Origin of the sequence: Zoogloea sp. (genome assembly GCF_028689785.1) — a bacterium.
GTDB lineage: Bacteria > Pseudomonadota > Gammaproteobacteria > Burkholderiales > Rhodocyclaceae > Zoogloea.
Window position 1 is genome coordinate 1 of sequence record NZ_JAQVCN010000023.1, and the last position, 53,841, is coordinate 53,841.

Sequence of the window (53,841 nt, forward strand, 5' to 3'; positions counted from 1 at the left end):
TGTTCGTCGGCAAACAGGTCAGTCTTGATGGCACTACGCTGTTTCATCGGGATAAGCTGCAGCAGGGGTCAGGACGATGTAATTTTACCAAGGGTGGGCAAGCTGAGGTTTTTCGAGGCGCCCGATCAACGGTGTTCCCGGCCTGCTCTCCATCACCCGCGACATCACCGCCTCCAAGGCCGCCCAGGACGAGCTGGCCCGCCACCGGGACAGCCTGGAGCAACTGGTCGAAGCACGCACCGTCGAGCTGTCCCGGGCCAAGGAGGCCGCCGAAGCCGCCAGCGTGGCCAAGAGCGCCTTCCTGGCCAACATGAGCCACGAGATCCGGACCCCCCTCAATGCCATTACCGGCATGGCCTATCTCATCCGCCGCGGCGGGCTGAGCGAGCGCCAGCGGGAGCAGCTCGACAAGCTCGAAGGCGCCGGTGAGCACCTGCTCAACATCATCAATGCCGTGCTGGAGCTGTCCAAGATCGAGGCCGGCAAGTTCGTGATGGCGGAGTCTCCGGTCCAGGTGGGCGGCATTCTCGACAACGTCCTGTCGATGCTGAATGCCCGCGCCCAGGCCAAGGGGTTGCGGCTGGAGGCCGAGGTGGATGAGCTGCCGGACGACCTGGTCGGCGATCCGACCGCGGTGTAGCAGGCGCTGCTCAACTATGCCGCCAACGCGGTCAAGTTCACCGCGGCCGGCAGCGTGACCCTGCGCGTGGCCCTGGTGGAGCTGAAAGCGGACAGCGCCCTGCTGCGCTTCGACGTGCGGGACACCGGAGTGGGGGTCCCGGCCGAAGTGTTGCCGCGGCTATTCAACGCCTTCGAACAGGCCGACAACACCCTCACCCGCAAGTACGGTGGGACCGGCCTGGGGCTGGCCATCACCCGCAAGCTGGCCGAGCGCATGGGGGGGACGGCCGGGGCCGACAGCGTGGTGGGGCAGGGCAGCACCTTCTGGTTCACCGCGCGGCTGCGGCGACAGGCCGCCACCCTCGTCGGGTTCCCCGCATCGCAGCCCGGACAGGCCGAGCAAACCCTTGCCCGGGACTATCCCGGGCGTAGGCTTCTGCTGGTCGAGGACGAGATCATCAACCGGGAGATCGCCTCGATGATGCTGCACGATGCCGGGCAACGCGTGGTGTGCGCCGAGGATGGCGTCCAGGCGCTGGGGCTGCTGGCCCGGGAACCCTTCGACCTGATCCTGATGGATGTGCAGATGCCCAACATGGATGGCCTCGAGGCCACCCGGCGGATCCGTGGGCTGCCGGGCGGAAAGCGCGTACCCATCATCGCCATGACCGCCAATGCCTTCGTCGAGGACCGGGCCCGCTGCCTGGAGGCGGGCATGAACGATTTCGTCGCCAAGCCCGTCGATCCGGACGTGCTCTTCGCCACGCTCCTGCACTGGTTCAAGAAGGCCGCCGACGCCGCCTGAGGGCCCGCCAGGCCCGTGTCTTTGGGCCCCATCCGGCCACCTTGACCGCAGTCAAGGACGTTACGCCCCCCGATCCGGGAACATCCCCCCCAAGCTGCGCCGTGCAGCGAAGCCATCCAGGGAGGTTCCATGAGCGGGACATTCACAAAATCCATGGCGCGAAACATCTTCTATGGGGGCACCGTCTTCTTTGCGCTCCTGTTCCTCGCGCTGACCTTCGATTCAATGCAGACCATCCCCAAGCGGGACAACCGCGCCAACCTCACGCCGTCCGTCATTGCCGGCAAGAAGGTGTGGGAGGTCAACAACTGCATCGGCTGCCACACCCTGATGGGTGAGGGCGCCTACTTCGCCCCGGAACTGGGCAACGTCTACAAGCGCCGTGGGCCCGAGTTCATCAAGGCCTGGATCCAGTCCCAGCCCACCGGCGCGCCGGGGCGTCGCCAGATGCCCAACTTCCATCTGACCGAACAGCAGCTCAACGACCTCGTCGAGTTCCTGAAGTACTCGTCAGAGATCAACACTGCCAACTGGCCGCCCAACATCGAAGGCTGATCGCCGATCAGAAAGGGAGCTGAAACCATGCAATATTCCTCTCAGGCGGTCGCGAAGCCCTACTTCATCGCGGCCATCGGGCTCTTCACCGGACAGGTGCTGTTCGGGCTCATCATGGGCCTGCAGTACGTGATCGGCGATTTCCTCTTCCCCGCCATCCCGTTCAACGTGGCGCGGATGGTTCACACCAACCTCCTCATCGTGTGGCTGCTCTTTGGCTTCATGGGCGCGGCCTATTACATGATTCCCGAGGAGACCGAAACGGAGCTGTATTCGCCAAAACTTGCACTGCTCATGTTCTGGGTCTTCCTTGTTGCCGGTGCCGCCACCATCCTCGGCTACCTGCTGGTGCCCTACGCCACCCTGGCCAAGTTCACCGGTAACGACATCCTGGAAACCATGGGCCGGGAATTCCTTGAGCAACCCTTGCTGACCAAGATCGGCATCGTCGTGGTCGCCTTGGTGTTCCTGTTCAACCTCACCATGACCATGCTCAAGGGCCGCAAGACATCGATCTCGCTGGTGCTGATGATCGGTCTGTGGGGCCTGGCGCTGTTCTTCCTGTTCTCCTTCTACAACCCGCATAACCTGGTGCTCGACAAGTACTTCTGGTGGTGGGTTGTGCATCTCTGGGTCGAAGGCGTGTGGGAACTGATCCTCGGTGCCCTGCTGGCCTTCGTGCTCATCAAGGTGACAGGTGTCGACCGGGAAGTGATCGAGAAGTGGCTGTACGTCATCATCACCATGACCCTGGTCACCGGCATCATCGGTACCGGCCACCACTACTTCTGGATCGGTGCGCCTGAGTACTGGCAGTGGTGGGGTTCCGTGTTCTCTGCCCTGGAGCCGATTCCCTTCTTTGCCATGACCGTGTTTGCCTTCAACATGGTGAACCGCCGCCGCCGTGAGCATCCGAACAAGGCTGCCACCCTGTGGGCGCTTGGCACCGGCGTGATGTCCTTCCTCGGCGCTGGCGTGTGGGGCTTCCTGCACACCCTGGCTCCGGTGAACTACTACACCCACGGCACCCAGATCACGGCCGCCCACGGTCACATGGCTTTCTACGGCGCCTACGCCATGGTCGTGTTGTGCATCATCAGCTACGCCATGCCCATCCTGCGCGGCCGTGCTGCCAACAGCGAGAAGTCCCAGGTGCTCGAAATGTGGTCCTTCTGGCTGATGACCGTTGCCATGGTGTTCATCACCCTGTTCCTGACCGCCGCGGGCATTCTGCAGGTGTGGCTGCAACGCTACAGCAGCACCCCGATCCCCTTCATGGCAGCCCAGGATCAGGTGGCGATCTTCTACTGGCTCCGTGAAGGCGCCGGCGTGATGTTCCTGATCGGCCTGCTGATCTACATCGCCAGCTTCTTCGTCAGTGGCGAGACCAAGGCCAAGGCCGCCTGAAGCACCCTTCCGTCGTAACCCCCTCAAGCCCGGCGCAATGCCGGGCTTGTTGTTTGTGGGGGCTGGAAATACCGGTGATCCACTGTGGGTGTGGTTTCTCCTGTAGAGGCGACTTCAGTCGCCTATCGAGCGTCGAGTACTGGCATGCCCCTGTCGGAGCACCGACTTGGTGCCCGGCAGGGCGAGGGTGGGCCAGGTTTGGGCGCGTCTGGCGCCCGTGCAGGGCTTTTGACGAGGTTTCTTCCCGGCACAGGATTTGCTGCAGGTGCACATCCGCCCGTTTTAGGCGTATGTCATTTTTCAGAGAGCCTCAATGCCAGGAAGTCGCCATTCCGGTTCCGTTCGTGTCGCGCCTGTCCTGTGTCTGGGTGCCCTGTTCCTGTCCGTCACAGCCCTGGTCCCGTCCGCCGGTATCAGTACCACTGTTGCCTATGGTATCGGCCTGATTCTGGTCGTGCTGATGGTGATCGACGGGCAGGTGGGGGTACGGGCAGGCGAGCACACCGAGGCGATCACCTGAGCGCCGCTTGCGGCACACCAAACCCGGCCAACCGAAATCAAGGGAGCTTTTCATGGAATCCGATTCCGTTATCTACGGCCTGCTTGGGCGGGTCCACCTGCTGATGCGGCGGGTCAGCAACCGCATCACCGACGTGGAATACATGCGTGTGAACAAGGACTACGCCCGCGAGGTGGTACGCCTGGCCATGGCCACCGGCAACCCCGAGCTGGCCGAACTGTGTGGTCGCCTGCGTTTGGCGATGGAGCTTGACGCACCGGCTGCCAAGGCGGAGCCCGCCTCCGAGCGCAGTGGGCCGGGCCTGCTGCAGCGTTTGCGCACCGCCCGCCCGGAAGCCACCCATCCGACCCAGCGCTACGTCGGCTCCCTGCGCTGAGGGTGTCTTGAGGTGTTGTGGGGTCGAGTTCATTCGACCCCGGGCCCGCTACAGCTGGCCTCAGGGCGCTAGCACGTAGCCCAGTTCGTCCTCTGCCAGCGCTTCGATCCAGCCCATTTGCTGTTCCAGCACCGCCACCGTGGCTTCAGACGCGTCGCCTCGGCGTGCGTCCAGACGCCGGCGCAGCTCGTCGTTTGGAGCGGAGCAGGCCAGGATGGCGAAGGCGGCGCCGTGACGGAGGGCGATATCCCGGAAGGTGTCCCGCTCGCTCCGCTTCAGGAAGGCCGCGTCGATGATTACGGACCAGCCCGCATCGAGAATGCGCGCGGCCGCTTCTGCCAGATGGGCGAAGGTGAGTCGGGTGGCCTCCGCTGTATAAATTCCGCCGCTCGGCGTGTCGGGCCGGCTGTGGGCCAGGGCCGGCAGGCCGTGGAGGCGTTTGCGTTCCACGTCGGAGCGCAGGCGCAGGGTGGCAGCAGCCGGGTCGGCCATCAGCAGGGCGGCGCTGCGCACCGTCTTGCCCGAGCCGGACAAGCCGTGGGTGATGATCAGACGTGGTGCGGGGGCTGCGGTAAGGCGCTCGGCCAGGTCCAGGTAGCCGGCGACGCTCAGGGGCTTGCCTGATAGGGCGGCCACCTTGGCCCGCACCATGGCCTTGTACACCGCATAGAAGCGCAGCAGCGGCACGGCGCCCACGTCTCCCGATTCTTCCAGCCAGGCGCAGAGCAGCCAGGCCGCCAGGTCCGGCCGCTGGCGGTCGAGGAGATCCATCCAGGTGAAGGCCAGCTCGGAGGCTACGTCGATCCAGCGCAAGGCAGGGTTGAACTCGATGCAGTCGAAGGGCACCACCTGCCCGTCGAGGAGCACCAGGTTGCCCAGGTGCAGGTCGCCATGGCATTCGCGGATGAAACCCTGAGCCTTGCGGGCCGCAAAGAGCGCGCGACGGCGTTCGAATTCGGCCTTTGTCCAGGCTTGCAGTCTGGTCAGACGCTGCGCTTCGGCGGGTTGCAGCGTGAGCAGGGTGGTGAAATTGTCCAGCGCGGGTGCCAGCACTTCGGCGGGTTCGCCCCAGGGGCTGCGTGAACCGGCCACGGCGGCGCCCCGGTGAAAGGCGTGGAGGGTCCGGGCCAGGCTGCCGAGGGCGTCGGGGCCGAGCCCGCCCCGGTCGCAGACGTGATCCAGGCGCTGGCTCTCGGCAAAGCGCCGCATCTTCACGGCGCATTCGCCGCTGTCGTCCACCTCCTCCAGGCCCAGGTAAAGCCCGGGGGCGAAACGCCGGTTGAGGCGCAGCTCTTCATGGCAGCAAAAGCGGCGCTGCTCGGCGGTGCCGTAGTCGAGGAAAGGCAGGCTCAGGGGCTTCTTCAGCTTCCAGACGAAGCCGTCGGCGAGGAGCAGCCAGGAAATGTGGGTCTCGATGAGTTCGGCGCCGAGGCGGGCCTGGAAGCGTGACAGCCAGTCGGGCAGTGGGGCAGATGCGCTCATGCCACCCACCAGTAGCGCACGATGTGGAAGAAGATGGGGGCGGAGAAGCTGATCGAATCCACCCGGTCGAGCATGCCGCCGTGGCCTTCGATCATGGCGCCCCAGTCCTTCACGCCGCGGTCGCGCTTGATGGCTGACAGCACGAAGCCGCCGAAGAAGCCCATCACGTTGATGACCAGGGCGATCAGCCCGGCCTCCAGGGGGGTGAAGGGGGTGATCCACCACAGGGCGGCACCGACGGCGGTGGAGGTGAGCACCCCGCCCACCAGGCCTTCCACCGTCTTCGACGGGGATATCGCCGGTGACACCTTGCGCTTGCCGATGAGCTTGCCCCACACGTACTGGAAGACGTCACTGGACTGCACCGTGAGCACCAGGAAGACGATCAGCAGCATGTTGCGCCCGGCGTAGCCGGCGATGTCCAGGGTGAGCAGGGCCGGAACGTGGGACAGACAATACACGCAGATCATCAGCCCCCACTGGACCTTGGCCGCCCGCTCCAGGAAGCGCGTGGTGTCGGCCCCCAGGGACGAGGAGATGGGCAGCAGCAGGAAGGCGTAGACCGGGATCAGGATGGAGAACAGGCCGTACCAGTTTGTGGCGATGAGCCAGTACTGGGCGGGCAGGAAGACGAAGAAGCTCCACAGCAGGGCGCGGTGGTCACCCAGCCGGGTGTGGGTGAGGGAGATGAACTCCCGCAGGCACTGGAAGGAGATGAAGGCGAACAGGGCGATCACGCCCCAGGGGCCGATCCAGATGGCCGCGCCGATCAGCGCGATCATGGCCCACCAGGCCTTGATGCGGGCGTTGAGGTTGTCGATGACGCCGTGGGGCTGGCCCCGGGCAACCCGGTACTTGAGCCCGGCGCCGATCAGGCTGAACACGGCCAGCAGGCCGAAGATGCCGCCGAAGACGGCGATGAGGTCGTGGGATGCGTTCATGGGTTCAACCCGGGTTCAGTCGGCGGGGGGCGCGAGGTCGAGGAGGGCGCTGCGGGCACGGCTCAGGAAGGCCTCGCGGCTCTCCCCCTCCACCGGGGCCAGGGGCGGGCCGAAGCTCAGGGTGCACAGCAGCGGCACCGGGATCAGGCTGCCCTTGGGCATCACCCGGCCCAGGTTCTCGATCCATACCGGGATCAATTCTGCTTCGGGGTGGGCCTTGGCCAGGTGGTGCAGGCCGCTCTTGAAGGGCAGCAGGCCGTCGCCCATGTTGCGGGTGCCCTCGGGAAAAAGGATCAGGGATTCGCCTGCCGCCAGGGCTTCACCCATCTGCGCCACCGGGTTGGGGCCGCTGCGTCCGGGGCGGCGGTCGATGCACACCCCGCGGAACACCCGGTTGATCAAAAAGCGGCGCAGGGGCGTGGTCAGCCAGTAATCAGCGCCCGCCACCGGCCGGGTGCGGCGGCGCAGGGGCGGTGGCAGGGAGGCCCAGATCAGCACGAAATCGCCGTGGCTGCGATGGTTGGCGAAGTACACCCGCGGGCGGGCGTCAGGTTCGCTGCCCAGCCACAGGGCGCGGACGCCGGTGAGGGCACGGGCAAAGCCGCACAGGGCGGCGGCGAGGAGGCGGTCAACAAACATCGGCTTTTCCGGGTTCAGCCCGCGGCCACGGCCGCGAGCAGGGTCAGGCCCTGGAGGGCCAGGGCAAGGGCCTGGCGGCGCAGCAGGCCCAGGGCACCGTGTACCCGCTCGGCCAGGGGGCGGGGCGCTTGGGCCAGCTGGCCGAATGCGCTGCCCAGGGCCTGGTCGAAGGCCTGCAGGTCGGCATCGACATCGACCGCAGCGGGGGGGCTCCAGCAACGGGCCCAGTGGGCAAACAGTGCCGCATCCAGGCCGCTGCGCAGGGCATGGTAGGCCTGCACCGCGCCGGCCACCAGGCTCAGGGCGAGGCAGACGATGCGGGCCGGGCCGCCGGGGGCCAGCAGCAGGGTGGCGAGGGTCGGCAGCAGCAGGGCCAGACTGAGCAGATGGAGACTGCGTCCCTGCGCCAGGGTGGCGGCGGTGAGGGTGGCGCTGGCCGCCGCCGCGCGGGTGTCGTCAGGCGCCACCAGTGAGCTCCGCTGGCGGGGTGACCCGGGCCAGGGCCTGGCGGTGCCGGGGGCCAAGGACAACCCGGGGGCGGGCCTGCTTCAGGATGTCCAGCGCTGCCTCCGGTGAGGGCGCCCGGCCGCTTGCCAGCAGCCAGGCGGCCACCGCGCTGGCGCTGCGCGAGTAGCCCAGGGCACAGCACACCAGCACCGGGCCGTGCTGGCGCAGGCGCTCGATGGCGGCGGCGGCGGCTTCCAGCTGGCGGCTGTCGGGGGGGACCAGATCCAGCCAGGGCTGCTGGGTGTAGATCCAGTTTCCCCGGGGGGCTGGCAGCTCGGCGGTGAGGTCGAGCAGGGCGCGGAAGCCGCCAGCCTCCATGGCCCGGCCGTCGGGCAGGCGGCCCAGCCAAACGCCGTCGGCGATCAGTCCGGGGGTGGGGGCCTGGCGAGTCCACAGACGCGAATTGAGCCAGGCGCCGAGGGTGTAGGGGGCCAGCAGCAGGGCGGCGCCGAGGCTGTGGCGGCCTGCGTGCTTCTGAAAACCGGCCGGGCCGAGGAAGGCGTAGTTGAGGGCGACCAGGGTCAGGGCTATGGCCAGCCACAGTATGACCAGGCCGGCGCCGCCGAGCAGGATGCCCAGGCAGGCGGCAGCCAGGGCGCCGCCCAGGTAGGTGCCGGCGAGCCGGCGCCGTTCGGGGCTGTGCGTCCAGCGGGTGGCGGAGAAGGGCGTCGGGCCCTCATCCGGCCACAGCCACAGGCACAGCAGGCCGACCAGGGCGCCGCTGGGGATGTCGATGAAATGGTGTTGGTAGGTGGTGAGCACCGACACGGCGATCAGCACGGCCCAGGCATCCACCAGCCAGCGCAGGGGGCCGCGGGTGGCACCGGCAAAACGCACCCAGATGATGATCAGCAGGCTGATGTGCAGGGAGGGCGCCTGGTTGTAAGGCAGGTCGAAGCCGGCCAGGGCGTCGAAGAGGGCACCGAAGAGGCCGTCCGACTCGGGTCGCGGAAAGCTGAAGCGCAGGGGAAAGGCCAGGAAGCAGGTCACCGACACGAGCTGGGCGGTGAGCAGGCGCAGGGCGTGGCGGTCCACCTGCAGGGCGCTGCGGCACAGCAGGAAGGACAGGCCGTAGAACAGGTCGATGGACCAGTAGGGCAGGATGGTCCAGGGCAGGAAGGGGATGTGCAGCTCCCATCCGTAGACCAGACTGTCGCTGACTTGCCAGCGGGCCGCCATGGAATTGGCGAAGCCGTAACTGAGGAAGAAAAAGGGGCCCAGGAAGAGCAGCCAGGCGACGCTCCGCTGCCAGGGGATGGTCCGGGCTGCTGCCGCCGTTGTGTTCATGGGGTACGCCGCCGGGCCAGGGACACGGTGAAGATGCCCCATTCGTCGATGCGTTGTTCGAGTTTGTCGAAGCCGGCGGCGTCCACCAGCTGGTCCATCTCGGCCTGGCTGCGCCGACGCATCACCCAGGCCTGGCCGCCCCGGTGGCTGGTGAGGGCGCGGGCGATGAGTTCGAGCTGGGGGTGCCAGGGCTGGCCGGTGTACAGCAGCAGTCCGCCGGGCTCGATGGCGTCGGCCATGCCGGCCAGGGAGCGGCTCACCATGGTGTTGTCGGGGAAGAGTTCGTAGAGGCCTGAGACGATGCCGATGGTGGGGCGGGGTGACACGCCGGCCACCGAGGCCCGGTCGAAGGCGTCACCCTTCTCGAAGCGGGCGATGGTCTCCAGGCCCTTCTCGCGGATCAGGGTGGCTCCGTCACGCACGTTGATGTCGCTGAAGTCGCGCAGCAGGATGGATTCGGGGCGGCGCGGGGCTTCGGTGAGGGCTTCGAGCACGTAGCGGCCATGGCCGGCGGCGATGTCCAGCACCCTCAGGGGGCGGCCCTCGGTGTGCAGCCGGCCGAGGGCCAGGCGCAGGAGTTCTTCCAGGTGGCGCTTGCGCTGGCGGATGCCGCGCCAGCCGATGGCGTCCAGATAGTTGCGGTCGATGGCCCGGCCCAGAGCACCGCTGCCGGTGGCGGTGTTGCGATAGATGTAATCGAGGGTACTGCCCGAATCGAAGCCGGTACGGTGCCCCAGGGCGATGCCCGCCGACAGGCGGCCGGCGAGTTTCATGCTGGCCCGATAGGTGGCCCAGTAGAGCCCCCGTGGGCTGAGGGGTGACAGGGGGCGGGCCAGGGCGTCGGATTCGTCCCGGGTGGCGCCGTGGCGGTCGGCATCGAGCAGGCGCACCGGGGTGGTGGGGTGGTCGAACTGGCGCAGGATGAAGTCGCGGGCCTTGTCGGTGGCGAGCTTGCGGCCTTTCTCGCCGAGGGTGTCGTGGTAGAAGCCGTCGAGCACGTGCTTCTCCTTGACTGCCGAGCCCAGCCTGTTGAAGAAGCGATGCTGGGGGCCGTGATGGACCACCCAGTCGGCGCCGGAGATGAGCAGCTGGGTGGGCAGGGTGATGGCCTGGGCGTCGGCCACGACCCGCTCGGCGGCTTCGTAGAGGCCGAGCAGGATGTTCACCGAGATGGCCCGGGCGATCAGCGGGTCCTTGGCGTAGCTTTGCTGGCGGGCCGGGTCGTGGGTCAGGAACGTGGCCTTGACGTAGCTGTTCACGAAGAAGTTGCCGCGCAGCTTTTCAAGCAAAGCCAGGCCTGGGCGTGCGAAGGGGACGTAGAGCTTGACCTGGAAGGCCGGCGAAGCGAGCACCAGGCAGCGCACCCGCGGCGCGTAGTCGTGAGCCCAGGTGGACACCAGCACCGCGCCGACGCTTTGGGCCAGCACGGCCATGTCGGCGTGGGCGATGCCGTGATGATCGCGGATGTGATCGATGAAGGTCTGCACGTCGCGCACCGAGGTGCCGAAGCTCGGTGAATGCCCGCGGGCGCCAGGGGAGTGGCCGTGGCCGCGGGCGTCCCAGGCGAAGAAGTCGAAGCCGGGCAGGTCCAGCTCGTTGGCCAGGTGGGCGATGCGGCCGGAGTGCTCGTGGCCCCGGTGGAACATCACCACGGCGCCCCGTCGCGGCCCACTGGCGGGCCAGTGGCGGTAGAACAGCTGTACCCCGTCGTGGGTTTCGAAATGGTGTTCGGAGACCGGGCGGGGTGGGTTCATCGCTGACCTCAGTGTGGGGTGTGGGCCTGGCGGACACCGCTGTGGATGCGGTTGAAGGTGTTGAGCAGGATGGCAAGGGCTGCGGCCGGCATGATCCAGAAGGCAAGGTCGGGCAGGCTGCCGGCCAGGCCCAGCCACAGGCCCAGGGCGCCGAACAGGAAGGCCCGGTCGCTCTTGCCCATGGGGCCGTCGTACTGGCGGGGGGCGCCGACCATGGGGCCGAGGGCGCCGGCCATCTCGGACACGGCAGACAGGAAGATCACCGCCCCCACGCTGCCCCAGCCAAAGGGCGCCACCGCCACGAAGGGCAGGTAGAGGGCCGCATCGGAGACTACGTCGGAGAGTTCGTTGAAGTAGGCGCCGAGGGCTGACTGCTGCCCGAACTCCCGGGCCAGCATGCCATCCACCGCGTTGAAGGCCATGCGCAGGAACATCCACAGGGGCAGCAGCAGAAAGGCCCTGCTGTTGCCGGCATTGAGGAACAGGCCCAGGCCGAGGGCAAGGGAGATCAGCATGGCGGCCAGGGTGACCTGGTTGGCGGTGACACCGGCCGCAGCCAGCCGGCTGACGATGGGCCGGAGCAGCGCCTGGAAGCGGGGCTTGAGCTGGTAGATGCTGATCATCTGAGTCACGCGGGGTGCCGACCTGCCGATTCTGCCATGCAACCGGGCGGATGCTTCAGATCTTCGTCGCCCGGCTCAGGTGCAGCCCGATCTCGCCCAGGCTGGGGTTGTTGGGGAGCAGGGTGCCATTGACCTCGATGATCGGAGTGCCGATGGCGCCGTTGCCCAGCCCGGCCTCGCGCAGGCGGAGGTTGAGGCGGGCCTCGGCGGCGGGGTCTTCGTCGATCACGAGTTCGACATAGCGCACGCCCATGCTGTCGAACTGCTGGCGTTTCTCGGCACAGAAGCCGCAGGTGCTCAGGGAGTACATGACGATCCGGTCGCGGCTGGCGTCATAGTGCTGGGTGAAGGCGGCCCTGCCTGTGTCCTTGCCGGGCATGTTGGGCAGCTCGGGTATGGACGGCAACTGGGTGCCGAAAAGGCTGATGGCGAAGAAGATGGCGGCGCCAATCAGCGCCAGCCCACCGAGCAGCCCGACGACCGACACCGGGCGGGCCGGCTCGCCCCAGGCATTGCTGCGTTTCTCGCCAGGCACCACGAGTAGCAGCAGGGCCGCCACGCCGCCCAGGTAGGGAATCCAGGTCACCAGCGTCCACCACCCGCTGAGGCCCAGGTCGTGGAGGCGGAACACGGTGCAGCGGGTGCCATAGATGAACATGAGGAGCAGTCCGAGGCCGCCGATAAGCATGCCCGGAATGCCGAGGGTGAAGATGAGGATGGCGAGGGCCAAGGAGCCGCCGAAAGTCAGCAGACCGGTGAGCAGGAAGTTGCGGCGCCCGAAGCGCCCCCGGAAACCCAGGCCGACAATGCCGCTGTCGGCCAGCTCCGATGGTGGCTCGGCGGGTGTCAGCATGTGCGTGACGGCTGGGCTCTCTGCCTTGGCCGGAGGTGGGGCGGCCCGGGAGGCGGCGAAGCGGGGCATGTCGATGGAGCAGGCACGGCACAGGGTGCGGCGCGGCTGCTCTTCGCCGCAGGCCGGGCAGACCATGAGGTCGATGGGGGCTGCGGCCAGGGCTGCGGGGACGGGCCCGGGAGCCGTTTCGCGGACTGCCTGCGGAGCGGGTTGTGGGGCCAGCGGCGGAGTCGGCCCACGAACCGGGGTGGGCTCGGGCTCGGGGGCGACCGGAGGGGTGAGTGGAGGCTCGATCATGATGCGCAGCCCAATGGCCTCCAGGCGCGCCTGGTAGCGCAGCGCCTCGGTTTCGTTGAGCCCCCTGCGCAGGCTGACCCGTGTGCCGGAGAACACGCTGTCCATGGTTTCAGGCTGACACTTGAGCAGCACCTGGAGCTGGCGTCGGCAGCTTATGGCGTCGTGCCCGGGGAGGATCTCGCCGAAGAAGAGGATCGAATGGACTGAGGGCACTGCAGACTCCGATTGGGTGATCGGGGCGGATTCTAAGCGCCATGTCATGCCCGGGCAATGACAAAGGCGTGTCTCCGGGTGTGGCCGAGCGGCTTTCCGGGAGGGCGGAGGAGTGCTATCTTCGCGCCCCCGCCGGAGACTGCCCATGACTACCGCTGCCAGCCCCTTCGATCGCCGCCCTGCCGACTTGCACGAGGCTGAGACCCAGATCGCCTTGATCCGCGCCCTGCTGGCCCTTGCCGGTGTGGCCCATCGCAACCCGCCGCCGCCGCCCACCACCTGCTGCGGCCGGGGTTGCAATGGCTGTGTCTGGGAGGGCTATTACGCGGCCCTCGGCTGGTGGAAAGATGACGCCCGGGAAGCCCTGGCGGATGGCGCCCTGAGCGCCGCCGCCTGACCTTGGCAAGCAACCCGAAAACCCCGTAAAATCCGGCCCTTGCCGAGGAGCGTTGCGACCTGCTAATCCAGCGGGCCAGGCTCGGCAATCCACAACGGCGCTCGCAAACCTTCCAGCCGGGTTTGCCGCGCCGTTTGCTTTTGCATCTGTCGCCTCCGGCTGTGTTTTTCGCACCCCGAGGTAGATCCATGCAAGCCGACCGCACTGTCGAACTCCAGAACCAGCTGACCCACCGCATCCTGATCCTGGATGGCGCCATGGGCACCATGATCCAGCAGCACAAGCTGGGCGAGGCCGACTACCGCGGCGCCCGGTTCGCGGATCACCCGAAGGACCTCAAGGGCAACAACGACCTGCTGGTGCTGACCCGCCCCGACGTGGTTGGCGGCATCCACCGGGCCTACCTGGAAGCCGGTGCGGACATCATCGAGACCTGCACCTTCAACGCCACCCGCGTCTCCCAGGCCGACTACAACCTGTCCGATCTGGCCTACGAGCTCAACGTGGAAGGCGCCCGCCTGGTACGCCAGTTGTGTGACGAGTTCACCGCCGCCAACCCGGCCAAGCCCCGCTACTGCGCTGGCGTGTTGGGCCCCACCTCACGCACCTTGTCCATCTCGCCGGACGTGAATGACCCGGGCTTCCGCAACGTCAGCTTCGATGCTCTGGTGGACGATTACTACGATTCCGCAAAGGGCCTGATGGAGGGCGGCGCCGACATCATCCTGATCGAGACCATCTTCGACACCCTCAACGCCAAGGCCGCGGTGTTTGCGGTGGAGAAGCTGTTTGCCGACCTGGGCCGGCGCCTGCCGGTGATGATCTCCGGCACCATCACCGACGCCTCCGGTCGCACCCTGTCGGGCCAGACCGCGGAGGCCTTCTGGAACTCCCTGGCCCACTCGCAGCCCATCAGCTTCGGTCTCAACTGCGCCTTGGGCGCCAAGGAGCTGCGCCAGTACGTGGACGAGCTGTCGAATGTCTGCGACACCTTCGTGTCGGCCCACCCCAATGCCGGCCTGCCCAATCCCTTGTCGCCCACCGGCTACGACGAGACGCCGGAGCAACTGGCATCGGAGATCGTCGAGTGGGCCCGCAGCGGCCTGGTGAACATCGTCGGTGGCTGCTGCGGTACCTCGCCGGCCCACATCAAGGCCATCGCCGAGGCGGTGAGTCTGGTGACGCCGCGCAGCGTGCCCCATGTGGACAAGAAGCTGCGCCTGTCGGGTCTGGAGCCCTTCAATGTCGGCCCGGAGTCGCTGTTCGTGAACGTGGGTGAGCGCACCAACGTCACCGGCTCCCGGGCCTTCGCCCGGATGATCCTGGAAGGCCGCTTCGACGACGCCCTGGCGGTGGCCCGCCAGCAGGTGGAGAACGGCGCCCAGATCATCGACATCAACATGGACGAGGCCATGCTCGACTCCATGGCGGCGATGGAGAAGTTCCTCAAGCTGATCGCCTCCGAGCCGGACATCTCCCGGGTGCCCATCATGCTCGACTCGTCCAAGTGGAGCGTCATCGAGGCCGGCCTCAAGTGCATCCAGGGCAAGGGCGTGGTCAACTCCATCTCCATGAAGGAGGGCGAGGCCGAGTTCCTGCGCCAGGCCCGCCTGTGCCGCCAGTACGGCGCGGCGGTGATCGTGATGGCCTTCGACGAGAAAGGTCAGGCCGACACCTTTGCCCGCAAGACCGAGATCTGCAAGCGCGCCTACGATCTGCTGGTGGGCATCGGCTTTCCGCCGGAAGACATCATCTTCGACCCCAATATCTTCGCCATCGCCACCGGCATAGAGGAACACGACAACTACGCCGTGGACTTCATCGAGGCTGTAGCCTGGATCCGGCAGAAACTGCCCTACGCCAAAATCAGCGGCGGTGTCTCCAATGTGAGCTTCAGCTTCCGCGGCAACGACGCGGTGCGCGAGGCCATCCACACCGTCTTCCTGTACCACGCCATCAAGGCCGGCATGAGCATGGGCATCGTCAATGCCGGCATGCTTGGCGTGTATGACGACCTGGAGGCCGAGCTGCGGCACAAGGTCGAGGACGTGGTGCTCAACCGTCACCCGGGTGCCGGTGAGGCCCTGGTGGAGTTCGCCCAGACCGTGAAGGAGGGCAAGGCCAAGGACGCCGGCCCCGACCTGTCCTGGCGCGAGCAGCCCGTCGAGGCGCGTCTGTCCCATGCCCTGGTCAAGGGCATCACGGATTACGTGGTGGCCGATACCGAGGAAGTCCGCGCCAAGCTCGCCGCCGAGGGCAAGCCGCCCCTGGCCGTGATCGAAGGCCCCTTGATGGCCGGCATGAACGTGGTGGGTGACCTTTTCGGCGCCGGCAAGATGTTCCTGCCCCAGGTGGTCAAGTCGGCCCGGGTCATGAAGCAGGCCGTGGCCCACCTGATCCCCTTCATCGAAGAGGAAAAAGCCCGTACCGGAGCCACCAGCAAGGGCAAGATCGTTGTTGCCACGGTGAAGGGGGACGTGCACGACATCGGCAAGAACATCGTCGGCGTGGTGCTCGGTTGCAACGGCTACGACATTGTCGACCTGGGCGTGATGGTGCCCTGCGACAAGATCCTCAACGCCGCCCGCGAACACGGCGCCCAGGCCATTGGCCTGTCGGGCCTGATCACCCCGTCGCTGGAGGAGATGAGCCACGTGGCATCCGAGATGCAGCGCCAGGGCTTTGCCGTGCCCCTGCTGATCGGCGGCGCCACCACCAGCCGTGCCCACACGGCCATCAAGATTGCGCCTCACTATGACAAGCCGGTGATCTACGTGCCCGACGCCTCCCGTGCCGTGGGCGTGGTCACCAGTCTGCTCTCCGAAGGCCAGAGCGAGGCCTACGCCGCCGAGGTGGCCGCCGACTACGAAAAGCTGCGCGCCCAGCACGCCCAGAAGAAGGGCGTGACCCTGGTGAAGCTGGCCGAGGCCCGCGCCAACGCCTTCAAGTGGAACGCCGACCCGGCCTACGTGCCGCCGGTGCCGGCCCAACTGGGCATCCAGTCTTTCGACATCGACCTGGCCGAGCTGGTGGATTACATCGACTGGGGCCCCTTCTTTCAGACCTGGGATCTGGCCGGCAGCTACCCGAAGATCCTCCACGACGAGATCGTCGGCGAGACCGCCCGGGAGCTGAAGTCCGACGCGGAAGTGATGCTGGCCCGCATGGTGGCCGAACAGGACACCAACCCGTGGATCAAGGCGAAGGCGGTGTTCGGTCTGTTTCCGGCGAATGCTGTAGGTGACGACATCGAGATCTATGCCGACGAGTCGCGCAGCCAGGTGCTGATGAGCTGGCGCGGTCTGCGCCAGCAGCATGAGCGCCCCGCGGGTAAGCCCAACTATTGCCTGTCTGACTTCGTGGCCGGCAAGGACAGCGGTGTGGCCGACTACGTGGGCGCTTTCGCCGTCACCGCCGGCCTGGGTATAGAAGGCCGCCTGGCCGCCTACGAACGCACCCACGACGACTACCACGCCATCATGCTCAAGGCCCTGGCCGACCGTTTTGCCGAGGCCGCCGCCGAATGGCTGCACGCCCGGGTGCGCAAGGAGTTCTGGGCCTACACCCCGGCCGAGACCTTGAGCTGCGACGAGCTGATCAAGGAAGCCTACCGGGGCATTCGCCCGGCGCCGGGCTACCCGGCCTGCCCGGATCACACCGTCAAGGGCGATCTCTTCGAGCTACTCGACGCCCCCGCCCGGGCCGACATGCAGCTCACCGAGAGCTTCGCCATGACCCCCGCCGCGGCGGTGAGCGGCTTCTACCTGGCCCACCCCGACAGCCACTACTTTGCGGTCAGCAAGATCGGCAGCGATCAACTGGAGGACTGGGCCGCGCGCACCGGCATGAGTGTGGCTGAAGCGTCGCGGTGGCTGGCGCCTTTGCTGTAAGCCGCGTCACAGCAGTAAAACCAGGCCATCATCCGGACGCGCGCCCTCTCGTGTCCGGATGATCCGTGTGCGGATTCAGCGCGGCGAGCGGCGTTTGTGCAAGCCGACGGCGGCAAGCAGACCCGCCCCGATCAGCGACAGGCTGCCCGGTGCAGGGACGCCGTTGGGCTGGATGCTGTCCAGGCGGTCGTCGTCGGGCGTGGCGAAATCCACCAGCGTGTAAAGGCGTGGGGTCAAGGCCGTGGTCGGGGTGGCACCATCCAGGCCGCCCTGGAACTCCAGCCCCCACTCCGTGGCCTGGGATTCAAAGAACAGCACGTTGATGGCGTACAGGCCGGGAGCGGTGAACTCCACCGTGGTAGTGGGGCCGCTGAAGCTGTGAATGCCGTCGTTGTTGAGGATGCGGGTGCCCTGGATGTCTACCGCGCTGCCATCGTCGGACGGGAGCCGGAAGGTCCACACCTCGCCGGCGTTCTGCACACCAAAGAAGCCCGCGAAGCGCATGACGGTGTTGAGCACGTCGTCGGGAAGGACACTGTTGTTGTCCAGAGTGCTCTTTGCGACGGTATCAAGCACCGAGTCATACGTGGCCGAGGTGGATGTCGTGCCTGCCGGGCCGCTTGGGAAGTCGATGGTCGTGGCCCGGAAATTGGCCGTCGCAAATCCGCCGCTGATGATGGTCTGGGCCTGGCTCAGGGTGTCGGTGTTGGGGTCGACGTTGGTCCATAGCTGCCCGGTCAGGCCATTGCCGCTGACGGCTGGTAAAGCATGGGTCGGGGTGCCGAAACTGTAAATGGCAGCGCTGGCTTCGACGCCGGTAAGCAGGGTGGCGCTGGCAAAGGCCAGCAAGGTGAGTTTGCGGATCATGGGGCGCCCTCTGTGGTGACAGACTGGATTGGGGTCGTCCTGGCTAGTCTTGGGCTCACTTTCACAATCCGCTGGCGGGGTCGGGTCTCAGCACGATTCCAGCCTGACTGCCCACGGCTCCGGGACATGTCGATTGCAGCGGGCGGTGCGGTAGCCCGGGCGATGTCGTTTCTCGCTTTCGGGTTCTGCGGGTCCGCCCGGAGCTCTCCAAGCAATTTACAAACCCGGATTGAAAGTCTTTCAGAATCAATGGCTTTTCGGTTGTGGGCGGTAACTTTCCGGCGTTGATGTAAAAAAAATCGACGGATACCTTGTCGTCAGTCTTGCAAGACGCAGGCTCTGATTGCAGAGCCGAGCATTACTGTTTCATCAGTCCGGACCGTGGCCGGATGAGGCGAGATGGAGTTTCGGGAGATGACAACCCTGCCAGGGCTATCAGCGGCCGAATGTTGCCCGCACTACCTCCTGCAGGGCATCTGCGACATCCACGTCGTCCGTCAGGCTTTCCACCAAGGCGGAGCGGCAGGCCTCGACCGGGTCGAGGCCGACCTTGACCAGCTTGGCCGCATAGACCAGCAGGCGGGTGGACACGACTTCCTCGAGATCCACATCTTTCAGGCTGCGCAGGCGGCCGGCGATGGATACGAGTTGCTTGGCCAGCATCGGGTCGCAGCCGGCTTCACCGATCAGGATGGACTCTTCCCGCGAGGCAGCCGGGAAGTCGAAGCGCAGGCTGATGAAGCGCTGTCGGGTGGAGGGTTTGAGGCCCTTCAGGAAATTCTGATAGCCGGGGTTGTAAGACATCACCAGCATGAAGTTGTCGGGGGCGTGGAGGAGTTCGCCGGTGCGTTCGATGGGCAGCACACGGCGGTCGTCGGCCAGGGGGTGGATCACGACGGTGGTGTCGCGGCGGGCCTCGACCACTTCGTCCAGGTAGCAGATCCCGCCTTCCCGCACGGCGCGGGTCAGGGGGCCGTCGCTCCACACCGTCTGCCCGTCGCCGAGGAGGTGACGGCCCACCAGGTCGGCGGCGGTGAGGTCGTCGTGGCAGGCCACCGTGTAGAGCGGCAGGCCCAGGCGGGCGGCCATGTGGGCCACGAAGCGGGTCTTGCCGACACCGGTGGGGCCCTTGATGAGGAGGGGCAGGCGGTTTTTCCAGGCCTGCTCGAAGACCTCGATCTCGTTGCCGGCGGGTTCGTAAAAGGGCGTGTCTGTGCGCATGGGGGCATTCATTTCAGGGCGATCCAGTAGGCCACGGCGATGAGGGCCGAAACGAGGAGCAGCCAGCCTATCAGCAAGCTGCGCCAGAAGAACTTGACGCCGCGCAGGCCCATGAAATCGAGCACCACGAGGCGTCCCTTGACGATGCTGATGCTCAGCAGCAGGAGCATGGCCACCGGACCGGTGATGCCCAGCATGTCGCCTGTTTCGCCGATGGCGAAGGTGGCGAGGGTGGCCAGCAGCAGCACGACCCAGACGGTGTTGAGGTGACGGGTATTCATCGCATCACGTAAACCAGCGGAAAGAGGACGATCCACACCAGGTCCACCATGTGCCAGTAGGCGGCGCCACTTTCGATGCCGTTCATGTCGGCCGGCCCGTAGGCCCCCTGGCGGGTTTTGAACCACAGGGCCACCAGGATCACCATGCCGAGGATGACGTGCATGAAGTGAAAGAAGGTGAGGGACAGGTAGAACATGTAGAAGGTGTTGGTAGACAGGTTGATGCCGGCCCCGAGCTTGTCGGCGTATTCGAAGCCTTTCACCACCAGGAAGCCACCACCGCAGGCGATGCCGGCCAGCAACCAACGGGCGCCGGTGGTCGAGCGGGCCCGGCCGACGGCTTCCACGGCCCGGGCCACACAAGCACTGCCACTGATCAGCAACACTGTATTGAGGGCGCCGGCCTGGCGGTCGAGGGTGAGCTGCATGCTGTCGAAGAGTTCGACATTGCGGGCCCGGGCAAAGGCATAGGCAGCAAAGAACACACCGAAGGCCAGCAATTCGGCGAGGATGAAGAACCAGATCGCCAGGTCACCCGGAGGAGCAGAGGCCGGGGCGTGGGGCGGTGGGGAGGTGGGGGCAAGGTCCATGTCCGAAGTGTCGCCGGGGTGGGGCTGACAAGCCTTGATCTGCCCCAAGTTCCGGTATGTGTGCGGAGGGGAAAGACCCCTCAAGTTTTGTGACTTTGCAGCGTTACTATCACTTTAGTCATAAAGACGGGCAGGCAGGGCAATGCGGATCTTGCTGGTGGATGACTCCCGGGCCGTGGCAACGGTCATCGGGGCGCGCTTGACGACCATTGGTCACGACGTGATCTTTGCCGAGAACGGCGAGATGGCGCTGTCCCTTTTCCGGGATGCGCCGCCGGATCTGGTGCTGATGGACATAGAGATGCCGGTGATGAACGGTTTCGAGGCGGCCCAGCGGATCCGAGCCCTGGAGGCCAACCAAGACTGGGCATGGACCCCGGTCATCTTCCTGACAGCTTCCGATACTCACGAAAATCTGGTGATGGCCATCGAGGCCGGAGGCGATGATTTTATTGCCAAATCCATGCCCGAGGCCGTGCTTGAGGCCAAGATGAAGGCGATGGCCCGCATCGCTGCCTTGCGTGCCCAGCTCTCCCGGGCCAACCGCAAGCTGGAGGCGCTGGCCAGCCATGACGGTCTGACCGGCCTCTTCAACCGGCGCCACATGGATCTCCGCCTCGACAACCAGTGGGCCGAGGCGATGCGCCTGGAGGCGCCATTCGGCCTGCTGATGCTCGATGTGGACCACTTCAAGCGCTACAACGATCACTATGGCCATCAGGCAGGCGACGACTGCCTGCGGGCGATTGCCCGCATCCTTGCCGACGTGGGGGACAAGGCCAATGCCGCAGGCCTGGCCCGCGGCGCGTTTGCGGCCCGTTACGGTGGGGAGGAGTTCTCGTTGATCCTGCCCGCTGTCTCCGCTGAAGGCTATGCCAAAATCGCCCAGGCGGTGGTCACCGCGGTGCATGGCGCGGCCATTCCCCATGCAGGCAATGCCGAGTGGGGCGTCGTGACGCTGTCGGTCGGCGGAGCGCGCGTGGCCCGCGCGGAGGGCTCCCTGGTGCCCCTGTTCCGCACTGCGGATGCCAATCTCTATCAGGCCAAACGCAGTGGTCGCAACCGTGCCGAGCTGGGTTGAGCGGCGCTTTCAGTAGAGATAGGGGATCAGTTTGCGCACCCGTTGCCGGTAGGCCGCGTAAGCCGGAAAGCGGGCCATCAGCCAGGCTTCCTCGCGCCGTGACTTGATGTCGAAGAACACCAACAGCAGCCCGGTCCAGGCCAGGGTCAGCCAGCCCTGCACGAACAGCGCCCAGCCCAGGCCGGCAAGGATCAGACCGAAATAGATCGGGTGGCGTACCCACCCGTAGAGCCCCGTGTCCACCAACTGGCAATCATCGCGGGGATGAGGCAGGGGGGTGAGGTTGCGGCCCAGCCCGATGGCGGCGCGCGCCGAAATCAGCACCCCTACCACCGCCAATGCCAGCCCGCAGGCCGTGACCACGCTGTGGCTCGCCGCTGGCCACGGGGGCAGCATACCCTTGCCGGTCGGTCCTAACAGGATCAGCCCGAACAGCACCGCCTGCACGGCCACGTAACCCTCCCCGCGCCGGCCTTGCCACCAGGGAGGATGATTCATGCTTGGGGAGCTTCGCGGCGGGCTCAGCCGACCACGAAGCCGGGGACGTCGATGCGCACTGCCGGCCGGTCCAGCACCACGGCGACGCAGGCGGCAAACCGATTGGCCCATGCTCCACCCTGGGCAAAGCGCTGCTCGCCGCCATATTTGGCCACGTTGAGGATCACATCGAGGATGAGTACCTTGCCGACCGGGTTGCTGGGCGTGCATTCGAGCTCGTCGAATTCTTCCTGCAGCCATTCCCTGGCGGCCTCGTTGGACAGGTTGGCGATGTCGCTGGCGTGGACATTGAATTCGTATTCCCGATCGGCCCGGAATACGACGGTGAGGTGGTGCATGCGTGTCTCCTCTTTATATTTTTTACCCTGATGCCCGCATTTTTCGGCGCCCGGCGGCCGGAATCAAGTAACCGATTGTTATCATCGGGCGCTTGTTCCAACGAAGCCTCCCCATGACAGCATCTCCCTGGCGCGCCCTCGCCAACCGCCGCATGCTCATCTGTGTGCTGACGGGTTTTTCCTCGGGCCTGCCCCTCTATCTGCTGCTCAACCTGGTGCCTGCCTGGCTGAAAACGGAGGGCCTGTCCCTGAAGGCCATTGGCGCCTTTGCGCTGATCCAGTTCCCCTATACCTGGAAATTCATCTGGTCGCCCTTTCTCGATCGCTATGCCTTGCCTCTGCTGGGGCGGCGGCGGGGCTGGATGGGTGCCACCCAGCTGGTGCTGCTGGGAGCCATCGCCTGGCTTGGCAGCCTTTCGCCCACCGCCGAGCTGGGGATGGTCATCGGCCTGACGGCCCTGATCGCTTTTCTGTCGGCAACCCAAGACATTGTGCTTGACGCCTACCGGCGCGAGCTGCTGCCGGAGATCGAGCTGGGCATCGGCAATGCCATCCACGTGAACGCCTACAAGCTGGCCGGGCTGGTGCCAGGCTCCCTGTCCCTGGTGTTGGCCGACCATCTGCCCTGGCAGCAGGTCTTTCTGGTGACGGCCCTGTTCATGGCCCCCGGCCTGGCCATGACTCTGATGGTCAGGGAGCCGGCTGCTGCGGCCGGTGCTCCGCGCACGTTGCGGGATGCGGTGGTCGAGCCCTTCCGCGAGTTCTTCGGCCGCCACGGGGTGCAGTCGGCCCTGGTGGTGCTGGCCTTCATCTTCCTCTACAAGCTCGGCGACTCCCTGTGCACGGCTCTGGCCACGCCCTTCTATCTGGACATGGGCTTCTCCAAGACCGAGATCGGCCTGATCGCCAAGAACGCCGGGCTGTGGCCGAGTGTGGTCGGTGGTCTGCTGGGGGGGCTGTGGATGGTCAAGCTGGGCATCAACCGGGCCCTGTGGGTGTTCGGGGTGGTGCAGTGGGTGGCCATCTACGGCTTTGCCTGGCTGGCCTGGCTGGGACCGGCGGAGTCGGATACGGCCCGCCTGGGTGTGCTGGCGGTGGTCATCGGCCTGGAGGCGCTGGGGGTGGGGCTGGGAACCACGGCCTTCGTGGCCTACATGGCCCGCACCACTCATCCGGCCTACACGGCCACCCAGCTGGCCTTGTTCACCAGTCTGATGGCGGTGCCGCGCACCTTCATCAATGCCTCGGCCGGATGGCTGGTGGAGGCCCTGGGCTGGTACAACTTCTTCCTGTTGTGTGGCGTACTGGCCATTCCTGGCATGCTCCTGCTGTTCAAGGTGGCACCCTGGCATGAGCGTCCGGAAGGCAGCGCCTGATCCCCTCCTCCCTACCCCGTACCCATGACGCCCCTCGAAACTGCCGCCCGTACCCTTTCCGAGACCCTCGACAGCATGCGCTTCGCGTCGCCGGTATCTCATGTCTATAACCCGCTGACCTATGCCTGGGCCCCCAACGCGGCCTATCTCCAGCGCTATGGGCAAGGGCGCAAGCGGGTGGTGTTCGTGGGCATGAATCCGGGGCCCTTCGGCATGGTCCAGACCGGCGTGCCCTTTGGCGAAATCGCCGTTGTGCGGGATTGGATGGGGATCGAGGCGAAAGTCCTGAAGCCCGTCGTCGAGAACCCCAAGCGCCCCATCGAAGGCTTTGCCTGTGCCCGCTCGGAGGTGAGTGGCCGGCGCCTGTGGGGCCTTTTCGCCGAGCGCTTCGGTACGGCCGAGGCCTTCTTTGCCGAGCATTTCGTGGCCAATTACTGCCCGCTGGCGTTTTTTGAGGGGGGGCGCAACCTTACCCCTGACAAGCTGCCGGCAGTGGAGCAGGGGCCCTTGCTGGCGGCCTGTGACCGCCATCTGCGTCAGGTTGTCGAGATCCTGCAGCCCGAGTGGGTTATCGGCGTGGGGGCCTGGGCCGAGCAGCGGGCCCGTCAGGCCCTGGTCGGTTTGCCTCTGCAGGTGGGGCGGGTGCTGCACCCCAGCCCGGCGAGCCCGGCGGCCAATCGGGGCTGGAGCGAGGCCGCCAGCCGCCAGCTGGCGGAGCAGGGGGTCTGGGAAAGGGCTTGACCACCGAAGGCCGGTCATGAGGTAACCGGGTGATGCGGCTTTCCGTTGCACGATCACGGGGCCGTGGCCCCACCGATTACTTTTTCCCGGAGCGCCCCGTGATCGAGGCGTCTACTTGTCGGGCCATTTCCAGCATGTAGTTGCGTGAGTTGGTGGCGGCATCAAGCATGGTTCGAACCACGTCCACCATCATCATTCCTCCTGCGGAGGCATAGGCTTCCGGAGTGTTCCGGCTGGTAATCGCGTCCTCCTGTACGCTGGAGCGGGCCTTGAGCAGCCCGGAGAGTTCATTCTGGTTCTCGGCGATCACCTCGTTGAAATCCACCGCATAGCCTACCGTCTGCTGGATCAGTTTGTGGGCGATCTCGGACTGGGTTTCGCAGAAGTCCGGCACGTCCTTGGCACTCATCACCGCCTTGATGCCCGATACGTTGCTTTCCATGATCGACTGGGTGGCTCTGAGGTTCAGCGCGATCAGGCGTTGGGCACACACGAAGGTGCCTTCGTAAAGTGCCCGCAGGGCATCGATGTTGTCCTTGCCCGACGAAGCGAGCAGTTGCTGGAGCGTGAGCATGGGAGGTCTCCTGTCCGATGAGGCATGAGCCGGCGTGCCGTCCGGTGTCGAGGGGCCAAAGCCGGCCCAGACCCATACCTTAAGCGCTCTGCCCCAGGGCGTAGTTGCCCACCGTCAAAAGTCGGCTTGATGGGAGGGGGTGCATGGTCGTTTCGTCCGGGGTCAGTTTGCCGGCGCTGCCGCCGTTATATGTGCCTGGATTCCGTGATGGTCATCCGCCCATGCCCGCTTCTCCACCGCTTCGCCCGGCCAAGCTCCATTCGATTCCCAAGCTCATCCGCTTGCGGGTCTGGTGGTTACTGCCCCTGGCGGTGTGGGCGGCGGTGGTGATGGCTTCGCTGGAGTTGCAGATCACGGAGATTCGCGAGCAGTCCATCCGGGTGGCGATCGAAGGGGCGCGCAACATGTTTCGCATGGTCATGCTGACCCGCAACTGGAATGCCGGCCATGGGGGCGTGTATGTGCCGGTCACGCCGGACACCCAGCCCAATCCCTACCTGGAACATGCCCGGCGGGACGTGATGACCACCGACGGGGTGGCCATGACCATGATCAACCCGGCCTACATGACCCGGCTGATCGCCGGTATGGCGGCGTCGGACGGAGGCGTGGAGTTTCGTCTGACCAGCCTGAAGCCGATCCGGCCGGCGAATCTGGCCGATGACTGGGAGCGCCGCTCCCTGGAAGCCTTCGAGCGGGGTGTGGCGGAGACCATGGGCACCGAGGATGGTCCGCGGGGCTCCATGCTGCGCTACATGGCGCCCCTGCGCGTGCAGGAAAGCTGCATGACCTGCCACGCAAAGCAGGGCTACAAGGTCGGCGATGTGCGCGGGGGTATCAGCGTCTCTCAGGGCTATGCCCCCATTGCGGCGGCCACCCGCGACGGCATCCGGCAGACCGTGCTGGCCCACGGCGTGGCTCTGCTGGTGGTGACGGCCGTGGGCTGGGGCCTGCTGGAGCTGCTGCGTCGGCGCTGGTTCGAACTGGCCGGCAAGATCGGCGAACTGGAGGAGGCACATGGGCAACTGCTTCAGTCCGAGAAGATGGCATCCATCGGCGTGCTGGCGGCGGGCATTGCCCACGAGATCAACAACCCGGTTGGGTTCGTCAATTCCAACCTGGGAGCCCTGAAGGGCTACAACGAGACCATGGTCGGTCTGCTGGAGGCGTGCCGGGCCGGCACGGCCACGGAGGCGGATTTTATTGCGGCGGACTTCGACTACATCAAGGCGGATAGCGTCGACCTTGTCCGCGAGTCCCGCGATGGCCTTGATCGGGTGCGCAAGATCGTTGCCGATCTGAAGGACTTTTCCCGCCTGGACAGCGCCGAATGGCAGGAGGCCGACCTGAATGCCGGTATCGAATGCACCCTCAACGTGGTCTGGAACGAGATCAAGTACAAGGCCGAGGTGGTGCGCCAGTACGACGCCGAACTGCCGCGGGTGCCTTGCCTGCCCGCCCAGATCAACCAGGTGGTGATGAACCTGCTGGTCAACGCCGCCCAGGCCATCGAGGGGCGGGGCGTCATCACCGTGCGCAGCGGGCATGATGCCGACCAGGTCTGGATCGAGGTGGAGGACAGTGGCAAGGGCATGCCTCCGGAGGTGCAGGCGCGGATCTTCGACCCCTTCTACACCACCAAGCCGGTCGGCAAGGGAACGGGGCTGGGCTTGTCCATCTCCTACGACATCGTCAGCAAGCACGGTGGCCGCATCGATGTTCGCAGCGAGCCGGGGCGTGGCAGCATCTTTCGGGTGTGGCTGCCGCGCCAGGCCCAGGGTTGAGTGCTTGGCCCCCTTTGGCTGGCCCGTGCGGATACAAAAAAGCCCCTGGCGTTTCCGGCAGGGGCTTCGGGGCGTGTCGCTCAGTAGCGACGCGGGGCCGGCGACGGTGCGCCACCGGGGCGTGCCGGCAGGTGGCGGAAGGTGATGCGGCCCTTGGAGAGGTCGTAGGGCGACATTTCGAGGGTCACTTCATCACCGGCGATGATACGGATGTGGTTCTTCTTCAGCTTTCCGCCGGAGTAGGCGATCAGAGTGTGGCCGTTGTCGAGGGTGACGCGGTAACGGCCGTCGGGCAGCACTTCGGTGACGCTGCCATGCATTTCAATCAGTTCTTCCTTGGCCATGTCGGGCTCCTTGTGGGTGGCCGGGTGGCGTCCCTTTGTGGGGCGTGTCGGCCGCGGCCCGCCACCGCCGTGGTGGGCCAGTTTGCGCCGAGGCCTGAAGGGGCGATGGCGATCGAATGTCGGCTCTTTTGTTCGGCGGGCCGGCGACGGGTGCCCACGAACAGGATCGCAGGCGAAGATGAACACAGTTGTATTGCTGCCTGATGCGTAGAGTTTCCTCTTGATGCACCAAAAAACAAGGCCACCGCGTTGGGTGGCCTTGTCTCTGCAATCTGGTGGGTTGTGAGTGGCTCGAACACTCGACCTACGGATTAAGAGTCCGCTGCTCTACCAACTGAGCTAACAACCCATTCTTACAGGAGCCGGTATTTTAGCCCCACCAACGTCTGGTGGGTCGGGCGAGATTCGAACTCGCGACCAACGGATTAAAAGTCCGCTGCTCTACCGACTGAGCTACCGACCCCCCGGAAGAGACGCGCATTATAGCCCTACCAAAAATTACGTCAAGCGTTTCGTAGCTGAATTTTTATCGACAGGCTGGCGCCCGCCACAATTGCGGCTACCGTGAGGCCTGCGCCGAGGGCTAGAGTGGACAATCCGCTCAGCCCCTGGCCAATGGTGCAGCCCAGGGCGGTGACGCCACCAAAGCCCATCAGCATGGCGCCGACGAGGTGGCGGACGAGGTCGGGGGCGTCACGAAAGCTCTCGATCCGGAAGCTGCGGCCGAGCAGCGCGGCCAGCAGGGAGCCGGTAATGACGCCCAGCGTCAGGGCGATGCCCAGGGTGACGCTACGGCTCTTGTCGGTCCATAGCATCAGCAGGTCAAGGCTGTAGGCAAGGGGGGCAACGAAGCTGAGGGATTCCATGCGCCCGCTGTTGGTGGCCAGGAAGGCCGGTTCGAGGGTCTCCGGGTCTTCGGGCAGGTAGCCCAGGTAGCCGCTCAGGGCCCAGCCCGCCACGATGGTGGCGCCGATGACCAGGCTGCCGAACAGGGGGGCGGGGCGCCACATCTCGCGGCCGGATAGGGCGAACAGGCCGAGGCTGCCGGCGGCTACCACGGCACAGGCCAGCCACGCACTGCGAATGTCGAGCGTAAAACGGGCAGCGACCAGGGTTGGGAGATCCTGGTGGGTGTCGAGTTGCACGACGACAGGGTCCAACCAGGTGCTGCGCCAGCCGCCGAACAGGCCGCGGAGGGTCATGTAGGCGGACAGGCCGAGGAAGACGAAGACCACCAGTGATTTGAGGTTGCCGCCCCCAAGGCGCACCAGAGTCTTGGCGCCACAGCCGGAGGCGAGGGTCATGCCGATGCCGAAGAGGGCGCCGCCGACAATGTGGGACAGCCAGGGCAGGCGGGCGCTGGTGTAGATGGAGCCATGCACGTCGATCAGCCCGTTCATCTGCAGCGCGGTGGTGCCCGCGATGGCTGTGGCGGCAGCCAGGGCCCACATGCGCAGACGGGTCCAGTCTTCCATGATGAGAATGTCGGCGATGGCCCCCATGGTGCAGAAGTTGCTGCGCTGGGCGGCCAGGCCGAACACGCCGCCAATGGCAAAAGCCAGCCAGGCCAGGGTGGCTGGGCCGAGGGGGAGGGGCGTGCTGGCGTCCATGGTCGGACCGGTGGTCAGCGGTAAGGGGTCGGGTCGGCCACGCCTGCGGCCTCGAAGCCTGCCCGGCGTAGCCGGCAGGCGTCGCACAGGCCGCAGGCGCGGCCCTCGTCGTCCGCCTGGTAGCAGGACACAGTGAGGCTGTAATCCACGCCCAGGGCGGTGCCGCGGCGGATGATGTCGGCCTTGGAGAGGTCGATCAGAGGGGCGTGGATGTGCAGCTTGTGGCCCTCCACGCCAGCTTTGGTGGCCAGATTGGCCATGGCTTCGAAGGCGTTGATGAAGGCCGGGCGGCAGTCGGGGTAGCCCGAGTAGTCCACTGCATTGACGCCCACGTAGATGTGGTCAGCCTCCAGCACCTCGGCCCAGGCCAGGGCAATGGACAGCATGATGGTGTTGCGGGCTGGTACGTAGGTGATCGGAATGCCGCCCTCCAGGCCGTCGGTGGGGACCGCCAGGGCCGGGTCGGTGAGGGCGGAGCCGCCGAACTGGCCCAGGTCCACGTGGGCGACCCGGTGGGCACTGGCGCCGAGGGCCTTGGCCACGCGTTGGGCAGCGGCGAGCTCAGCGGCATGGCGCTGGCCGTATTCGACCGACAGGGCGTAGGCATCGAAGCCTTCGGCGCGAGCGATGGCCAGGCAGGTGGCGGAGTCAAGCCCGCCCGAGAGCAGGACGAGGGCGCGGGGGCGTGGGGTAGTCATGATTTCTCCGGTGTTTCGGAAAATAGTAACGTCGACCAGCCGTCGACGGAGTGATGCGCTGGGCGCTTCTCAGCGGCCCGGTTCGTTGCCCCAGATCACCTTGTGGAGCTGGACTTGCATTCGCACCGGCAGCCGGTCACGCAGGATCCAGGCGGCCAGGTCGGCAGGCCGCAGCTGGCCCTGCACCGGCGCCAGCAGCACTGGGCAGCGTTCGGTGAGGCTGTATTCGGCGATCCGGGCCTTTGCCCAGGTGTAATCGGCCTCCCCGGCCAATACCAGCTTGAGTTCGTCGTGTCGGGTCAACAGGGGGATGTTGGCCAGCAGGTTGCGGGCCTCCTCGCCGGAGCCGGGGGCCTTGAGGTCCATGATGCGCGACACCCGCGGGTCTACGCCGGAAATGTCGATGGCGCCGCTGGTCTCCAGGGAAACCGAATAGCCGGCGTCGCACAGGGCGTTCAGAAGGGGCAGGCAGTTCTTCTGGGAGAGCGGTTCGCCGCCAGTCACGCAGACCGTCTGGCACTGGTGCGAGGCGACTTCGGCCAGGATGTCGTCGAGGCTGCGGGTGGTGCCGCCAGTGAAGGAATATTCGGTGTCGCACCAGCTACAGCGCAGGGGGCAGCCGGTGAGGCGCACGAAAACCGTGGGCAGGCCGGCCCGGGAGGTTTCACCCTGGAGCGAGTGGAAGATCTCGGTGATGCGGAGGGTGACGGGACGACCGGTAGGGGGCATGGCGGGGCTTGCAGTGACAGCCCCGGCCGACGGGCCCGGGGCTGGCGGGTTTTTCACTTCTTCAGGCGTTGCTTGGCAATCTGCGCGGCCGAACTGCTTGGGTAGCGCGCAACCAGCTTCTCGAGGCTGCGGGTGGCGCCGACATTGTCGTTGCGGGCTTGCTGGGTGCTGGCCAGGCCGAGCAGTGCGTCCGGCGCACGGCTGTCATCGGGCCACTGGCTGGCTACCTTGCCGTAGTGTTCGGCGGCGCCGATGTTGTCCTTCTGCTGATACAGGGCACTGGCGGCCCAGAAGTGGGCGCTGGGCAGGAAGCTGCTGTTCGGGTAGGTCTTGGTGAAGGCGATGAAGCTGCCTGCGGCCTCTTTGTACTTGCCGCCGCGTAGCTGGGTCAGCGCTGCTTCGTAGTCGCGACTCTCTGCCGCAGGGTCGGCGGCGGTAGCCGGCGCAGCCTGGGGGGCGGCATCGGCGCTGGCGACGGGGGTTTCGAGCTTGCGCAGGCGGTTGTCGAGATCGACGTAAAAGTCCTTCTGCCGCTTGATGGCATTGGCCAGATCGTTGCTGAGCACCTCGTTTTCACCGCGCAGGCGGGCGATCTCGGCTTTCAGCAGGTCAATCTGGTTGGCGAGCTCGAGCTGGGCTCGGGAGCTTGCCTCCAGCTTGTCGAGACGGCCGCTGAGCTCGGTGCGCATGGCATTGATGCGCGCCCGGGCTTCATCGTCGTCAAACAGGCCGGCCTGGGCCGGGGCGATGATCAGCCCTGCCAGCAGTGCTGCCATCAAGCGGGGCAGAAGGCGCCGGAACATCAGAATTCACCCGAATAGAGCATGTCGCCGCGACGGTTGGCGGACCAGCAGGACTCGCTGGCGTCGCCGCAGCTGGGCTTCTCCTCGCCGAGGCTGACGGACTCAAGCTGGCCTTCGGACACGCCCAGCAGGGTCAGGGCCTTCTTGACGGCGTCAGCACGCTTCTGGCCGAGGGCCAGGTTGTACTCGCGGCTGCCGCGTTCGTCGGTGTTGCCCTGGATCAGCATCTTGACGTTGGTGTGGCTGGTCAGGAACTTGGCGTGGGCTTCGATCAGCGAGCGGTACTGGTCCTTGATCACGTAGCTGTCGTAGTCGAACAGCACGCTGCGCTTGGACAGGACGCTCTTGGGGTCCTTGAGCTCCGGGTAGGCGCTCTTGCCATTGGCGGAGTCGGCGTCGACGGGGACGACACGGCTGTTATCCACGCCGGAGCTGGCAGCGCCGCTGGAGCGGTCTTCGACGGCAACGGCGCTCTGGCCGTCGGTGGGGGGAGAGGAGGTGCAGGCAGCCAGCAGGCTGACAGTGATCAGAGACAGGGCAATGCGGGTGCGTTTCATGGTGTGGGCTCCGGGAGCAAGCAAGGGGCGGGGTTGAAGGGAGTGTAGGTTTTATAAGTGTCAGTTGCGCGGCTGCGGACCCCAGGCGGGTTCGCGGACGTCGCCAGATTGTACCGACAGACGCTGCTTGACACGACCGTCGGAAGACACCGCGGCCAGTACCCCGCGACCGCCGACTTCGGTGGCGTAGAGCACCATGCGCCCGTTGGGGGCGAAACTGGGGGATTCGTCCTTGGCCGAGTCAGTCAGGATCTGGGTCTGACGGGAGCTCAGGTCGAGCATGGTGACCTGGAAGCGGCCGCCGTTGCGGGATACATAGACCAGGCTCTTGCCATCGGGGGAGGGGCGCGGGCTGACGTTGTAGCTGCCTTCGAAGCTGACCCGCTGGGCCTCACCGCCGCCGGCCGGCACCCGGTAGATCTGCGGGCTGCCGCCCCGATCGGAAGTGAAGTAGATCCAGCCGTCGGTGGACCAGGCCGGTTCGGTGTCGATGCCCGAGGAGGAGGCCAGGCGCTGCACGCCAGAGCCATCGGCGTTGACCGAGTAGAGCTGGGACTGGCCGTCCTTGGTCAGCACCACTGCCAGGCGGCGACCATCCGGCGACCAGGCCGGAGCGGAGTTGGAACCTTTGAAGTTGGCCGCCACGTTGCGTTGGCCGGTAGCCAGGGAGTGCACATAAACCACCGGCTTCTTGGCCTCGAAGGATACGTAGGCCAGGCGGCTGCCGTCCGGCGACCAGGCCGGGGAGATGATGGGCTCCTTGGACGCCAGGGCCGTCTGGGCGTTGCTGCCGTCGGCATCGGCGATCTGCAGCTCGTAGCGCGGGCCGGACTTGAGCACGTAGGCGATGCGGGTGGAGAACACGCCGGGCTCGCCGGTGAGCTTCTCGTAGATGAAGTCGGCAATGCGGTGGCCGGTGGTGCGGTACTGGTTGGGTGCCATCACCATGGCCTGGCTGCCCAGGCTGACCTGCTTGGCCGCATCGAAGAGGCGGAACTGCACCTGGTAACGGCCGCTGCCCGAGGGGGCTACGGTGCCCACGGCAAAGGCATCGGCACCGCGGGAGCGCACGCGGCCGAAGTCGGGCGGTGTATCGGCGCCCATGGGCGAGGGGCCGAGCTCGACCATCTTGAACAGGCCGCTGCGCTCCAGGTCGGCGCGCACTACGTCGGTGACGGCGCGGGGCAGGGTACTTTCGCCCTCGAAGCTAGCGATGGCCACCGGCATGCGGTTGGCGCCGGCGCCGGTGATCTCGATGGAAAGCTGGGCCTGTGCCAGGGACGCAAGGGCCAGCGCGCAGACGGTGGCCGTGCCGCGCAGGAAGGTCAGGATGCGTTGAGTCATGGGTGTCGGGTCACCGTGGGTTTAGTCGCGGAGCGGGTAGAACTTCAGCTCCAGCGTGCGGTTGAAGAGCTCCGGCTTGTCCGGTTTGGGCAGAGGACTGGATTTCTGGATCGCGCGCTCGATGGCGCCATCAAGCTGAGCGTTACCGGTCGAGCGCTTGAGGCGCACCTCGATCACCGAGCCATCGGGCAACTGGTCCACGTAGAAGATCGCGAACGGATCGCCATTGACGCCCGGCGGCAGCACAATATTGCCCTTCACCTTGGCGCGGATCTTCTCCACGTAGGCTTCCTGGGCTTTGCTGCGCGCTGCGCTGGCTTTGGCCCCGGCAACCCGGGCAAGTTCCTCCTGGAGCTGCTTGGAGTGACTCACGTTCTCCGAGTCACGCGCCATCAGTTCGCGCATGCGGCGGTCTTCCAGCTCCCGGGCCTTATCGGCGTCGGCCTTGGCATTTTTGTCGGTCTTGACGGGCTTTTCTGCCGGCTTGGCCGGCTTCTCGACCTTCGCAGGTTCGGGCTTCGCGGGTTCGGGCTTCGGCTTCGGCTCCGGCTTTGGTTTCGGCTCGGGTTTCGGTTTGGGTTCCGGCTTGGGCTTGGGTTCAGGTTTTGGCTCCGGTTTTGGGGGCTTTTCGACCTCCTTGACCGGTTTGGGCGGTGTCTTCTTGGGTTCCGGGGCCTTGATGGCGATATCCGGGTGTTTGCGCGGCGGCGGTGCGGGCTCCGGCTCGTCGTCGGGTTCGGGGGGCGCCGGCCGGGGCGCCGGCCGGGGGGCCGGGCGGGGCGGGGTGGCCGGGGGAGGCGGCGGTGCCACCACCGTGGCGGGCAGGGGCGCGCTCACCAGCTCCACCTCGACGGCGTCGGGCAGGCGATTCTGCCAGCGTACGCCGTAGAACAGGAACATGCCGAGGGCGATGTGCACCCCCGCAGCCAGGGCCAGGGACGACCACTTGCCCCGCTCGTTGGAGGGCATTGCTGGGTTCATCGGGGCGACTTGCCGATCTGCGTCTGCAGGCCGACCTTGTTGACTCCCGCGTTGCGCAGGTCATTGAGGGTGTTCATCACCAGCTCGTACTTGACGCTCTTGTCTGCGGCGATGATTACCGACTGGCTCGGGTTGGCGGACACGGCGGCCTGTACCTCGTCGATCAGGTCTTTGCGATTGAGAGCCTTCTCGGGGGAGCCGCTGGTCTGGCGCAAGGTCAGCTCACCGTCGGGCTTGACCTGCACCACCATGGCGTCGGTTGGCGGGGCGGGGACTTTATCCACGCTGGGCAGGTTGACGGAACCGGACTGGATCATCGGTGCGGTGACCATGAAGATCACGAGCAGTACCAGCATCACGTCGATGTAGGGCACGACGTTGATCTGGTTCATCAGGCGGCGTTGGCGCATGGCGTCGTGGCTCCGGGTTCAGCGCAGCTGGCGCTGGAGGATGTTCAGGAACTCCTCGGTGAAACTCTCGAAGCGGATGGCGATGCGGTCGATGTCGTGGGCGAAACGGTTGTAGGCCACCACTGCCGGAATCGCCGCGAACAGGCCGATGGCGGTGGCCACCAGGGCTTCGGCGATGCCGGGGGCGACATGGGCGAGGGTGGCGGAGCCCACATTGGAGAGCCCGCGGAAGGCGTTCATGATGCCCCATACGGTGCCGAACAGGCCGACGTAGGGAGACACGGAACCGACGGAAGCGAGGAAGGCCAGGTGGGCCTCCAGGTCGTCCACCTCACGCTGGTAGGTGGCGCGCATGGCCCGGCGGGCTCCGTCCATCACCGCGCCGTGATCGAGGCTCTTGCCACGTAGTTTGGCGAACTCGCGATAGCCGGCCTCGAAGATGCGCTCCATGCCGGCAGCCTCGTGGCGGCTGGTGGCGGCACTCTGGTACAGGGCGTTGAGGTCGCCGCCGCTCCAGAAGTCGCGTTCGAAGAGATCGGTTTTCTTCTTGGCGTCGCGAATCTGGAACCATTTGCGGAAGATCCAGTACCAGGACATGAAGGACACGGTGCCCAGCAGGGCCATCACCAGCTTGACCAGCAGGCTGGCGTTGGCGATCAGGGACAGGATGGAAAGGTCTTCGGTGACGTTCATCGGATTAAACCAGGGTGGCGAACTGTGCGCGCACAGCAGGGGGGATCGGGGCGGCCTTGCGGGAGTCGAGGGCCATGCAGGCGATGGTGATCAGGGCACTGAAGATGATCTGACCATCGCGGAAGATCTTCTGGGCAAACACCAGGCTTGCGCCGCCGAGACGCTCGATGGTGGTGACCACCTCAAGCTGGTCGTCGAGCACAGCGGCCTGGAGGTAATCGGCCTGTACGGTACGGACGACAAATACGATATGCTGCTCGGCGGCTAGGGTTTTTTGCCCGAAGCCGGTGGCACGCAACCAGTCGGTCCGGGCCCGCTCGCAGAATTTGAGGTAATTGGCGTAGTACACGACGCCTGCGGCGTCGGTATCCTCGTAGTAAACCCGCACCGGCAGCGTGAAGCTGGGTTTGTGCGTGTCGCTTACGAGGCGTTTCGATGCGTGCATCGCAACATTTTACAGTATGAGTCCCCTTGTTCCGAAGCGCAGGGCTCCATTCTGTGTTTCAGAATGTTGGCTCCAATGCCCGGGTTTGCCCGAGGGACGTTGTAATTGCAGCAATCCTGTGCCTAGAATCGCGGCCTTGAACGCGAACTGGTGCGTTTTGTGCATTGTTTCGAACAACAGACGCACAGGTATCGCGAAGCTGTTTGCGGCAGAATGCCCCGCAGGACTTGTAAGAGTCGAGAAACCGGCCGCAGTCCGGGCTGGCCCGGGCCTTGGTGCCCGACATTCGATTCATGGGAGGAATGAGACATGGTTGCAACCACGACAAGCAATGAGAAGCTGCTGACCGAGGCCGAAATGCTGGCCATGCCGGAAGATGATTACATGAACCCGGCCCAGCTGGAGTTCTTCCGGGTCCGTCTCTCCAGGATGCGTGACGAGCTGCTCGAGAACGCGGCCAGCACTGGTGCCAACCTGCGCGAGAACGAACTCGTCGCCGATCCGGCCGACCGTGCCACGGTGGAAGAAGAGCACGCCCTTGAGCTGCGTGTCCGTGACCGGGAGCGCAAGCTGCTCAAGAAGATCGACGAAGCCCTGGGGCGGATTGCCGAGGGCGAGTACGGCTGGTGCGAAGAGACCGGTGATCCGATCGGTATCGGCCGCCTGCTGGCCCGTCCGACCGCGACCCTGTCCATCGACGCCCAGGAGCGTCGCGAACGCACCCAGAAGCTGTACGGGGAGTAATCCCCGGCCTGGCGCCGGGGCGGCAACGATATCCATGACCGTCCCGGTGCATCGCGTTCCTGTCTCCCTGCTCACCGGATTTCTCGGGGCAGGCAAGACCACCATCCTCAATCACCTGCTGCGCCAGCCCGAGTTGGCGGGCACGGTGGTGGTGATGAACGAGTTCGGCGTCGTGCCGATCGATCATCTGCTCGTCGAGCACATCGACGAAAATCTTGTTCTCCTCGAATCCGGCTGTTTGTGCTGCACGGTCCGTGGTGACCTTACCCGGACCCTACGGTCGCTGTTCATGCGGCGCCTGCGCCGTGAGTTGCCAGCCCTTGAGCGGGTCGTCATTGAAACCACCGGCTTGGCCGATCCGGCACCGGTGCTGTTTACCCTCATGCAGGATTTCTTCATCGCCGAACGGTTCCGCCTGGATGGGGTCGTCACCGTGGTGGATGCCATATTCGGCGCCGAACAACTGGCGCGCCAGCCCGAAGCGGTCAAGCAGGTGGCCATGGCTGATCGCCTGCTCATCAGCAAGTGTGACCAAGCCGATCACCGGGCGCTGGAAGGTCTTGAGGCGCAGCTGGCCGGTCTCAATCCGGGGGCGCCGCAGCTGCGTGTGCACGGGGGCATCGTTGCGCCGGAGGCCGTGCTTGAGTGCGGGCTGTGGAACCCGGCCAGCAAGACCGCTGATGTAGCCCGCTGGCTGGCCGACGAGGCCGTGGCGGCGCGAGCCACAGTCCACCCTTATGCCCGACGAGGGCGTGCGGCGGTGGCCGACGCCAATCGTCACGATGCGTCGGTTTACGCCTTTGTGGTGCGCATCGACACGCCTGTGGCCTGGGGCGATTTCTCCACGGCCCTGGATATGCTGCAGGGGCTCAAGGGCGACCAGTTGCTGCGGGTGAAGGGTATCGTCCATGTTCGGGGTGAAGCACTGCCGCGAGTCATTCAGTGCGTGCATCATCTGCGCTATCCGGAGGCGGCTCTACCCGCCTGGCCGGATGAGACGCGTGCCACCCGCCTGGTGTTCATCGTCCGTGACCTGCCGCGGAAAGTCGTCGATCAGGCCTTTGCCTGCTTCTGCGCGGTTGTGCCGGAGCATGCGACATGAGCGTGCTCACCCGCTCCCCGGCCTTGCTGCGCAGTGCGCTGGCCTTGTTGCTTGTATGTGCCCAGATATTCGCCGCCGCCCATGCCGTCGGCCATATCGGGGACTTGGCAGGCCTGGCGCGGGCCGACAATCGGGTTGCCGAGGCCTCCCGGGATGGTGGAGTGCCCGCCGCCGAGCGTCACGAGGCTTGCCTGCTGTGCCTGGCAGCGGCCAATCTGGTTGCGGCCTTGCCGCCGGTCGTGCAGGTGCTGGACGTCGATGTCCACGCCCTGGCCCTTCCAACTGCGCCTGATCTTGTTCCCGGCGCCCTGCGCCTGCCCCGGCCCCATGCCCGGGGGCCACCCGCTTTCTCCTGACTCCGTCCCCTTCGTGATGACCGGAGCCGGCCTCGCCTGCTTCGGCCGCCCCCATTTCAGGATTGATCCCAGGAGATCCGAGCCATGACTTTCGTTCGTCCCGGCGCGCTTTGCGTCGCCCTCGCCGCGGCCTTTCCGGCCGCTGCCTTTGCGGCATCCGATGCCGATCTGAAACAACTCCGTCAGCAGCTCCACGAGCTGCGTGATGCTTACCAGCAGCGCATTGAAGCCCTGGAGCGCAGGCTCGCCGAAACCGAGCAGCGTGCTGCCAGCGCCGCTACGGCCGCTGCCGCCGCCGGCTCTACCGCCACCACGGCGGTTCAATCCGTGGCCAAGGTCGAGGCCCGCGCCGCCGAGGCCCAGGCGGCGGCCGACAGCGTGGCGCGCCGGCCGGCGGCCGAGAGTGCCTTCAATCCCTCCATTTCCCTGATCATCGACAGCAAGTTCACCCGCTTCCAGCGCGACCCGGGAGCTTACCGTATCGATGGTTTCATCCCCTCCGGCGGTGAGGTCGGCCCTCCCCGCAAGGGCTTCTCCCTGGGTGAGTCCGAACTCGCCTTTTCCGCCAACGTGGATCATCTGTTCCGCGCCAACGCGCGTTTTGCCCTGGCTGAAGATGATGGCGCCGGGGTGGTCGAAGTGGAGGAAGTGAACGTCGAAACCCTGGGCCTGTCTTCCGGGCTGAAGGTGAAGGCCGGGCGTTTCCTCTCCGGGGTGGGCTACCTCAACCAGCAGCATCCCCATGAATGGGATTTTGCCGATGCGCCATTGGCCTACAAGGCCTTCTTCGGCTATCGCCTGCAGAACGACGGTGTTCAGCTGCGCTGGGTGGCACCCACCGACCTGTTCCTCGAACTGGGGACCGAAGTGGCCAGCGGGCAGAAGTTCCCTGGTGCTGAGCGCAATCGCAACGGAGCGGGCTTGTGGACGGCCTTCGCCCACCTGGGGGGCGACATCGGTAGCGGGGCCGCATGGCAGGTGGGCCTGTCCCATGTGCGCACCAACCCACGGGAGCGGGGTTTCGAGGACGGCGCCGACGCCACCGGCACAGCGCTCGCTCACAGCTTTTCAGGGCGCAGCCAGACCTGGATTGCCGACTTTGTTTACAAGTGGGCACCTAACGGCAATAGCAGCGTGACCAACCTCAAGGTGCAGGGCGAGTACTTCCAGCGGCGTGAGACGGGTGACCTGAACTACGACATCGGCGGTCTTGCAGAAGCCAGTTCGGCGGCCCGTTTCCGTCAGTCCGGCAGCTATCTGCAGGCGGTGTACCAGTTCATGCCGCGTTGGCGCGTGGGCGTGCGCGGTGACTGGCTCGACAGCGGCACGGCCAATTTCGGCAGCCTCGACCCGGCAGGTCTGCCCTTGCTGGCGGGCTACAACGCCAGCCGCCAGTCGGCGATGGTGGACTGGTCCCCGTCCGAGTTTTCCCGTTTGCGCCTGCAGCTGGCCCGCGACAAGTCCCGCCGGGACGAGTCCGATAACCAGATCTGGCTGCAGTACATCATGAGTCTCGGCGCCCACGGCGCCCACAAGTTCTGAGGAGTCCGGGACCATGTTTTCAAAATTGATGCTACGTCTTGCTGCAGCGCTCCTCGCGGTGCTGGCCCTGCCCGCCACCGCCGCCCTCAACGTCTTTGCCACGGTGCCTGAATGGGCCGCCTTGGCGAAGGAGATCGGTGGCGACAGGGTTCAGGCGTTTGCCGCCACCAACGCCCTTCAGGACCCCCACCGCATCGAGGCCAAACCGTCTCTCATTGCCAAGGCCCGGGGCAGCCAGCTGGTGGTGGCCACCGGGGCCGATCTGGAGATTGGTTGGCTCCCGGTGGTGTTGCGGGAGGCCGGCAATGCCGCCATCCAGCCCGGCCAGCCGGGCTATTTCGAGGCCGCCAGCGCCGTTCGGCTGATCGAGGTGCCGACCCGCCTGGATCGCGCTGATGGCGATGTGCATCCGGCAGGTAATCCTCATATTCAGACGGATCCACGCAACCTCCTGAAGGTGGCTGAAGCCCTGGCCGGGCGCATGGCCCGGGTGGACCCGGCAGGTGCCAGTATCTACGAGGCCAACCTGGCCCGCTTCCGCGAGCGCTGGCAGGCCAACCTGGCCCGCTGGACGCGGGCGGCGGCGCCCTTGCGGGGCGTGCCGGTGTGGGTTCAGCATCGCTCCTTCGCCTACATGGCCGACTGGCTCGGCCTGAAAGAGCTCGGCGCCCTCGAACCGAAGCCCGGCGTGGAGCCTGGTAGCGCCCATCTGGCCAGTTTGCTGGCGCGCCAGAAAGAGACGCCGGCACGGATGATCCTGCGCACAGCCTATGCCCGCCCGACCGCATCCGAGTGGCTTGGCGAGCGGGCTGGCATTCCGGTGGTGGTGCTGCCCTTCACCGTCGGCGGCAACCCCGCTGCCGGTGATCTGACGGCGCTGTTCGACGATACCGTGCAGCGCCTGCTCGGCGGCCTCAGGTAAGGAGAGGTGATGGACGGGATCCTGCTTCGTGTGACCGGGCTGATGGCGGGCTACACCGCACCGGTGGCCGGCCCCCTGGGCTTCGAATTGCGTCGGGGCGAGATCCTCGGACTTGCCGGCCCCAACGGTGCCGGCAAGTCCACCTTGCTGAAGGCCTTGTGGGGGGGCGTGAAGGTGTTTGGCGGGCGTGTCGAGAAGGCCCCTGGGCTGGCCATCTCCCATCAGGCCCAGAGCTTTGATGACCTGCGCGGCGTGCCTCTGACCGGTCGGGAGCTGTTGGCTCTGACGGGCGCTGTGCCTGCTGGGCTGCCTCCGTGGCTGGCTGAGAGGCTCGATTGGCGGCTCGACCGCCTGTCCGGTGGCCAGCTCCAGTTTCTGCGCTTGTGGGCCTGCCTGGCTGCGCCTGCAGACATCGTGCTGCTTGACGAGCCCAGCAATAATCTCGACCGGGCCGGGGTGGACTACCTGGCTGACTGGCTCGGCCGTGCCCATGACGACCAAGGGATCGTCATCGTGTCCCACGACCCGGCGCTGATTGACCGGGTGTGTACCCGGGTGATCGAGGTGGGGGGCGTCGTGGAGGTGCCGGCGCAATGAATCTCGAGCTGCTTTTCGATCCCCTCTTCCGGGTGCCGTTTTTTACCGGCCTGTTGCTGGCCGGTCTGCTCCCGCTGATCGGCATGTACCTGCGTCTGCGCGGCGAATGGCTGGCCGCGCTGGCCTTTGCCCAGATGGCCTCGGCGGGTGCCTTGCTGGCCATGGTGCTGGGCTGGCCGATGCTTGCCGGCGGCGCCCTGGCGGCCCTGCTGGCCGCCCTCGCCAAGGGCTTCGCCGCAGCTGCGGGCGCCAACGCCTACGCCCTGATGATGCTCCTCGCCTGGGGGGCGGGGGTGCTGCTGGTGGCCAACCATCCGCTGGCCGAGCAGGCCGGGCATGCCCTGTTCGATGGTCAGCTGTACTTCACCGGTGAAGGGCATCTGCTGGCCGTCGGCCTGGTCTGTGCCGGGGCCGTCCCGGTGCTGCTGCGTCTCAACCGCCCCTTGCTGCTGGCGCGCTTCTTTCCCGAGTTTCACCAGGCCCGGGGGCTGGATGCACGGCCGCGGCTGATGCTCTTTGATCTGCTGGCAGGGGTGGTGATCGCCCTTGCCACCGTCAGCATTGGCGTGATGGCTGCGTTCGCCCTGGTGTTTGTCCCGCCCCTGGTGGCCTACCGTTTTGGCCGCAGCTGGCGAGTCGGACTGGGTCTGGCGGCACTCGTCGGTATGGGCGGATATAGCCTTGCTTTTGCCCTTTCCCTGGCTTTCGATCAGCCTTTCGGCCCGGTTTGTGCGGTGCTTCTGGTGGGCTTGATCCTGCTGCTGGGTGTGAAATCCGACCGTTTGTAAATCAGGCTGCTCATGCTTTGATGAGTGTTATCCTGTTTAATCCGTGTAAACGAAACTGGAGGAAGTGGAGTGGCGCTACCGTTTTTCGGCAAGAAGCCTGCACCTGCCGGAAGTCCAGCACCGCGTCCCCGGGGCGCTACCGCCCCCGTTCAAGGGGGCTCCCGCCCGCCTAGCTCACCCCCGCCGCTTTCCCAGGCGCCGCTGTCAAGGCTGCCGGGCAAGGCGCGCAACGAAACCTCGTCTCTCGATTTCACCATCGCCGGTGGTGACCTGAAGCGTGTCATGGCCCAGTGCGCCGACAGGGTGCACGTGGAGGAGGGGGTCGATGAGATGTCTCCCTCGGCCGAAGAGGCCGCCATCCTTTATGCCAATGGTGGCTATGACGAAGCCCGGGCGGTTCTCGAGCATGCCCTGGACACCACCAGGGGCGCCGATGCGCGGCTGACCCTGTGGGGCATGCTCCTCGATCTGTTGCGCTTGATCGGCCACCGGGAGCGCTTCGAGGCGCTCAGCCTGAGCTATGCCACCGAGTTCGAGCGTTCTCCCCCGGCCTGGCTCGACCTCTCGCCCCACGGGGCCAAGGGCACCGAAACCAAGGTCCAGACTGTCAATCTTTCCGGCATCCTCAATGGTCAGACCGCCGGGCAGTTTGCCCAGCTCATCCAGATCGGCATGCGCACCGGCGCACTGCGCATCGACCTGAGCCGCCTGCGTGGGGTCGATAACGCAGGCGCCGAGCTGTTGCTGCGGGCCGTGCGCGGGCTGCGCAAGGCCAAGATACGCTTGTCCCTGGTGGGGGCCGGGCATCTTGCTGCTGTGCTGGGGGGCGTGGTCACCCCTGGCAAGGCGGAGCAGAAGCCGGTCTGGCTGTTGCTGCTCGAAGTATTGCAGTACACCGAACAGAATGATCGCTTCGAAGAGCTGGCAGTCGATTTCGCCATGACCTTCGAGGAGTCGCCACCCTCCTGGGAGCCGCCGCCAGAGCTTACTGCCAGTCAGACGGGCGCTGAGGTGCTTGCCGTGGAGCTCAGCGATATCTACCGTCTGGACGGCGAGATCGTCGGCCCGAACACCGAAGTGCTGCGCAAGATCACCGCCTTTGCCAGCGGGCGCACCAAGGTGGATGTGGATTGCAGTCAGCTTCGGCGCATGGACTTTGTCTCTGCCGGCACCCTCTTCAACATCGTCTCCCAGCTCCACGCCCAGGGGCGGCTGGTGGTGCTGAAGGGCGTCAATTCCATGGTCGCCGCGCTGATGCAGGTGATGGGCCTCCATCAAGTGGCGCGCATCGAACTGCGCGGCTGAGCGGGCGGCGGTGGCTGCCTGAAGGCGCGCCGGGTGGGGCTTGTAATTGCTTTTTCGACCCCCATATCCATCCAATGGAACAATATCACGGCACTACCATTCTCTCGGTCCGGCGCGGCCGGCACGTTGCCCTTGGCGGCGACGGCCAGGTCACTCTGGGCAACATCGTCATCAAGGCCAGTGCCCGCAAGGTGCGCAAGCTCTACCAGGACCGCATCCTGGCGGGTTTTGCCGGCGGCACGGCAGATGCCTTCACCCTCTTCGAACGCTTCGAGGCCAAGCTCGAAAAGCACCAGGGCAATCTGGTGCGCAGTGCCGTCGAACTGGCCAAGGACTGGCGCACCGACCGGGCCCTGCGTCGCCTGGAAGCCATGCTGGCGGTGGCCGACCTGGACAACTCCCTGATCATCACCGGCAACGGTGACGTGCTAGAGCCCGAGCAAGGCATCGTTGCCATCGGCAGCGGTGGAGCCTACGCCCAGGCCGCGGCCCGGGGACTGATCGAGAACACCGAGCTCACGCCTGAAGAGGTGGTCAAGAAATCCCTGACCATCGCCGGCGACCTGTGCATCTATACCAATCATTGCCACACCATCGAGGTGCTGAAGCCGTGATGCTCGCGGCTGCCCGCCCGGCAGCCGCGCAAGCGCTGGCCAGACCCGCTGCACCCAGGATGTTTCCATGACCCAGATGACCCCCCCGGAGATTGTCTCCGAACTCGACAAGCACATCGTTGGCCAGCGCAAGGCCAAGAAGGCCGTGGCGGTGGCCCTGCGCAACCGCTGGCGACGCGCCCAGGTGGCTGAGCCGCTGAAGAGCGAGATCACCCCCAAGAACATCCTGATGATCGGTCCGACCGGCGTCGGCAAGACCGAGATCGCCCGGCGCCTGGCCCGCCTGGCCAACGCCCCCTTCATCAAGATCGAGGCGACCAAGTTCACCGAAGTCGGCTACGTGGGCCGTGATGTGGACACCATCATCCGTGATCTGGTGGAAATCGCCATCAAGTCCCACCGCGAGCAGGCCATGAAGAAGGTCCGCGACAGGGCCCAGGACGCCGCAGAAGATCGGGTGCTCGACATCCTGCTGCCGCCGGCCCGGCCGACGGTGGGTTTTGGCACAGAGGCGGCAGCGCCGGAAGATAACGCCACCCGCCAGAAATTCCGCAAAAAGCTGCGGGAAGGCGAGCTGGACGACAAGGAAGTGGACATCGAGGTGGCAGTGCCCGGTATGAGCGCCGAGATCCTGGCACCCCCGGGAATGGAAGAGCTCACTGGCCAGCTGCAGAGCATGTTCCAGAACATCGGTGGCGGAAAGAAGAAGTCCCGCAAGCTGAAGATCAGCGAAGCCATGAAGCTGCTTACCGACGAGGAGGCCGCCAAACTGGTGAATGAAGAAGAGATGAAGGCCGAGGCCCTGCGCATGGTGGAGCAGAACGGCATCGTCTTCCTCGACGAGATCGACAAGATCGCCACCCGCTCCGACAGCCATGGTGCCGACGTGTCGCGTCAGGGCGTGCAGCGCGACCTGCTGCCCCTGGTGGAAGGCACGACCATCAGCACCAAGTACGGCATGGTCAAGACCGATCACATCCTGTTCATTGCCAGTGGCGCCTTCCATCTGTCTCGACCGAGCGACCTGATCCCCGAACTGCAGGGCCGTTTCCCCATCCGGGTGGAGCTGGACTCCCTGTCGGTGGAGGACTTCGAATGCATCCTGACTCAGACCGACGCCTGCCTGACGCGGCAATATGAAGCCTTGCTGGCCACTGACGGGGTGAGCCTCGAATTTGCCCCCGATGGAATCCGCCGCCTGGCCGAGATCGCCTTCCAGGTGAACGAGAAGACCGAGAACATCGGCGCCCGGCGTCTGTACACGGTAATGGAGAAGCTTCTCGAAGAGCTCGCCTTCGAGGCCGGCAAGGCCGGTACCGAGACCGTGCGCATCGACGCGGCCTACGTGGATGGCCGCCTTGAGATGCTGGCCCAGCGCGAGGATCTGGCCCGCTACGTGCTGTAAGCCCTTTCGGGAAAACCCCGACGCCGGCCCCTTGGGGCCGGCCCTACAATGGGGTCTCTGCCGGCGCCTGTCCGGACTTCATGGTTTCCGGTCATGTTGCTGCGCATCGTCTCCATCCTCTTTCCGCTGTTTGCCATTACCGCCATCGGCTTCCTGGTCGGCCGACGGGCAAAGCCCGATCTGTCCCACGCCAACAAGTTGAACATGGACGTGTTCGTGCCGGCCCTGGTGTTCGGGGCGCTGGCCAACAAGTCCTTCCACATCACCGAGTTTCTGCCCCTGCTGACGGCCACCCTGGCGGTGGTGATCGGATCGGGGCTCCTCGGCTGGCTGGCTGCCCGCCTGCTCGGCATCGCGCCCAAGACCCTGGTGCCGCCGATCATGTTCAACAACTGCGGCAACCTGGGGCTGCCCCTGGCCGTGCTGGCCTTTGGCGAGCAGGCCCTGGCGCCGGCGGTGGTGATGTTCATGGTCTCCAATCTGTTGCACTTCTCTTTTGGCGCCTGGCTGCTGGATCACCAGATCAAGCTGGGCGGGATCTGGAAGGTGCCCTCGGTGCTGGCCACCATGGCGGGGCTGGCCGTGGGGTTGAGTGGCTTCGAGGTGTGGGAACCGGCGATGATCGCTATTCGCATGCTCGGCGAAATTTCCATCCCCCTGATGCTCTTTGCTCTGGGCGTACGCCTCACCGAGTCGCGCATTGGCGAGATCCGCCTGGGCCTGATCGGTGCAACGGCCCGGCCGGTGATCGGCATGCTGCTGGCGGCCGCGGTGATGCTGGCGGTGCCGCTACCCGAACGGGAGCGGGCCCTGCTGTTGGTCTTTGGTGCCTTGCCGCCGGCGGTGCTTAACTACATCTTTGCCGAGCGCTACCACCAGGAGCCGGAGAAGGTGGCCTCCATCGTGCTGATCGGCAACGTGGCGGCCCTGGCCTTCCTGCCCCTGGCGCTGGCCCTGGGGCTCTAGGACGGCCGAATCCGACCCGTCTGCCCTGCGGATTGCATGCTAGAGTGAATTCAGATGCCGTAAGCCAGCCAACAGGCTTATGGCCTGCGTTTTCATCTGTTGTTCGATCCGCAAGGAGTTCCGGCAATGAGCACGCTCTCCTGTTCGTCCAGTGCTTACCGCTTGTGGATGGCGCTGTTGATCGCGGTGCTGGTGTCAGGGGGCTGTCGCAGCCCGGATCCAGCCCCTGCGGCGCCCGGTAGCGAACAGGCGGCCGCATCGCCGCCCCCGGCCACCCCTCCCGCTGCACCCCCTCCGGTCCAGGCCTACGACAAGGCTGTGCTCAGTGCTGCGATGGCACTGTTCAACAATGCAAAGCTGCCTCCGGAGAACGCATCGCCCGGGGGGCGCTACCGCGTGGTGATCGACCCCCTGATCGACGGTGTGACGGGGGCCCAGACGGTGGCGACGAAATCCATGGGTGAGCGCCTCTCCCGGATGATGCGCACGCAGTATCCCCAGTACGAGGTGCAGCCTTTCTCGGCAGCCACCGTGGCGCAAGGCCCGCTGGTGCTGATCGGCACCTTCACTGGCGTCAATGCCCAGCGCCAGACCTCGGGTCCGCGCCAGGCGTACAGGATCTGTCTGGCGCTGGCAGACCTGCGCAGCGGCAAGCTGGTCAGCAAGGGGCTGGCCTTTGCCTTGCCCGAAGGGGTCGATCCGACGCCGCTCCCGTTCTTCAGAGATGCACCCGCGTGGTCCGAAGACCCGGCGACGAACGGCTACATCCGGACCTGCCAGGGAACGAAGGCGGGGGACCCCATCAATCCCGCCTATCTGGAGCGGATCATGTCCGCCGCACGTGTTTCGGAGGCCATCGAGGCTTACGATGCGGGGCGTTACCGGGAGGCTCTGGACCTGTACGTCAGTGTGGCAGCCACGCCGACGGGCAAGCAATTCCGTGTGCTCAATGGCATCTACCTCGCCAACCTGAAACTGGGGCGCAAGGAACAGGCTTCGGCTGCCTTCGACCGGATTGTCGATTTCGGGCTCGAAAACCGCCGTCTGGCCGTCAAGTTCCTGTTCCGGCCCGGCTCGACCGCCTTTGTGCAGGGCGGCCCGCAGAATGCTGCGTACGCGGGGTGGCTGAAGGCCATTGCGACGCAGACGGCGAGTGCCGCAGGAACCTGTCTCGAGGTGGCGGGGCATACCAGCGCGACGGGGCCCGAGCCGCTGAATGAGCGCCTTTCCCTGCTGCGGGCCGAGTACGTGCGCAATCGGCTGGACGCGGCCTCGGCTGGCCTGGGCAAACGCATCATTGCCAGCGGTGCGGGTTCCACGCAGATGATGATCGGCAACGGGCGCGACGACGCCAGCGATGTGCTGGACCGCCGCGTCGAATTCAAGGTGATCGGCTGTTGAGCACCGTCCTGATGGGCGTTCAGTCGCCGCCCATCATGCGCCCGATCTGGCGGCGGTCACGTTTGGTGGGGCGGCCGTGGATGTCCGAGCCCGGTGTGGCGGCGAGCTTGCGCTGTTCCCGCTGGGCTTCTCGGGCGGCGATGCTGTCAGCCGTCTCGGTATAGAGGCCCTGGGCGATGGTGGCGCTGCCGCGTTTGTCGGCGATGCCTTTGACTTCGACACAGAAGTGGCTGTCACCGATCTGGATGTCGATGCGGTCACCGATCTTCACGTCCCGGGCGGGCTTCACCCGGATTCCGTTGAGCTGGATCTTGCCACCGTCTACGGCCTCGGTGGCCTGAGTGCGATGTTTGTAGAAGCGTGCTGCCCACAGCCATTTGTCGAGGCGGACGCGTGCTTCGTGGTCTTCCGTTGGTTTCATTCCTTGACCGGCCGCTTGGCCAGCTTCCGTTGCAGTGTGCGACGGTGCATTTTAAGCGCTCGGGCGGTGGCCGAGATGTTTCCCTCGTTCTCGGCCAGAACGCGCTGGATGTGTTCCCACTCAAGGCGATCCACCGACATCGGACCGGCGGCCATCTCTTCCTCGGCGATGACCACATCCGTGGCATTGAGGGCCTTCAGGATGGCGTCCACGTCGGCAGGTTTGGCCAGGTACTGGGTGGCGCCCAGTTTGATGGCGTCCACGGTGGTGGCGATGCTGGCGTAGCCGGTCAGCACCAGAATGCGGCAGTCCGGGTTGACCGCAAGTAGCGGCGCGATCAGACGCAGGCCGGAGCTGCCGGCGATGTTCAGGTCGAGGATCACGTATTTGGGCTCGTGCTCCCGGGCCAGGCTCAGGGCCGTTTCGGGCTCCTGGGCACCGAAGACGGCGAAGCCACGCTGGCCCAGGGCACGGGTGAGCACGCGGTTGAAGGCGGGGTCGTCATCAATGACGAGGATGTGAGGGGCGTCCTGCGGGGTCATGGGCGAAGGGCTGAGAGGGGAAGGGTGAGGGTGGCGATGGTGCCGCCGCCGGGGCGCGGTGAGAAGGCAATGCTGCCGCTGCAGCGCTCGACGGCGTCGAAGGCCAGCAGCAGGCCGATGCCCAGGCCATCGCTGTTGCCGTCCGCGGGGTGCTCCGGCCCCGGGCGGAAGCCGGGGGGCAGGCCGGGGCCGCGGTCGAGCACGCGGACCACGATCTGCGCCTCGTCGATCCCGACCTCGCATTCGACGCCGTTGGGGCTCACGTCGGCCGCATTGTTGATGACGTTGTGGATGGCCTGCTCAAGGGTCGTATCCGCCACCAGGCGAGGAGCCGGGTCGCCGCACTGGCAGGTGGTGGTCAGCGGCACATGGGGGCGCAGGCTGCGCCAGCGTTCGATGATGCCGCGCAGCCACTGGTCGGTGGCCAGCACCTCACCGCCTTCGGCGCGCAGGCTGCCGGCACGCAGGGTCAGACTGGCCAGGATGGCCTTGCAGTTTGCCACCTGCTCACGCAGGAGTTCGGCGTCGGCGCGTACTTCGTCATCCAGGCCCGGGTTGCGCGCCAGCTCGCCGGCCAGGATGGCCATGGTGCCCAGGGGCGTGCCCAGTTCGTGGGCGGCGCCGGCGGCCAGGTTGCCCAAGGCCACGATGCGTTCGTTGCGCAGGCGGGCCTCGCGGGCTTCGGCCAAGGCCAGGTCGCGGCTGCGGATGGCAGCGGTCATGCGCACCACGTACCACACGATCACTCCGGCGGAGAGGGCAAAGGTGAGCCACATGCCGGCGAGATGCCAGTGCACGGCGAGGCCGGAGTCGTAGATGTCGAGTTGCTCGTTGAAGTCCCACAGCACCGAGTAGGCGGCCACTGCGAGGGCGGCCATGGCCCAGGCGAAGGGGGCGGTAAGGGTGGCCGCGCCGATGGCCACCAGGGGCAGCAGCAGGGAAATCAGCGGGTTGGTGGCCCCGCCGGTGTAGTAGAGGAACACGCTCCAGGCAGTCAGGTCAGCGCTCAGCTGCAGAAACAGCTCGGCTGGATGGACGTCGCGCAGGGTGGCCACCCGCAACAAGGACAGCAGGTTGGTCAGAACCAGTGCTGCAGCCACCAGCAGCAGCGCCCGGGCCGGGAGGGGGATGTCCAGCAGCCAAGGCACCAGCACCACGACCAGCAACATGCTGCTGATCGACAGCCAGCGCAGGTTGATCAGGCGACGCAGGGCGTCGACCGGGCTGGAGGGAGCGTGGGTGGCGAGAGGCAGGGGCATCGGGTGATTATCCCCGCAGCGCGGGATGACGGGGCTCGGCAGAAGCCGGTTGGTCCGCGAATTTAGCGTCTCGCCCCCTGCGGCGGAATGCGGTGGATTGTCGCAGCCGGGGGGCTTCTCCGCGTTGGTGTATGCCGTTTGGCATAGGTTCGGGATTCGGTGATTCTGGCGTTTGCGGGGGGATTGGTCTGCAGATCGATCAATCTGAATGGCATTGTTTTGCCTGCGGGCAGCGTGCCCGGGCGCCCGGCGATAGGGCGTGCACGCGGGTCTGCCTGTTTTGGGCATCCAAATAGTGTTTGCGTTGGCCGGAAATACAGTGCAAAGTACGGATCGCGATCTTCAAGTAGTGTTGTTGTTGTCTGGTTCAGTACCCGCAGTCCTGCGGCAGTCTTTCCTTCATCACCCCGCCATCTTGAGCTTCGCCCTACCCTCAGGGCACGTCCCTGCTTTTTCTTTTAAAGGATATTCAAAATGGCAACTGGTACCGTGAAGTGGTTCAATGATTCCAAGGGCTTCGGTTTCATCACCCCGGAAGCTGGCGGTGAAGACCTCTTCGCTCACTTCTCCGCTATTCAAGGCTCCGGCTTCAAGACCCTGACCGAAGGTCAGCGCGTGACGTTCGACGTCACCACCGGCCCGAAGGGTCAGCAAGCTTCCAACATCCGCACGGCTGAGTAATCACCGTCCGATGCCTGCCTGGCGTTTCGCCGGGCAGGAAGAAGCAGCACAAAAAGCCCGGCATCTGCCGGGCTTTTTGCTTTGTGGGTCCGGCATGGGCAGATGCTTGGCTCCGGTGATTTGGGGCCGCAGGGTTTGACTGCCCAAAAAAGCGGGCGCCCATGGGCGCCCGAAAGTTCCTCGAGGGGGAGGAAGATAAACGGCTGTGCGTGGCCTTAGTGGGCGCTGGCGCTGGCGGCGCCCAGCCCGGTCTGGGCACGGATGTATTGCTCCTCGTAGGCTTCCTTTTCTTTGTCGGCACGGGCGCTCTTGTCGGTTACCGATGCCAGCCAGGTGACGAAGAAGGCCAGGGTCATCGACACGATGGCCGGGTGGTCATAAGGGAAAATGGCTGCCGGGTTGCCGAGGATCTTGACCCATACGGTCGGCGACAGGATCACCAGGCCTACGGATGAAATCAGGCCAGCAATGCCGCCCCAGAGGGCGCCACGGGTGGTCAGGCCTTTCCAGTACATGGACAGGATCAGCACCGGGAAGTTGACCGAGGACGCGACGCCGAAAGCCAGGGCCACCAGAAACAGTACGTTCTGGTCCTTGAAGGCGATGCCCAGCAGGATGGCGGCGATCCCCAGACCGACGGAAGCGATGCGGGTGACCTTCATTTCCTGGGCGCTGCTGGCAGTACCCTTCTTGATGACGCGGGCGTACAGGTCATGGGATATGGCGGAAGCACCTGCCAGAGCCAGACCGGAGACGACCGCCAGGATGGTGGCGAAGGCGACTGCCGACAGGAAGCCAAGGAAGATGTCGCCGCCGACGGCCTTGGTCAGGTGCATGACCGGCATGTTGCCGCCGCCGATCAGCTTGCCGCCGACCTGGCCACCTTCGAAGAAGGCGGGGTTAGTGCCGACGATGGAGATCGCCGCAGCGCCGAGGACCATGGTTACCAAGAAGAACAGGCCGATGAAGCCGGTGGCGTAGAAAACTGACTTGCGGGCTTCCTTGGCATTCGGCACCGTGAAGAAGCGCATCATGATATGGGGCAGGCCGGCGGTACCGAAGAGCAGGCCGAGGGACAGCGAGAAGGCGGAGATCGGGTCGGCCATCAGGGAGCCCGGAGCCATGAGCTTGTCGCCCATCTTGTGGGATTCGATGGCCTTGGAGAACAGGTTCTCGAAGGACCAGCCGAACTGGGACAAGGTCAGCAGCATCAGGGAGATACCGCCACCGAGCAGCAGGCAGGCTTTGATGATCTGCACCCAGGTTGTTGCGGTCATGCCGCCGAAGGTGACGTAGACCATCATCAGAATGCCCACCACGGTCACCGCGGTGTTGTAGTCCAGGCCGAACAGCAACTGGATGAGCTGGCCGGCACCGACCATCTGCACGATCAGGTAGAAGCACACCACGGTCAGAGAGCCGATGGCGGCGAAAGTGCGGATGCGATTCTGGTCGAGGCGGTAGGAGGCGATGTCGGCGAACGTGAACTTGCCGAGATTGCGCAGACGCTCAGCCATCAGGAACAGGATGATCGGCCAGCCGATGAAGAAGCACACGGCGTAGATGAAACCGTCGAAGCCCTTGAAGTAGACCATTGAGGTCAGGCCGAGCAGGGTGGCTGCGGACATGTAGTCACCCGCGATGGCCAAGCCGTTCTGGAAACCGGTGATGCCGCCGCCGGCCGTGTAGAAATCGGCCGTAGACTTGGTTTTGCCGGCTGCCCACTTGGTGATGCCGAGGGTCGCGAAGACGAAGACCAGGAACATGGCGATGGCGCTGATGTTGACCGGCTGCTTTTCGACGCCCTCGATGGCGCCCGGGCCGGCAAAGACGGCCCACGATGCCGCCAGCAGGCTGCCGGCGATCAGTGCGGTGAGAGAGTGCTTCATTTACGGGCCTCCTTGAGGATTTCTTCATTGAGCGAGTCAAACTCGCCATTGGCCCTGCTGACGTAAATGCCGGTCGTCAGCCATCCACCCACGACGATCAGCGCAGCGATCGGCCAGCCGATGGTGATGACGCTGGTGTCGCTGATGGTGGCGGTGAACAGCCCCGGCTTGAGCGAGGTGAGGAGCATGAAGGTGTAATAGGGAACCAGCACGACGAAGGAAAGCAGGATCGCCAAACGGGTGCGTTTGCCGACCATTTCGGCGAATTTCGGGTTGGCCCGGATTCTTGTCTGGATAGTGTTATTGGACATAAGCCCTCCAATGGACGTGGTTTGTTGAAACGGTGCTTGCGCTGTTCTCTTTTTTCTCCGGCCGCCGGGTCGCCGTGAGGAATCACGGTCGCCTGGAAGTCCGCCTTACATGTTCGGGTAGTTCGGGCCGCCGCCGCCTTCGGGTACAGCCCAATCAATGTTCTGGGTCGGGTCCTTGATGTCGCAGGTCTTGCAGTGCAGGCAGTTCTGGGCGTTGATCTGCATGCGCGGGCCGCTCGGGTCTTCGACGATTTCGTATACGCCGGCCGGGCAATAGCGGGTCTCCGGGGCGTTGTAGAGGGCCAGGTTGGTGCTGATGGGCACCGAGGCATCTTTCAGGCGCAGGTGGCAGGGCTGCTCCTCGGCGTGGTTGGTGGCCGAGATGAAGACCGAGGACAGGCGGTCGAAGCTGATCTTGCCGTCGGGCTTGGGATAGACGATGGGCGTGCACTCCGACGCCTTCTTCAGCTGGGTGTGGTCGGCGTGGTGGCGCAGGGTCCACGGTGCCTTGCCCTTCAGCAGGTAGGTGTCGATGGCGCTGTAGGCGATGCCGCCCCACAGGCCCCAGCGGAAGCTCGGACGGATGTTGCGTACCTGGTGCAGCTCGTCCCACAGCCAGCTCTGCTTGAGGCGCTCCGGGTAGCCGAGGCATTCGTGGCCGGTCTGCCCTTCGGCCGTGAGGTGGGCAAACAGCGCTTCGGCGGCCTCGATGCCGGACTTCATGGCCATGTGGGTGCCCTTGACCTTGGGCACATTGAGGAAGCCTGCCGTGTCGCCGATCAGCAGGCCACCCGGGAAGCTCAGCTTGGGCACCGACTGGTAGCCGCCTTCATTGAGTGCCCGGGCACCGTAGGAGATGCGCCGGCCACCTTCGAAGAACTTGCGGATCTCCGGGTGGGTCTTGAAACGCTGGAATTCCTCGTAGGGCGACAGGTGCGGATTGGAGTAGTCGAGCCCGACCACAAAACCCACCGCCACCTGGTTGTTTTCCAGGTGATACAGAAAGGAGCCGCCATACACGTCGGACGACACCGGCCAGCCCACGGTGTGCATGGTCAGGCCCTGCTGGTGCACTTCGGGGCGCACCTCCCACAGCTCCTTGATGCCGATGCCGTAGGTTTGCGGGTCGACGCCTTCGCGCAGATTGAATTTGTTGAACAGGCCCTTGGTGAGGGAGCCACGGCAGCCTTCGGAGAACACGGTCTGACGGGCGTGAAGCTCGATACCCGGCTGATAGTTGGGGCCCGGCTCGCCGTTCTTTTCGACACCCATGTCGCCAGTGGCGATGCCCTTCACCGAGCCGTCCTCGTGATAGAGCACCTCGGAAGCGGCGAACCCGGGGTAGATCTCGACGCCCAGGGCCTCGGCCTGCTCGCCCAGCCAGCGCACCACGTTGCCCAGGCTGACGATGTAGTTGCCCTCGTTGTGCATCTGGGGCGGCGTGGGCAGCTTGTAGGCCTTGTCGGTGGTGAGGAAGAGGAAGCGGTCTTCCTTCACCGGAGTGTTGAGCGGAGCGCCCCGTTCCTTCCAGTCGGGGAAGAGCTCTTCCAGGGAGCGCGGCTCAATGACGGCGCCGGACAGGATGTGGGCGCCGACTTCCGAGCCCTTCTCCACGACGCACACCGAAAGCTCCGCGCCGGCCTTATCGGCCAGCTGCTTCAGGCGGATCGCGGCACTCAGCCCCGAGGGGCCGGCACCGACGATCACCACGTCGTATTCCATCGCTTCACGCGTCATTGCTGTTTTCTCCGGAAACTGGGTTGCTGCAGTTACGTATTGAGGCGGCCGAATGGGGGGCGACGTGTAGGGGCGACTTCAGTCGCCCTCGGACTTCGATCAACGAAGAGCGTTGATTTACATGCGG

57 protein-coding genes, 2 tRNA genes and 1 riboswitch are annotated in these 53,841 nt (G+C 65.6%); of the genes, 25 read left to right on the forward strand and 34 right to left on the reverse strand.

All coding sequences use genetic code 11. The features are described from left to right. Window positions 1–283: 283 nt before the first annotated feature. The 6 genes from PHI64_RS11700 to PHI64_RS11725 all read left to right on the forward strand — a co-directional run bounded on the left by PHI64_RS11700 (window position 284) and on the right by PHI64_RS11725 (window position 4,284). A complete protein-coding gene (locus tag PHI64_RS11700) occupies window positions 284–640 on the forward strand; it encodes a histidine kinase dimerization/phospho-acceptor domain-containing protein (protein ID WP_299882830.1) in 357 nt (118 codons plus the stop codon). A gap of 6 nt (window positions 641–646) precedes the next feature. Next, window positions 647–1,426: a response regulator gene (locus PHI64_RS11705; RefSeq protein ID WP_299882950.1), complete on the forward strand. Its 780-nt coding sequence runs from the start codon at window positions 647–649 to the stop codon at window positions 1,424–1,426. A gap of 129 nt (window positions 1,427–1,555) precedes the next feature. After that, complete coding sequence (locus PHI64_RS11710) at window positions 1,556–1,981, forward strand: cytochrome c (protein ID WP_299882832.1); 426 nt, start codon at window positions 1,556–1,558, stop codon at window positions 1,979–1,981. A 27-nt stretch (window positions 1,982–2,008) separates the two neighbouring features. Next, the gene (locus tag PHI64_RS11715) at window positions 2,009–3,388 is read left to right on the forward strand and encodes a cbb3-type cytochrome c oxidase subunit I (RefSeq protein ID WP_299882834.1); all 1,380 of its coding nucleotides are present in this window, start codon (window positions 2,009–2,011) and stop codon (window positions 3,386–3,388) included. 313 nt (window positions 3,389–3,701) lie between these two features. Continuing rightward, entirely contained in the window at window positions 3,702–3,908 is a 207-nt protein-coding gene (locus PHI64_RS11720) for a hypothetical protein (protein ID WP_299882836.1), read from the forward strand. A 52-nt stretch (window positions 3,909–3,960) separates the two neighbouring features. Beyond that, entirely contained in the window at window positions 3,961–4,284 is a 324-nt protein-coding gene (locus PHI64_RS11725; protein WP_299882838.1) for a hypothetical protein, read from the forward strand. Window positions 4,285–4,344: 60 nt separating this feature from the next. Here the strand turns inward: PHI64_RS11725 and PHI64_RS11730 are convergent, their stop codons facing one another. Genes PHI64_RS11730 through PHI64_RS11765 form a run of 8 tightly spaced genes read right to left on the reverse strand, consistent with a single transcriptional unit; the run spans window position 4,345 to window position 12,880 of the window. Further along, a complete protein-coding gene (locus PHI64_RS11730) occupies window positions 4,345–5,766 on the reverse strand; it encodes a bifunctional aminoglycoside phosphotransferase/ATP-binding protein (RefSeq protein ID WP_299882840.1) in 1,422 nt (473 codons plus the stop codon). Then, complete coding sequence (locus PHI64_RS11735) at window positions 5,763–6,707, reverse strand: phosphatidate cytidylyltransferase (RefSeq protein WP_299882842.1); 945 nt, start codon at window positions 6,705–6,707, stop codon at window positions 5,763–5,765. Before PHI64_RS11735 ends, PHI64_RS11730 begins: the two co-directional genes overlap by 4 nt. A gap of 15 nt (window positions 6,708–6,722) precedes the next feature. Then, window positions 6,723–7,346 carry a 1-acyl-sn-glycerol-3-phosphate acyltransferase gene (locus PHI64_RS11740; RefSeq protein ID WP_299882844.1) on the reverse strand — a complete coding sequence of 208 codons (624 nt, stop codon included), beginning with the start codon at window positions 7,344–7,346 and terminating at the stop codon, window positions 6,723–6,725. Between the two features lie 14 nt (window positions 7,347–7,360). Next, window positions 7,361–7,813: a hypothetical protein gene (locus PHI64_RS11745; RefSeq protein WP_299882846.1), complete on the reverse strand. Its 453-nt coding sequence runs from the start codon at window positions 7,811–7,813 to the stop codon at window positions 7,361–7,363. Then, window positions 7,803–9,140 carry a phosphatase PAP2/dual specificity phosphatase family protein gene (locus tag PHI64_RS11750; RefSeq protein WP_299882847.1) on the reverse strand — a complete coding sequence of 446 codons (1,338 nt, stop codon included), beginning with the start codon at window positions 9,138–9,140 and terminating at the stop codon, window positions 7,803–7,805. Before PHI64_RS11750 ends, PHI64_RS11745 begins: the two co-directional genes overlap by 11 nt. Further along, complete coding sequence (locus PHI64_RS11755) at window positions 9,137–10,894, reverse strand: bifunctional alpha/beta hydrolase/class I SAM-dependent methyltransferase (protein ID WP_299882848.1); 1,758 nt, start codon at window positions 10,892–10,894, stop codon at window positions 9,137–9,139. The genes PHI64_RS11750 and PHI64_RS11755 overlap by 4 nt, the downstream gene beginning before the upstream one ends. Window positions 10,895–10,902: 8 nt before the next feature. Further along, on the reverse strand, window positions 10,903–11,517 hold the full coding sequence (locus PHI64_RS11760) for a CDP-alcohol phosphatidyltransferase family protein (protein ID WP_299882952.1): 615 nt from the start codon (window positions 11,515–11,517) through the stop codon (window positions 10,903–10,905). 55 nt (window positions 11,518–11,572) lie between these two features. Further along, window positions 11,573–12,880 carry a DUF805 domain-containing protein gene (locus PHI64_RS11765; protein ID WP_299882849.1) on the reverse strand — a complete coding sequence of 436 codons (1,308 nt, stop codon included), beginning with the start codon at window positions 12,878–12,880 and terminating at the stop codon, window positions 11,573–11,575. A gap of 145 nt (window positions 12,881–13,025) precedes the next feature. Between PHI64_RS11765 and PHI64_RS11770 the strand changes: the two genes are divergently transcribed. Together PHI64_RS11770 and metH are read left to right on the forward strand one after the other, a co-directional pair. Continuing rightward, the gene (locus PHI64_RS11770; protein WP_299882851.1) at window positions 13,026–13,277 is read left to right on the forward strand and encodes an oxidoreductase-like domain-containing protein; all 252 of its coding nucleotides are present in this window, start codon (window positions 13,026–13,028) and stop codon (window positions 13,275–13,277) included. Window positions 13,278–13,315: 38 nt separating this feature from the next. Next, window positions 13,316–13,387, forward strand: a riboswitch (S-adenosyl-L-homocysteine riboswitch). A gap of 78 nt (window positions 13,388–13,465) precedes the next feature. Beyond that, a complete protein-coding gene (metH, locus tag PHI64_RS11775) occupies window positions 13,466–17,167 on the forward strand; it encodes a methionine synthase (RefSeq protein WP_299882853.1) in 3,702 nt (1,233 codons plus the stop codon). 75 nt (window positions 17,168–17,242) lie between these two features. Here metH and PHI64_RS11780 read toward each other — a convergent pair whose 3' ends face one another. From PHI64_RS11780 to PHI64_RS11795, 4 genes are all read right to left on the reverse strand, one after another. Then, a complete protein-coding gene (locus tag PHI64_RS11780) occupies window positions 17,243–18,034 on the reverse strand; it encodes a hypothetical protein (RefSeq protein WP_299882854.1) in 792 nt (263 codons plus the stop codon). Window positions 18,035–18,469: 435 nt separating this feature from the next. Continuing rightward, window positions 18,470–19,255: a CbbQ/NirQ/NorQ/GpvN family protein gene (locus PHI64_RS11785; protein WP_299882954.1), complete on the reverse strand. Its 786-nt coding sequence runs from the start codon at window positions 19,253–19,255 to the stop codon at window positions 18,470–18,472. A gap of 8 nt (window positions 19,256–19,263) precedes the next feature. Beyond that, on the reverse strand, window positions 19,264–19,536 hold the full coding sequence (locus tag PHI64_RS11790; protein ID WP_299882855.1) for a cytochrome C oxidase subunit IV family protein: 273 nt from the start codon (window positions 19,534–19,536) through the stop codon (window positions 19,264–19,266). Beyond that, the gene (locus PHI64_RS11795; protein ID WP_299882857.1) at window positions 19,533–20,126 is read right to left on the reverse strand and encodes a cytochrome c oxidase subunit 3 family protein; all 594 of its coding nucleotides are present in this window, start codon (window positions 20,124–20,126) and stop codon (window positions 19,533–19,535) included. Before PHI64_RS11795 ends, PHI64_RS11790 begins: the two co-directional genes overlap by 4 nt. A gap of 142 nt (window positions 20,127–20,268) precedes the next feature. On the opposite strand from PHI64_RS11795, the gene PHI64_RS11800 reads away from it, so the two are divergent. Next, window positions 20,269–21,207 (forward strand): diguanylate cyclase, encoded by a 939-nt coding sequence (locus PHI64_RS11800; RefSeq protein ID WP_299882859.1) that lies wholly within the window; start codon window positions 20,269–20,271, stop codon window positions 21,205–21,207. 9 nt (window positions 21,208–21,216) lie between these two features. On the opposite strand, the gene PHI64_RS11805 is transcribed toward PHI64_RS11800, so the two are convergent. Together PHI64_RS11805 and PHI64_RS11810 are read right to left on the reverse strand one after the other, a co-directional pair. Further along, window positions 21,217–21,705: an isoprenylcysteine carboxylmethyltransferase family protein gene (locus tag PHI64_RS11805; protein WP_299882861.1), complete on the reverse strand. Its 489-nt coding sequence runs from the start codon at window positions 21,703–21,705 to the stop codon at window positions 21,217–21,219. A 23-nt stretch (window positions 21,706–21,728) separates the two neighbouring features. Then, entirely contained in the window at window positions 21,729–22,043 is a 315-nt protein-coding gene (locus PHI64_RS11810; RefSeq protein ID WP_299882863.1) for a hypothetical protein, read from the reverse strand. Between the two features lie 113 nt (window positions 22,044–22,156). Between PHI64_RS11810 and PHI64_RS11815 the strand changes: the two genes are divergently transcribed. Both PHI64_RS11815 and PHI64_RS11820 read left to right on the forward strand, forming a co-directional pair. Then, window positions 22,157–23,419 (forward strand): AmpG family muropeptide MFS transporter, encoded by a 1,263-nt coding sequence (locus PHI64_RS11815; RefSeq protein WP_299882864.1) that lies wholly within the window; start codon window positions 22,157–22,159, stop codon window positions 23,417–23,419. 24 nt (window positions 23,420–23,443) lie between these two features. Then, window positions 23,444–24,160, forward strand: coding sequence for a uracil-DNA glycosylase family protein (locus tag PHI64_RS11820; RefSeq protein ID WP_299882866.1), 717 nt, complete (start codon window positions 23,444–23,446; stop codon window positions 24,158–24,160). A gap of 76 nt (window positions 24,161–24,236) precedes the next feature. Here the strand turns inward: PHI64_RS11820 and PHI64_RS11825 are convergent, their stop codons facing one another. Next, complete coding sequence (locus PHI64_RS11825) at window positions 24,237–24,734, reverse strand: phasin family protein (RefSeq protein WP_299882868.1); 498 nt, start codon at window positions 24,732–24,734, stop codon at window positions 24,237–24,239. Window positions 24,735–24,955: 221 nt separating this feature from the next. On the opposite strand from PHI64_RS11825, the gene PHI64_RS11830 reads away from it, so the two are divergent. Then, the gene (locus tag PHI64_RS11830; protein WP_299882870.1) at window positions 24,956–26,518 is read left to right on the forward strand and encodes an ATP-binding protein; all 1,563 of its coding nucleotides are present in this window, start codon (window positions 24,956–24,958) and stop codon (window positions 26,516–26,518) included. Between the two features lie 80 nt (window positions 26,519–26,598). Here PHI64_RS11830 and infA read toward each other — a convergent pair whose 3' ends face one another. The 13 genes from infA to ybgC all read right to left on the reverse strand — a co-directional run bounded on the left by infA (window position 26,599) and on the right by ybgC (window position 35,132). After that, window positions 26,599–26,862: a translation initiation factor IF-1 gene (gene infA / locus PHI64_RS11835; RefSeq protein WP_296409047.1), complete on the reverse strand. Its 264-nt coding sequence runs from the start codon at window positions 26,860–26,862 to the stop codon at window positions 26,599–26,601. 273 nt (window positions 26,863–27,135) lie between these two features. Then, a tRNA-Lys gene (locus tag PHI64_RS11840) sits at window positions 27,136–27,211 on the reverse strand. A gap of 38 nt (window positions 27,212–27,249) precedes the next feature. Continuing rightward, window positions 27,250–27,325: transfer RNA gene (locus tag PHI64_RS11845), tRNA-Lys, on the reverse strand. 40 nt (window positions 27,326–27,365) lie between these two features. Further along, window positions 27,366–28,472: a YeeE/YedE family protein gene (locus PHI64_RS11850; protein ID WP_299882872.1), complete on the reverse strand. Its 1,107-nt coding sequence runs from the start codon at window positions 28,470–28,472 to the stop codon at window positions 27,366–27,368. Between the two features lie 14 nt (window positions 28,473–28,486). Next, window positions 28,487–29,170, reverse strand: a complete 684-nt coding sequence (queC, locus tag PHI64_RS11855) for a 7-cyano-7-deazaguanine synthase QueC (RefSeq protein WP_299882874.1) — start codon at window positions 29,168–29,170, stop codon at window positions 28,487–28,489. A gap of 69 nt (window positions 29,171–29,239) precedes the next feature. Further along, the gene (gene queE, locus PHI64_RS11860) at window positions 29,240–29,899 is read right to left on the reverse strand and encodes a 7-carboxy-7-deazaguanine synthase QueE (protein WP_299882876.1); all 660 of its coding nucleotides are present in this window, start codon (window positions 29,897–29,899) and stop codon (window positions 29,240–29,242) included. A 53-nt stretch (window positions 29,900–29,952) separates the two neighbouring features. Beyond that, the gene (ybgF, locus tag PHI64_RS11865; RefSeq protein ID WP_299882878.1) at window positions 29,953–30,702 is read right to left on the reverse strand and encodes a tol-pal system protein YbgF; all 750 of its coding nucleotides are present in this window, start codon (window positions 30,700–30,702) and stop codon (window positions 29,953–29,955) included. Continuing rightward, window positions 30,702–31,259 carry a peptidoglycan-associated lipoprotein Pal gene (pal, locus tag PHI64_RS11870; protein WP_299882880.1) on the reverse strand — a complete coding sequence of 186 codons (558 nt, stop codon included), beginning with the start codon at window positions 31,257–31,259 and terminating at the stop codon, window positions 30,702–30,704. Before pal ends, ybgF begins: the two co-directional genes overlap by 1 nt. A 60-nt stretch (window positions 31,260–31,319) precedes the next feature. Further along, window positions 31,320–32,603, reverse strand: coding sequence for a Tol-Pal system beta propeller repeat protein TolB (tolB, locus tag PHI64_RS11875; RefSeq protein WP_299882882.1), 1,284 nt, complete (start codon window positions 32,601–32,603; stop codon window positions 31,320–31,322). A gap of 21 nt (window positions 32,604–32,624) precedes the next feature. After that, a complete protein-coding gene (locus PHI64_RS11880; protein ID WP_299882884.1) occupies window positions 32,625–33,572 on the reverse strand; it encodes an energy transducer TonB in 948 nt (315 codons plus the stop codon). An 8-nt stretch (window positions 33,573–33,580) separates the two neighbouring features. Then, window positions 33,581–33,994, reverse strand: coding sequence for a protein TolR (gene tolR / locus PHI64_RS11885; protein WP_299882886.1), 414 nt, complete (start codon window positions 33,992–33,994; stop codon window positions 33,581–33,583). A gap of 18 nt (window positions 33,995–34,012) precedes the next feature. Beyond that, a complete protein-coding gene (gene tolQ, locus PHI64_RS11890) occupies window positions 34,013–34,687 on the reverse strand; it encodes a protein TolQ (protein ID WP_299882889.1) in 675 nt (224 codons plus the stop codon). A gap of 4 nt (window positions 34,688–34,691) precedes the next feature. Beyond that, window positions 34,692–35,132, reverse strand: a complete 441-nt coding sequence (gene ybgC, locus PHI64_RS11895; protein WP_299882891.1) for a tol-pal system-associated acyl-CoA thioesterase — start codon at window positions 35,130–35,132, stop codon at window positions 34,692–34,694. Window positions 35,133–35,441: 309 nt separating this feature from the next. Between ybgC and dksA the strand changes: the two genes are divergently transcribed. The 12 genes from dksA (at window position 35,442) to PHI64_RS11955 (ending at window position 46,874) form a co-directional block, all read left to right on the forward strand. After that, the gene (gene dksA, locus PHI64_RS11900; RefSeq protein WP_296570094.1) at window positions 35,442–35,876 is read left to right on the forward strand and encodes an RNA polymerase-binding protein DksA; all 435 of its coding nucleotides are present in this window, start codon (window positions 35,442–35,444) and stop codon (window positions 35,874–35,876) included. Window positions 35,877–35,910: 34 nt separating this feature from the next. After that, a complete protein-coding gene (locus PHI64_RS11905) occupies window positions 35,911–36,978 on the forward strand; it encodes a GTP-binding protein (RefSeq protein ID WP_299882894.1) in 1,068 nt (355 codons plus the stop codon). Next, entirely contained in the window at window positions 36,975–37,334 is a 360-nt protein-coding gene (locus tag PHI64_RS11910; RefSeq protein ID WP_299882896.1) for a hypothetical protein, read from the forward strand. The genes PHI64_RS11905 and PHI64_RS11910 overlap by 4 nt, the downstream gene beginning before the upstream one ends. Before the next feature lie 84 nt (window positions 37,335–37,418). Beyond that, complete coding sequence (locus tag PHI64_RS11915; RefSeq protein ID WP_299882898.1) at window positions 37,419–38,876, forward strand: TonB-dependent receptor; 1,458 nt, start codon at window positions 37,419–37,421, stop codon at window positions 38,874–38,876. Between the two features lie 13 nt (window positions 38,877–38,889). Further along, window positions 38,890–39,798: a zinc ABC transporter substrate-binding protein gene (locus PHI64_RS11920; RefSeq protein WP_299882900.1), complete on the forward strand. Its 909-nt coding sequence runs from the start codon at window positions 38,890–38,892 to the stop codon at window positions 39,796–39,798. A gap of 9 nt (window positions 39,799–39,807) precedes the next feature. Then, window positions 39,808–40,395: an ATP-binding cassette domain-containing protein gene (locus PHI64_RS11925; RefSeq protein ID WP_299882904.1), complete on the forward strand. Its 588-nt coding sequence runs from the start codon at window positions 39,808–39,810 to the stop codon at window positions 40,393–40,395. Beyond that, window positions 40,392–41,183 carry a metal ABC transporter permease gene (locus tag PHI64_RS11930; RefSeq protein ID WP_299882906.1) on the forward strand — a complete coding sequence of 264 codons (792 nt, stop codon included), beginning with the start codon at window positions 40,392–40,394 and terminating at the stop codon, window positions 41,181–41,183. Before PHI64_RS11925 ends, PHI64_RS11930 begins: the two co-directional genes overlap by 4 nt. 69 nt (window positions 41,184–41,252) lie before the next feature. Next, complete coding sequence (locus tag PHI64_RS11935; RefSeq protein ID WP_299882908.1) at window positions 41,253–42,488, forward strand: STAS domain-containing protein; 1,236 nt, start codon at window positions 41,253–41,255, stop codon at window positions 42,486–42,488. 74 nt (window positions 42,489–42,562) lie between these two features. Continuing rightward, window positions 42,563–43,102: an ATP-dependent protease subunit HslV gene (gene hslV / locus PHI64_RS11940; RefSeq protein ID WP_296409027.1), complete on the forward strand. Its 540-nt coding sequence runs from the start codon at window positions 42,563–42,565 to the stop codon at window positions 43,100–43,102. 67 nt (window positions 43,103–43,169) lie between these two features. Continuing rightward, window positions 43,170–44,507, forward strand: coding sequence for an ATP-dependent protease ATPase subunit HslU (hslU, locus tag PHI64_RS11945; RefSeq protein WP_299882911.1), 1,338 nt, complete (start codon window positions 43,170–43,172; stop codon window positions 44,505–44,507). A 93-nt stretch (window positions 44,508–44,600) separates the two neighbouring features. Next, window positions 44,601–45,473: an AEC family transporter gene (locus PHI64_RS11950; protein WP_299882913.1), complete on the forward strand. Its 873-nt coding sequence runs from the start codon at window positions 44,601–44,603 to the stop codon at window positions 45,471–45,473. 126 nt (window positions 45,474–45,599) lie between these two features. After that, entirely contained in the window at window positions 45,600–46,874 is a 1,275-nt protein-coding gene (locus tag PHI64_RS11955; protein ID WP_299882915.1) for an OmpA family protein, read from the forward strand. A 19-nt stretch (window positions 46,875–46,893) separates the two neighbouring features. Here PHI64_RS11955 and PHI64_RS11960 read toward each other — a convergent pair whose 3' ends face one another. From PHI64_RS11960 to PHI64_RS11970, 3 genes are read right to left on the reverse strand one after another with little or no spacing between them, the layout of a single operon-like run. Continuing rightward, the gene (locus PHI64_RS11960; protein WP_299882917.1) at window positions 46,894–47,295 is read right to left on the reverse strand and encodes an RNA-binding S4 domain-containing protein; all 402 of its coding nucleotides are present in this window, start codon (window positions 47,293–47,295) and stop codon (window positions 46,894–46,896) included. Continuing rightward, on the reverse strand, window positions 47,292–47,837 hold the full coding sequence (locus PHI64_RS11965) for a response regulator transcription factor (protein ID WP_299882919.1): 546 nt from the start codon (window positions 47,835–47,837) through the stop codon (window positions 47,292–47,294). Before PHI64_RS11965 ends, PHI64_RS11960 begins: the two co-directional genes overlap by 4 nt. Beyond that, window positions 47,834–49,096: an ATP-binding protein gene (locus tag PHI64_RS11970; protein ID WP_299882921.1), complete on the reverse strand. Its 1,263-nt coding sequence runs from the start codon at window positions 49,094–49,096 to the stop codon at window positions 47,834–47,836. The genes PHI64_RS11965 and PHI64_RS11970 overlap by 4 nt, the downstream gene beginning before the upstream one ends. Before the next feature lie 474 nt (window positions 49,097–49,570). Here PHI64_RS11970 and PHI64_RS11975 point away from each other — a divergent pair, with 474 nt between their 5' ends. Then, entirely contained in the window at window positions 49,571–49,777 is a 207-nt protein-coding gene (locus PHI64_RS11975; RefSeq protein ID WP_296570061.1) for a cold-shock protein, read from the forward strand. Between the two features lie 215 nt (window positions 49,778–49,992). Here PHI64_RS11975 and PHI64_RS11980 read toward each other — a convergent pair whose 3' ends face one another. From PHI64_RS11980 to PHI64_RS11990, 3 genes are all read right to left on the reverse strand, one after another. After that, window positions 49,993–51,666 (reverse strand): cation acetate symporter, encoded by a 1,674-nt coding sequence (locus PHI64_RS11980; protein ID WP_299882923.1) that lies wholly within the window; start codon window positions 51,664–51,666, stop codon window positions 49,993–49,995. Then, a complete protein-coding gene (locus tag PHI64_RS11985; protein ID WP_299882925.1) occupies window positions 51,663–51,977 on the reverse strand; it encodes a DUF485 domain-containing protein in 315 nt (104 codons plus the stop codon). Before PHI64_RS11985 ends, PHI64_RS11980 begins: the two co-directional genes overlap by 4 nt. A gap of 105 nt (window positions 51,978–52,082) precedes the next feature. Next, complete coding sequence (locus PHI64_RS11990) at window positions 52,083–53,714, reverse strand: electron transfer flavoprotein-ubiquinone oxidoreductase (protein WP_299882927.1); 1,632 nt, start codon at window positions 53,712–53,714, stop codon at window positions 52,083–52,085. Between the last annotated feature and the right edge of the window lie 127 nt (window positions 53,715–53,841).

What these genes read in the sequence shown, in the direction of transcription:
- PHI64_RS11795 (WP_299882857.1), bottom strand. Translation starts at nt 20,126, where the DNA reads ATGGACCTTGCCCCCACCTCCCCACCGCCCCACGCCCCGGCCTCTGCT.
- queC (WP_299882874.1), bottom strand. Translation starts at nt 29,170, where the DNA reads ATGACTACCCCACGCCCCCGCGCCCTCGTCCTGCTCTCGGGCGGGCTT.
- PHI64_RS11750 (WP_299882847.1), bottom strand. Translation starts at nt 9,140, where the DNA reads ATGAACACAACGGCGGCAGCAGCCCGGACCATCCCCTGGCAGCGGAGC.
- PHI64_RS11730 (WP_299882840.1), bottom strand. Translation starts at nt 5,766, where the DNA reads ATGAGCGCATCTGCCCCACTGCCCGACTGGCTGTCACGCTTCCAGGCC.
- PHI64_RS11910 (WP_299882896.1), top strand. Translation starts at nt 36,975, where the DNA reads ATGAGCGTGCTCACCCGCTCCCCGGCCTTGCTGCGCAGTGCGCTGGCC.
- PHI64_RS11925 (WP_299882904.1), top strand. Translation starts at nt 39,808, where the DNA reads ATGGACGGGATCCTGCTTCGTGTGACCGGGCTGATGGCGGGCTACACC.
- hslU (WP_299882911.1), top strand. Translation starts at nt 43,170, where the DNA reads ATGACCCAGATGACCCCCCCGGAGATTGTCTCCGAACTCGACAAGCAC.
- PHI64_RS11800 (WP_299882859.1), top strand. Translation starts at nt 20,269, where the DNA reads ATGCGGATCTTGCTGGTGGATGACTCCCGGGCCGTGGCAACGGTCATC.
- PHI64_RS11755 (WP_299882848.1), bottom strand. Translation starts at nt 10,894, where the DNA reads ATGAACCCACCCCGCCCGGTCTCCGAACACCATTTCGAAACCCACGAC.
- infA (WP_296409047.1), bottom strand. Translation starts at nt 26,862, where the DNA reads ATGGCCAAGGAAGAACTGATTGAAATGCATGGCAGCGTCACCGAAGTG.
- PHI64_RS11990 (WP_299882927.1), bottom strand. Translation starts at nt 53,714, where the DNA reads ATGACGCGTGAAGCGATGGAATACGACGTGGTGATCGTCGGTGCCGGC.
- PHI64_RS11825 (WP_299882868.1), bottom strand. Translation starts at nt 24,734, where the DNA reads ATGCTCACGCTCCAGCAACTGCTCGCTTCGTCGGGCAAGGACAACATC.
- PHI64_RS11815 (WP_299882864.1), top strand. Translation starts at nt 22,157, where the DNA reads ATGACAGCATCTCCCTGGCGCGCCCTCGCCAACCGCCGCATGCTCATC.
- PHI64_RS11955 (WP_299882915.1), top strand. Translation starts at nt 45,600, where the DNA reads ATGAGCACGCTCTCCTGTTCGTCCAGTGCTTACCGCTTGTGGATGGCG.
- tolR (WP_299882886.1), bottom strand. Translation starts at nt 33,994, where the DNA reads ATGCGCCAACGCCGCCTGATGAACCAGATCAACGTCGTGCCCTACATC.
- PHI64_RS11780 (WP_299882854.1), bottom strand. Translation starts at nt 18,034, where the DNA reads ATGATCCGCAAACTCACCTTGCTGGCCTTTGCCAGCGCCACCCTGCTT.
- PHI64_RS11970 (WP_299882921.1), bottom strand. Translation starts at nt 49,096, where the DNA reads ATGCCCCTGCCTCTCGCCACCCACGCTCCCTCCAGCCCGGTCGACGCC.
- pal (WP_299882880.1), bottom strand. Translation starts at nt 31,259, where the DNA reads ATGAAACGCACCCGCATTGCCCTGTCTCTGATCACTGTCAGCCTGCTG.
- PHI64_RS11710 (WP_299882832.1), top strand. Translation starts at nt 1,556, where the DNA reads ATGAGCGGGACATTCACAAAATCCATGGCGCGAAACATCTTCTATGGG.
- PHI64_RS11960 (WP_299882917.1), bottom strand. Translation starts at nt 47,295, where the DNA reads ATGAAACCAACGGAAGACCACGAAGCACGCGTCCGCCTCGACAAATGG.
- dksA (WP_296570094.1), top strand. Translation starts at nt 35,442, where the DNA reads ATGGTTGCAACCACGACAAGCAATGAGAAGCTGCTGACCGAGGCCGAA.
- hslV (WP_296409027.1), top strand. Translation starts at nt 42,563, where the DNA reads ATGGAACAATATCACGGCACTACCATTCTCTCGGTCCGGCGCGGCCGG.
- PHI64_RS11805 (WP_299882861.1), bottom strand. Translation starts at nt 21,705, where the DNA reads ATGAATCATCCTCCCTGGTGGCAAGGCCGGCGCGGGGAGGGTTACGTG.
- PHI64_RS11760 (WP_299882952.1), bottom strand. Translation starts at nt 11,517, where the DNA reads ATGATCAGCATCTACCAGCTCAAGCCCCGCTTCCAGGCGCTGCTCCGG.
- PHI64_RS11770 (WP_299882851.1), top strand. Translation starts at nt 13,026, where the DNA reads ATGACTACCGCTGCCAGCCCCTTCGATCGCCGCCCTGCCGACTTGCAC.
- PHI64_RS11975 (WP_296570061.1), top strand. Translation starts at nt 49,571, where the DNA reads ATGGCAACTGGTACCGTGAAGTGGTTCAATGATTCCAAGGGCTTCGGT.
- PHI64_RS11820 (WP_299882866.1), top strand. Translation starts at nt 23,444, where the DNA reads ATGACGCCCCTCGAAACTGCCGCCCGTACCCTTTCCGAGACCCTCGAC.
- PHI64_RS11920 (WP_299882900.1), top strand. Translation starts at nt 38,890, where the DNA reads ATGTTTTCAAAATTGATGCTACGTCTTGCTGCAGCGCTCCTCGCGGTG.
- PHI64_RS11985 (WP_299882925.1), bottom strand. Translation starts at nt 51,977, where the DNA reads ATGTCCAATAACACTATCCAGACAAGAATCCGGGCCAACCCGAAATTC.
- tolQ (WP_299882889.1), bottom strand. Translation starts at nt 34,687, where the DNA reads ATGAACGTCACCGAAGACCTTTCCATCCTGTCCCTGATCGCCAACGCC.
- queE (WP_299882876.1), bottom strand. Translation starts at nt 29,899, where the DNA reads ATGCCCCCTACCGGTCGTCCCGTCACCCTCCGCATCACCGAGATCTTC.
- ybgC (WP_299882891.1), bottom strand. Translation starts at nt 35,132, where the DNA reads ATGCACGCATCGAAACGCCTCGTAAGCGACACGCACAAACCCAGCTTC.
- PHI64_RS11720 (WP_299882836.1), top strand. Translation starts at nt 3,702, where the DNA reads ATGCCAGGAAGTCGCCATTCCGGTTCCGTTCGTGTCGCGCCTGTCCTG.
- PHI64_RS11830 (WP_299882870.1), top strand. Translation starts at nt 24,956, where the DNA reads ATGCCCGCTTCTCCACCGCTTCGCCCGGCCAAGCTCCATTCGATTCCC.
- PHI64_RS11785 (WP_299882954.1), bottom strand. Translation starts at nt 19,255, where the DNA reads ATGCGCACAGACACGCCCTTTTACGAACCCGCCGGCAACGAGATCGAG.
- metH (WP_299882853.1), top strand. Translation starts at nt 13,466, where the DNA reads ATGCAAGCCGACCGCACTGTCGAACTCCAGAACCAGCTGACCCACCGC.
- PHI64_RS11810 (WP_299882863.1), bottom strand. Translation starts at nt 22,043, where the DNA reads ATGCACCACCTCACCGTCGTATTCCGGGCCGATCGGGAATACGAATTC.
- PHI64_RS11725 (WP_299882838.1), top strand. Translation starts at nt 3,961, where the DNA reads ATGGAATCCGATTCCGTTATCTACGGCCTGCTTGGGCGGGTCCACCTG.
- PHI64_RS11930 (WP_299882906.1), top strand. Translation starts at nt 40,392, where the DNA reads ATGAATCTCGAGCTGCTTTTCGATCCCCTCTTCCGGGTGCCGTTTTTT.
- PHI64_RS11905 (WP_299882894.1), top strand. Translation starts at nt 35,911, where the DNA reads ATGACCGTCCCGGTGCATCGCGTTCCTGTCTCCCTGCTCACCGGATTT.
- PHI64_RS11740 (WP_299882844.1), bottom strand. Translation starts at nt 7,346, where the DNA reads ATGTTTGTTGACCGCCTCCTCGCCGCCGCCCTGTGCGGCTTTGCCCGT.
- PHI64_RS11715 (WP_299882834.1), top strand. Translation starts at nt 2,009, where the DNA reads ATGCAATATTCCTCTCAGGCGGTCGCGAAGCCCTACTTCATCGCGGCC.
- PHI64_RS11980 (WP_299882923.1), bottom strand. Translation starts at nt 51,666, where the DNA reads ATGAAGCACTCTCTCACCGCACTGATCGCCGGCAGCCTGCTGGCGGCA.
- PHI64_RS11880 (WP_299882884.1), bottom strand. Translation starts at nt 33,572, where the DNA reads ATGCCCTCCAACGAGCGGGGCAAGTGGTCGTCCCTGGCCCTGGCTGCG.
- PHI64_RS11965 (WP_299882919.1), bottom strand. Translation starts at nt 47,837, where the DNA reads ATGACCCCGCAGGACGCCCCTCACATCCTCGTCATTGATGACGACCCC.
- PHI64_RS11735 (WP_299882842.1), bottom strand. Translation starts at nt 6,707, where the DNA reads ATGAACGCATCCCACGACCTCATCGCCGTCTTCGGCGGCATCTTCGGC.
- PHI64_RS11790 (WP_299882855.1), bottom strand. Translation starts at nt 19,536, where the DNA reads ATGAATACCCGTCACCTCAACACCGTCTGGGTCGTGCTGCTGCTGGCC.
- ybgF (WP_299882878.1), bottom strand. Translation starts at nt 30,702, where the DNA reads ATGTTCCGGCGCCTTCTGCCCCGCTTGATGGCAGCACTGCTGGCAGGG.
- PHI64_RS11915 (WP_299882898.1), top strand. Translation starts at nt 37,419, where the DNA reads ATGACTTTCGTTCGTCCCGGCGCGCTTTGCGTCGCCCTCGCCGCGGCC.
- PHI64_RS11850 (WP_299882872.1), bottom strand. Translation starts at nt 28,472, where the DNA reads ATGGACGCCAGCACGCCCCTCCCCCTCGGCCCAGCCACCCTGGCCTGG.
- tolB (WP_299882882.1), bottom strand. Translation starts at nt 32,603, where the DNA reads ATGACTCAACGCATCCTGACCTTCCTGCGCGGCACGGCCACCGTCTGC.
- PHI64_RS11950 (WP_299882913.1), top strand. Translation starts at nt 44,601, where the DNA reads ATGTTGCTGCGCATCGTCTCCATCCTCTTTCCGCTGTTTGCCATTACC.